The organism is Streptomyces sp. NPDC002788, assembly GCF_053592115.1.
In genome coordinates, this window is sequence record NZ_JBSFVB010000004.1 from 113,114 (window position 1) to 169,888 (window position 56,775).

Annotated in this window: 49 protein-coding genes, 1 tRNA gene and 3 pseudogenes (2 of these 53 only partly in view); 25 read left to right on the top strand and 28 right to left on the bottom strand. The window is 72.5% G+C overall.

All coding sequences use genetic code 11. From position 1 onward, the window contains the following. From ACWD1U_RS09530 to ACWD1U_RS09545, 4 genes are all read right to left on the bottom strand, one after another. On the bottom strand, positions 1–1,525 hold the 5' portion of the coding sequence (locus tag ACWD1U_RS09530) for a xanthine dehydrogenase family protein molybdopterin-binding subunit (protein ID WP_451105965.1). Its footprint begins 680 nt before the window's first position; the window shows 1,525 of its 2,205 coding nt (coding positions 1–1,525); its start codon is at positions 1,523–1,525; its stop codon lies off the left edge, out of view. After that, the gene (locus tag ACWD1U_RS09535; RefSeq protein ID WP_451105966.1) at positions 1,522–2,502 is read right to left on the bottom strand and encodes an FAD binding domain-containing protein; all 981 of its coding nucleotides are present in this window, start codon (positions 2,500–2,502) and stop codon (positions 1,522–1,524) included. The genes ACWD1U_RS09530 and ACWD1U_RS09535 overlap by 4 nt, the downstream gene beginning before the upstream one ends. 12 nt (positions 2,503–2,514) lie before the next feature. Next, a complete protein-coding gene (locus tag ACWD1U_RS09540) occupies positions 2,515–3,180 on the bottom strand; it encodes a (2Fe-2S)-binding protein (protein WP_451105968.1) in 666 nt (221 codons plus the stop codon). Positions 3,181–4,236: 1,056 nt separating this feature from the next. After that, the gene (locus ACWD1U_RS09545; protein ID WP_451105970.1) at positions 4,237–4,812 is read right to left on the bottom strand and encodes a winged helix-turn-helix transcriptional regulator; all 576 of its coding nucleotides are present in this window, start codon (positions 4,810–4,812) and stop codon (positions 4,237–4,239) included. Here ACWD1U_RS09545 and ACWD1U_RS09550 point away from each other — a divergent pair. Further along, on the top strand, positions 4,697–5,590 hold the full coding sequence (locus ACWD1U_RS09550; RefSeq protein WP_451105971.1) for an MBL fold metallo-hydrolase: 894 nt from the start codon (positions 4,697–4,699) through the stop codon (positions 5,588–5,590). The genes ACWD1U_RS09545 and ACWD1U_RS09550 overlap by 116 nt on opposite strands. Positions 5,591–5,696: 106 nt before the next feature. Here ACWD1U_RS09550 and ACWD1U_RS09555 read toward each other — a convergent pair whose 3' ends face one another. The 8 genes from ACWD1U_RS09555 to ACWD1U_RS09590 form a co-directional block, all read right to left on the bottom strand. After that, entirely contained in the window at positions 5,697–7,397 is a 1,701-nt protein-coding gene (locus tag ACWD1U_RS09555; RefSeq protein ID WP_451105972.1) for a class I adenylate-forming enzyme family protein, read from the bottom strand. After that, positions 7,394–9,217, bottom strand: coding sequence for a CoA transferase (locus tag ACWD1U_RS09560; RefSeq protein ID WP_451105974.1), 1,824 nt, complete (start codon positions 9,215–9,217; stop codon positions 7,394–7,396). The genes ACWD1U_RS09555 and ACWD1U_RS09560 overlap by 4 nt, the downstream gene beginning before the upstream one ends. Beyond that, positions 9,214–10,035 (bottom strand): class I SAM-dependent methyltransferase, encoded by an 822-nt coding sequence (locus ACWD1U_RS09565; RefSeq protein WP_451105975.1) that lies wholly within the window; start codon positions 10,033–10,035, stop codon positions 9,214–9,216. Before ACWD1U_RS09565 ends, ACWD1U_RS09560 begins: the two co-directional genes overlap by 4 nt. A gap of 213 nt (positions 10,036–10,248) precedes the next feature. After that, positions 10,249–11,832: a class I adenylate-forming enzyme family protein gene (locus ACWD1U_RS09570; protein ID WP_451105977.1), complete on the bottom strand. Its 1,584-nt coding sequence runs from the start codon at positions 11,830–11,832 to the stop codon at positions 10,249–10,251. Beyond that, complete coding sequence (locus ACWD1U_RS09575; RefSeq protein ID WP_451105978.1) at positions 11,819–13,189, bottom strand: FAD-dependent oxidoreductase; 1,371 nt, start codon at positions 13,187–13,189, stop codon at positions 11,819–11,821. The genes ACWD1U_RS09570 and ACWD1U_RS09575 overlap by 14 nt, the downstream gene beginning before the upstream one ends. Next, entirely contained in the window at positions 13,186–14,160 is a 975-nt protein-coding gene (locus tag ACWD1U_RS09580; RefSeq protein ID WP_451105980.1) for a UbiA family prenyltransferase, read from the bottom strand. Before ACWD1U_RS09580 ends, ACWD1U_RS09575 begins: the two co-directional genes overlap by 4 nt. A 114-nt stretch (positions 14,161–14,274) precedes the next feature. Further along, complete coding sequence (locus tag ACWD1U_RS09585; RefSeq protein WP_451105981.1) at positions 14,275–15,417, bottom strand: DegT/DnrJ/EryC1/StrS family aminotransferase; 1,143 nt, start codon at positions 15,415–15,417, stop codon at positions 14,275–14,277. Further along, the gene (locus ACWD1U_RS09590; RefSeq protein ID WP_451105982.1) at positions 15,414–16,508 is read right to left on the bottom strand and encodes a DegT/DnrJ/EryC1/StrS family aminotransferase; all 1,095 of its coding nucleotides are present in this window, start codon (positions 16,506–16,508) and stop codon (positions 15,414–15,416) included. Before ACWD1U_RS09590 ends, ACWD1U_RS09585 begins: the two co-directional genes overlap by 4 nt. A 355-nt stretch (positions 16,509–16,863) precedes the next feature. Between ACWD1U_RS09590 and ACWD1U_RS09595 the strand changes: the two genes are divergently transcribed. The 6 genes from ACWD1U_RS09595 to ACWD1U_RS09620 are packed head-to-tail and all read left to right on the top strand — an operon-like array spanning position 16,864 to position 22,698. Beyond that, complete coding sequence (locus ACWD1U_RS09595) at positions 16,864–17,940, top strand: Gfo/Idh/MocA family protein (RefSeq protein ID WP_451105983.1); 1,077 nt, start codon at positions 16,864–16,866, stop codon at positions 17,938–17,940. Position 17,941: 1 nt separating this feature from the next. After that, complete coding sequence (locus tag ACWD1U_RS09600; protein WP_451105985.1) at positions 17,942–18,847, top strand: sugar phosphate isomerase/epimerase family protein; 906 nt, start codon at positions 17,942–17,944, stop codon at positions 18,845–18,847. Next, the gene (locus ACWD1U_RS09605; protein ID WP_451105986.1) at positions 18,844–20,184 is read left to right on the top strand and encodes a M20/M25/M40 family metallo-hydrolase; all 1,341 of its coding nucleotides are present in this window, start codon (positions 18,844–18,846) and stop codon (positions 20,182–20,184) included. Before ACWD1U_RS09600 ends, ACWD1U_RS09605 begins: the two co-directional genes overlap by 4 nt. Next, positions 20,181–21,308 carry an Ldh family oxidoreductase gene (locus ACWD1U_RS09610; protein WP_451105988.1) on the top strand — a complete coding sequence of 376 codons (1,128 nt, stop codon included), beginning with the start codon at positions 20,181–20,183 and terminating at the stop codon, positions 21,306–21,308. Before ACWD1U_RS09605 ends, ACWD1U_RS09610 begins: the two co-directional genes overlap by 4 nt. Further along, entirely contained in the window at positions 21,305–22,255 is a 951-nt protein-coding gene (locus ACWD1U_RS09615) for a Gfo/Idh/MocA family protein (protein ID WP_451105990.1), read from the top strand. The genes ACWD1U_RS09610 and ACWD1U_RS09615 overlap by 4 nt, the downstream gene beginning before the upstream one ends. After that, positions 22,252–22,698 carry a DUF6917 domain-containing protein gene (locus tag ACWD1U_RS09620; RefSeq protein ID WP_451105992.1) on the top strand — a complete coding sequence of 149 codons (447 nt, stop codon included), beginning with the start codon at positions 22,252–22,254 and terminating at the stop codon, positions 22,696–22,698. Before ACWD1U_RS09615 ends, ACWD1U_RS09620 begins: the two co-directional genes overlap by 4 nt. A 228-nt stretch (positions 22,699–22,926) precedes the next feature. Here the strand turns inward: ACWD1U_RS09620 and ACWD1U_RS09625 are convergent, their stop codons facing one another. The 3 genes from ACWD1U_RS09625 to ACWD1U_RS09635 form a co-directional block, all read right to left on the bottom strand. Continuing rightward, entirely contained in the window at positions 22,927–23,460 is a 534-nt protein-coding gene (locus ACWD1U_RS09625; protein WP_451105994.1) for an EF-hand domain-containing protein, read from the bottom strand. A 222-nt stretch (positions 23,461–23,682) separates the two neighbouring features. Continuing rightward, positions 23,683–24,942: a nucleotide sugar dehydrogenase gene (locus ACWD1U_RS09630; protein WP_451105996.1), complete on the bottom strand. Its 1,260-nt coding sequence runs from the start codon at positions 24,940–24,942 to the stop codon at positions 23,683–23,685. Between the two features lie 51 nt (positions 24,943–24,993). Further along, positions 24,994–25,281, bottom strand: coding sequence for a hypothetical protein (locus ACWD1U_RS09635; RefSeq protein WP_451105997.1), 288 nt, complete (start codon positions 25,279–25,281; stop codon positions 24,994–24,996). Between the two features lie 452 nt (positions 25,282–25,733). Between ACWD1U_RS09635 and ACWD1U_RS09640 the strand changes: the two genes are divergently transcribed. Together ACWD1U_RS09640 and ACWD1U_RS09645 are read left to right on the top strand one after the other, a co-directional pair. Further along, complete coding sequence (locus ACWD1U_RS09640; RefSeq protein ID WP_451105999.1) at positions 25,734–26,102, top strand: hypothetical protein; 369 nt, start codon at positions 25,734–25,736, stop codon at positions 26,100–26,102. Positions 26,103–26,391: 289 nt separating this feature from the next. Then, positions 26,392–28,404: a serine/threonine protein kinase gene (locus tag ACWD1U_RS09645; protein WP_451106001.1), complete on the top strand. Its 2,013-nt coding sequence runs from the start codon at positions 26,392–26,394 to the stop codon at positions 28,402–28,404. Positions 28,405–28,461: 57 nt separating this feature from the next. Here ACWD1U_RS09645 and ACWD1U_RS09650 read toward each other — a convergent pair whose 3' ends face one another. The 4 genes from ACWD1U_RS09650 to ACWD1U_RS09665 form a co-directional block, all read right to left on the bottom strand. Then, positions 28,462–29,094: an HAD family hydrolase gene (locus ACWD1U_RS09650; protein ID WP_451106002.1), complete on the bottom strand. Its 633-nt coding sequence runs from the start codon at positions 29,092–29,094 to the stop codon at positions 28,462–28,464. Between the two features lie 84 nt (positions 29,095–29,178). Next, positions 29,179–29,508 carry a deoxyxylulose-5-phosphate synthase gene (locus ACWD1U_RS09655; RefSeq protein ID WP_451106004.1) on the bottom strand — a complete coding sequence of 110 codons (330 nt, stop codon included), beginning with the start codon at positions 29,506–29,508 and terminating at the stop codon, positions 29,179–29,181. A gap of 298 nt (positions 29,509–29,806) precedes the next feature. Further along, on the bottom strand, positions 29,807–30,508 hold the full coding sequence (locus ACWD1U_RS09660; protein WP_451106005.1) for a response regulator: 702 nt from the start codon (positions 30,506–30,508) through the stop codon (positions 29,807–29,809). Further along, on the bottom strand, positions 30,505–32,133 hold the full coding sequence (locus ACWD1U_RS09665) for an ATP-binding protein (protein WP_451106006.1): 1,629 nt from the start codon (positions 32,131–32,133) through the stop codon (positions 30,505–30,507). The genes ACWD1U_RS09660 and ACWD1U_RS09665 overlap by 4 nt, the downstream gene beginning before the upstream one ends. A gap of 98 nt (positions 32,134–32,231) precedes the next feature. Between ACWD1U_RS09665 and ACWD1U_RS09670 the strand changes: the two genes are divergently transcribed. Further along, positions 32,232–33,221 (top strand): Bug family tripartite tricarboxylate transporter substrate binding protein, encoded by a 990-nt coding sequence (locus ACWD1U_RS09670; RefSeq protein ID WP_451106007.1) that lies wholly within the window; start codon positions 32,232–32,234, stop codon positions 33,219–33,221. A 331-nt stretch (positions 33,222–33,552) separates the two neighbouring features. Here the strand turns inward: ACWD1U_RS09670 and ACWD1U_RS09675 are convergent, their stop codons facing one another. Together ACWD1U_RS09675 and ACWD1U_RS09680 are read right to left on the bottom strand one after the other, a co-directional pair. Further along, entirely contained in the window at positions 33,553–34,044 is a 492-nt protein-coding gene (locus tag ACWD1U_RS09675) for a hypothetical protein (RefSeq protein WP_451106009.1), read from the bottom strand. A gap of 74 nt (positions 34,045–34,118) precedes the next feature. Beyond that, positions 34,119–36,002, bottom strand: a complete 1,884-nt coding sequence (locus ACWD1U_RS09680) for an ABC transporter ATP-binding protein (RefSeq protein WP_451106407.1) — start codon at positions 36,000–36,002, stop codon at positions 34,119–34,121. Positions 36,003–36,338: 336 nt separating this feature from the next. On the opposite strand from ACWD1U_RS09680, the gene ACWD1U_RS09685 reads away from it, so the two are divergent. The 4 genes from ACWD1U_RS09685 to ACWD1U_RS09700 all read left to right on the top strand — a co-directional run bounded on the left by ACWD1U_RS09685 (position 36,339) and on the right by ACWD1U_RS09700 (position 41,419). Further along, entirely contained in the window at positions 36,339–37,238 is a 900-nt protein-coding gene (locus ACWD1U_RS09685) for a lysylphosphatidylglycerol synthase transmembrane domain-containing protein (RefSeq protein ID WP_451106409.1), read from the top strand. A 99-nt stretch (positions 37,239–37,337) separates the two neighbouring features. Continuing rightward, complete coding sequence (locus tag ACWD1U_RS09690; RefSeq protein ID WP_451106011.1) at positions 37,338–37,571, top strand: hypothetical protein; 234 nt, start codon at positions 37,338–37,340, stop codon at positions 37,569–37,571. A gap of 199 nt (positions 37,572–37,770) precedes the next feature. Continuing rightward, a complete protein-coding gene (locus tag ACWD1U_RS09695; protein ID WP_451106012.1) occupies positions 37,771–38,868 on the top strand; it encodes a mechanosensitive ion channel family protein in 1,098 nt (365 codons plus the stop codon). Between the two features lie 331 nt (positions 38,869–39,199). After that, positions 39,200–41,419, top strand: coding sequence for an NADP-dependent isocitrate dehydrogenase (locus ACWD1U_RS09700; protein WP_451106014.1), 2,220 nt, complete (start codon positions 39,200–39,202; stop codon positions 41,417–41,419). Positions 41,420–41,516: 97 nt separating this feature from the next. Here ACWD1U_RS09700 and ACWD1U_RS09705 read toward each other — a convergent pair. Continuing rightward, positions 41,517–41,852, bottom strand: a pseudogene (locus ACWD1U_RS09705) (DUF5713 family protein); the annotation flags it as partial. Between ACWD1U_RS09705 and ACWD1U_RS09710 the strand changes: the two are divergent. From ACWD1U_RS09710 to ACWD1U_RS09735, 6 genes and pseudogenes are all read left to right on the top strand, one after another. Continuing rightward, positions 41,764–41,964, top strand: a pseudogene (locus tag ACWD1U_RS09710) (N-formylglutamate amidohydrolase); the annotation flags it as partial. The pseudogenes ACWD1U_RS09705 and ACWD1U_RS09710 sit on opposite strands and share 89 nt — an antisense overlap. Positions 41,965–42,083: 119 nt before the next feature. Further along, entirely contained in the window at positions 42,084–43,808 is a 1,725-nt protein-coding gene (locus ACWD1U_RS09715; RefSeq protein WP_451106411.1) for an FAD-dependent monooxygenase, read from the top strand. A gap of 307 nt (positions 43,809–44,115) precedes the next feature. Further along, complete coding sequence (locus ACWD1U_RS09720) at positions 44,116–44,901, top strand: DeoR/GlpR family DNA-binding transcription regulator (RefSeq protein ID WP_451106015.1); 786 nt, start codon at positions 44,116–44,118, stop codon at positions 44,899–44,901. Between the two features lie 78 nt (positions 44,902–44,979). After that, the gene (locus tag ACWD1U_RS09725) at positions 44,980–45,333 is read left to right on the top strand and encodes a DUF4406 domain-containing protein (protein ID WP_451106413.1); all 354 of its coding nucleotides are present in this window, start codon (positions 44,980–44,982) and stop codon (positions 45,331–45,333) included. Continuing rightward, positions 45,330–46,088: an NUDIX domain-containing protein gene (locus tag ACWD1U_RS09730; protein ID WP_451106016.1), complete on the top strand. Its 759-nt coding sequence runs from the start codon at positions 45,330–45,332 to the stop codon at positions 46,086–46,088. Before ACWD1U_RS09725 ends, ACWD1U_RS09730 begins: the two co-directional genes overlap by 4 nt. 496 nt (positions 46,089–46,584) lie before the next feature. Then, the gene (locus tag ACWD1U_RS09735) at positions 46,585–47,781 is read left to right on the top strand and encodes a cytochrome P450 family protein (protein WP_451106017.1); all 1,197 of its coding nucleotides are present in this window, start codon (positions 46,585–46,587) and stop codon (positions 47,779–47,781) included. Between the two features lie 96 nt (positions 47,782–47,877). On the opposite strand, the gene ACWD1U_RS09740 is transcribed toward ACWD1U_RS09735, so the two are convergent. From ACWD1U_RS09740 to ACWD1U_RS09750, 3 genes are all read right to left on the bottom strand, one after another. Then, positions 47,878–47,951, bottom strand: a tRNA-Pro gene (locus ACWD1U_RS09740). Between the two features lie 43 nt (positions 47,952–47,994). Further along, the gene (locus ACWD1U_RS09745; RefSeq protein ID WP_451106019.1) at positions 47,995–48,297 is read right to left on the bottom strand and encodes a hypothetical protein; all 303 of its coding nucleotides are present in this window, start codon (positions 48,295–48,297) and stop codon (positions 47,995–47,997) included. A 195-nt stretch (positions 48,298–48,492) separates the two neighbouring features. After that, on the bottom strand, positions 48,493–49,497 hold the full coding sequence (locus tag ACWD1U_RS09750) for a LacI family DNA-binding transcriptional regulator (protein ID WP_451106020.1): 1,005 nt from the start codon (positions 49,495–49,497) through the stop codon (positions 48,493–48,495). Positions 49,498–49,608: 111 nt separating this feature from the next. Between ACWD1U_RS09750 and ACWD1U_RS09755 the strand changes: the two genes are divergently transcribed. Beyond that, entirely contained in the window at positions 49,609–50,772 is a 1,164-nt protein-coding gene (locus ACWD1U_RS09755; protein WP_451106021.1) for a Gfo/Idh/MocA family protein, read from the top strand. Positions 50,773–50,873: 101 nt separating this feature from the next. Here ACWD1U_RS09755 and ACWD1U_RS09760 read toward each other — a convergent pair whose 3' ends face one another. Then, a complete protein-coding gene (locus ACWD1U_RS09760; protein WP_451106023.1) occupies positions 50,874–51,908 on the bottom strand; it encodes a LacI family DNA-binding transcriptional regulator in 1,035 nt (344 codons plus the stop codon). A gap of 108 nt (positions 51,909–52,016) precedes the next feature. Between ACWD1U_RS09760 and ACWD1U_RS09765 the strand changes: the two genes are divergently transcribed. The 4 genes and pseudogenes from ACWD1U_RS09765 to ACWD1U_RS09780 form a co-directional block, all read left to right on the top strand. Continuing rightward, positions 52,017–53,174: a phytanoyl-CoA dioxygenase family protein gene (locus ACWD1U_RS09765; RefSeq protein ID WP_451106025.1), complete on the top strand. Its 1,158-nt coding sequence runs from the start codon at positions 52,017–52,019 to the stop codon at positions 53,172–53,174. 7 nt (positions 53,175–53,181) lie between these two features. Next, on the top strand, positions 53,182–53,958 hold the full coding sequence (locus ACWD1U_RS09770) for an SDR family oxidoreductase (RefSeq protein WP_451106026.1): 777 nt from the start codon (positions 53,182–53,184) through the stop codon (positions 53,956–53,958). A gap of 139 nt (positions 53,959–54,097) precedes the next feature. Further along, positions 54,098–55,102, top strand: coding sequence for a Gfo/Idh/MocA family protein (locus ACWD1U_RS09775; protein ID WP_451106028.1), 1,005 nt, complete (start codon positions 54,098–54,100; stop codon positions 55,100–55,102). Continuing rightward, positions 55,099–55,445 (top strand): annotated as a pseudogene (locus tag ACWD1U_RS09780) (Gfo/Idh/MocA family oxidoreductase); the annotation flags it as partial. The gene ACWD1U_RS09775 and the pseudogene ACWD1U_RS09780, both read left to right, overlap by 4 nt. A gap of 195 nt (positions 55,446–55,640) precedes the next feature. Here the strand turns inward: ACWD1U_RS09780 and ACWD1U_RS09785 are convergent. Beyond that, positions 55,641–56,660 carry a Gfo/Idh/MocA family protein gene (locus ACWD1U_RS09785; RefSeq protein WP_451106030.1) on the bottom strand — a complete coding sequence of 340 codons (1,020 nt, stop codon included), beginning with the start codon at positions 56,658–56,660 and terminating at the stop codon, positions 55,641–55,643. An 18-nt stretch (positions 56,661–56,678) separates the two neighbouring features. Then, on the bottom strand, positions 56,679–56,775 hold the final stretch of the coding sequence (locus tag ACWD1U_RS09790; RefSeq protein ID WP_451106032.1) for a sugar phosphate isomerase/epimerase family protein. 806 nt of this gene lie beyond the right edge of the window; the window shows 97 of its 903 coding nt (coding positions 807–903); its start codon lies off the right edge, out of view; its stop codon occupies positions 56,679–56,681.

Consider the following 56,775-nt stretch of genomic DNA (forward strand, 5'->3'; position numbering starts at 1 on the left):
TGAGCATGGTCTGCGAGGCGCCCTGGGCGGGGGCCGGCGGCATGGCGGAGTCGCCGAGCCGGAATTCGACGTCGCGTACGGCCAGGCCCAGGGCGTCGGCGGCGACCTGGGTCATGGAGGTGTACGTGCCCGTGCCCGTGTCGTGGGTCGCGGACTCGATCACCGCCGTGCCGTCGGCATCGAGCCTGACGTGGGCCTGGGCCTGTCCCCGGAAGACGTCGTAGCAGCCGGTGGCCACACCGGTGCCGATGAGCCAGTCGCGGTCACGCGTGGACCGCGGCCTGGGGTCGCGCCGGTGCCAGCCGAACTCACGGGCCCCGACACGGAAGCACTCACGCAGTCGCCGGGTGGAGAAGGGCTTCTGCGTGGACGGGTCTTCGCCCGGTTCGTTGCGCAGCCGCAGCTCGATCGGGTCGATGCCGAGCTTGTGGGCGAGTTCGTCCACCGCGGTCTCGATGACGAAGGCCGCGCTGCCGTAGCCGGGGCCGCGCATCCACTGGGGAGTGCTGACATCGAGCGGTACGATCCGGACGTTCTGGCTGACGTCGGGCACGGCGTAGAGCATCTGCCCGAGCGCCATGTTGGCCTCCCAGAACTGCTCGTAGCGGGAGGTCTCGTACTTCATCTCGTGCGTCATCGCGGTCAGGCGCCCGCGCCGGGTGCTGCCCAGGCTGAGCTTGTACTCGTACGCGGGCCGGTAGCCCACCGTGAAGTACATCTGCCTGCGGGTCAGTGCGAGTTTCACCGGGCGGCCGATCTCGCGTGCGGCGAGGGCCGCGATGGTGACGTGCGGCCAGGCCCGCAGGGCGTTGCCGAAGGCGCCGCCGATGAACGGCGAGAGGACGCGCACGTTCTCCTGCGGTATGCCGAACACGGCCGCGATCTCGTTCCGCGTGCCGATCACGTGCTGGGTCTTGTCCCACAGTGTGAGCTTGTCGCCGTCCCAGCGGGCGACGGTGGCTTGCGTCTCCATCGGATTGTGGTGGTTGCGTGAGAGCCGGTAGGTCATCTCCAGCCGGACGTCCGCGGAGCCCAGCGCTTCCGGGGCGTTGCCCCGTGCGTAGGGCCGCGCGAAGGGCGCGGGCCCGTCCACGGCCGGGCTGCGGGTCAGGTCGGTCGACGGCTGCTCGGCGTCGTAGGAAACCTTCACCAGGTCGGCGGCGTGCTGTGCGGCCTCCAGCGTGGTGGCCACCACCACGGCGACGGGCTGGCCGAAGAACCGGACGGCGTCGTCCTGGAAGACGCGCAACCGCCGGCCCGGAATCCGGTTTCCCGGGTTGTCGCGGTAGGCCAGCGTGGGTTTGTCGAGATGGCTGATGACGCCGAGGACGCCACGCTGGGCATGGGCGGCGCGGATGTCGATGCCGGTGATACGGCCGCGCCCGATGGTGCTGTCGATGATGACGGCGTGGACGAGGCCGTCGAGGCCGTGGTCGGCGGCGTACTTGGCCTGGCCGGTGACCTTCAGTCGTCCGTCGACCCGGGACAGCGGTGCTCCGACGGCTGCCTGCGGCTGGTTGCTCACTTGCCACCTCCCACGATGCGCAGCTGGCGCTCGACGGTCCGTCTGAGCAACTCGACTTTGAAGCGGTTGTGCTGGAGGGGCCGGGCCCCGTCGGCGGCCCGTTCGGCGGCCTGGGCCCACAGGGCGTCGGACGGCCGCTCCCCGATGAGCTCACGCTCGACGGCGGTGAGTTTCCACGGCACGGTTCCCACGCCTCCGGCGGCCACCTTCGCTTCCTGGACGACCCCGCGACGGATGTGCAGGGCGACGGCCGCCGAGGTGAGCGCGAACTCGTAGGACTGCCGGTCGCGCACCTTCAGGTAGCCCGAGAGCAGCGGGCGAGGCAGGGGCGGAAGCTCGACTGCAGTGATCAACTCACCTTTGTCCAATGCCTGTTCGCGGTCCGGTGTGCTGCCCGGCTTGAGCAGGAAGTCGGCGAAGGGCACGGTCCGCCCACCGGCCGGCCCCTGCAGGTGCACGGTCGCTTCCAGGGCGGCGAAGGCCACCGCGACATCGGACGGGTGGGTGGCCACGCAGTCGTCGGAGGTGCCGAGGATGGCGTGGGCGCGGTTGACGCCGTGCAGGGCCGCGCAGCCCGAGCCGGGTTCGCGCTTGTTGCAGTCGGCGCTCACGTCACGGAAGTACGTGCAGCGGGTGCGCTGCATGATGTTGCCGCCGATGGTCGCCATGTTGCGCAGCTGGGCGGACGCGCTCAGCTCCAGCGCCTGGGAGATCACCGGGTACAGGGCACGCACTCCCCGGTGGGCGGCGGCCTCGGACATCCGTACCAGCGCGCCGATGCGCAGTCCCCCGCGCCGTGTGACCGTGATCTCGCGCAGCGGCAGGGCGCTGATGTCGACCAGTGCGCGGGGCCGTTCTACGGTCTCGCGCATCAGGTCGACCAGTGTGGTGCCGCCGGCGATGTAACGGCCGCCGGCGCGGCCCGCGTCGAGGGCCTGCCGCATGCCGGCGGCTCTGGTGTAGGAGAAGGGATGCATGGGAACCGTGCCTCACTTCCGGCCGGCGGCGGTCTGCTCGACCGCCCGCACGATCTTCACGTAACAGCCGCAGCGGCAGATGTTGCCGCTCATGAACTCCCGGATCTCCTCGGGTGAGCCGGTGTGTCCCTCGTCGATGCAGCCGACGCCGGACATGATCTGGCCGGAGGTGCAGTAGCCGCACTGGAAGGCGTCCTGGTCGATGAACGCCTGCTGCAGCGGGTGCAGTCGGTCTCCCTCGGCCAGGCCCTCGATGGAGGTGACCTCGGCACCCTCCAGGCGGATCGCCAGGGTCAGGCAGGAGTTGACCCGGCGGCCGTCGACCAGGACGGTGCAGGCGCCGCAGGCACCGGCGTTGCAGCCCTTCTTCGAGCCGGTCAGGTTCAGGTGCTCGCGCAGCAGGTCCAGCAGCGAGGTCCGGTTGTCGACCGTGACGGTGTGCCGCTTGCCGTTGACGGTCAGGGAGACGCGGCTGTCGGGTGGCGCTTCGGCCGCGTCCGCGGGCTCGGCGCCGAACACGGACGGCCCCGCCACGAGACCGCCCGCAACGGCAGCCCCACCGGCGGCGGTGGTCGCGATGAACGTACGCCGGGACGGAGCGGACGCGAATCCCTCCGGAGACTGCTCGGGCGATCCCTCGGGGGGAGAATCAGGTGACTCGGGGAGCTCGGGGGGCATGACCACTCTCTCGGTCGTCGGAAGGCGGATGGCGGTACCGGCCACCGTCATGTGCACGAATCGGCGTGAGGCGAGTCATCACGGCGCACATGCGGGTGGGGGGCGTGGTGGTGCGGCAAGACGGTCATGCGGCGGGTCATGTGTCGCACTCGGGTCGTGCGCAGCCGCCCGGGGATCGGGCGGGCGGCGCGTCCTGGGCGAAGAACGTCCTCGCGCGCGCCGGTGCATCGATGCCCTTTCGACGTCACCCGGCGCGGTGCCTTCGCCGCGCGGCAACGCGAGGTCGCCCTGCTCGGGCCGCGTGGGGTGCGCCGTGCCGTGCCGCAGGTCGTCGAAGTCGGGGGGATGATGCTCGGGGAGTGAGATGCACCGCTCTCGATGTCGGCGTGCAGCTGTGCCGCGGCCCGGGGCGCGAGCAACTCGGTGTTCCCGTTGCTGCGGTGGCTGCCGAGGACCGAGAGAAAGCGGCGCGACAATGGGGGATCTCCTTGGTCGGTGCGTGGACGACTGCTGCGGGTGAGCAGCCCCGTCGGGCGGCGTCGTGGTCTGCGTGTTCCGGCAGTGCCGGTCGGGTCGGCGTCCTGGGACACCGTTCACACCGCAGCCGACGAGGCGGGCCCTCGGCCCTGGAGGAGCGCGGCGGCCGGCGCTCATCACGATCGGCATCCGCCTCACCAGGACTTCGATGCGGCACGACATTCACTGTGTGGCACCCGGCGCGATTCGACGAGCAGACAGTTTTGGGACGACTCCGGTAGGTACCAACGCCGTTGGTACGTCTGGCAGTAGCAGGCTGAGCGGTCCGGCGGCGGCGGTTCTCATGACGTCGTGGCCGGCAGCCGGGCTTGCCGAAACGGCGGCCTCTCGTTCACATACGGCCGCAGTGGTCCAGTGGCGGAACGGCAAGCCACGAAGTGGCGGGAAGGAGGGTGGCGTGCACGGTTTCGGTGCACATCGGATCTCGCGCCCAGGTAGCTCCGCTACCTGGGCACTCCGGCAACGCGGCGAGGCGCGGTGCCGGGCCGCGCGACCCGGACGGGCATAGTGCAAGGACCCCTAAGGGGCCTCCCCTTGCGCCGTGCCCCACTCCCACATGCTGTGCACCACTGACTCCAGCGCCCGGCCCTGGCTGGTCAGAACGTAGCGGACGCGGGGAGGCCAGCTGGGAGTGCGGTGGCGTTCGATGACGCCCGCACTGGTCAACTGGGTTAGCCGGTCCGAGAGGACCTTGTCCGAGAGAGCGGGCAGTGCGGCGGACAGCTCGGAGTATGTGGCCTGGCCGCGGCGTAGGAACTCGCGGAGTACCAGCGGCGTCCATCGGCCGCTCAGCGTGGCGATGGTGATGTCGACAGGACATCGCGGTTCGGGGTTTGGTGGGACAAGGGCGCTGTCCGGACAGTCCGCCAGCGGGTCGCCCTGGTCATCCGCCGGTGTGTGTCCAACCGTTTGGTGAGTCACGAAGGCCCCTCCTAACGTCCGTCGCGAACAGCCCGCCCACTTGCCTCCAGGAGGCGTTATGCGTATCCACCACCTCAACTGCGGTTCCCTGCGGAAGATTCCGACGCTCCGTGAGGAACCCACGGCCGACGTCGTGAACCGCGAGCCGGCCGCTGTCTGCCATTGCCTGCTCATCGAGACGGACTCGGACGGGCTGGTCCTGGTGGACACCGGCCTCGGCACCGCGGACTTACAGCGCCCCGACCGGTCGCTGGGTGCGGGCTGGGTGGCCTACGCCCAGCCCGCACTGGACCTCGAGGAGAGCGCTCTGCGCCAGGTGGTCCGTCTCGGGTACGCGCCCCAGGACGTGCGGCACATCGTGCTCACCCACCTGCATCGCGACCACACCGGAGGGCTGCCGGACTTCCCTCATGCTCGCGTGCATGTGCACCCGGACGAGTACCGGGCCGTCACGGACTCCGCGGCAGCGCACCACCGGCACAGCGTCGACCGCTTCATGCCGACACACCGGGCGCACAACCCACTGCTGACACCCGCCCTCGTGGAGGATGGCACGGAGTGGTACGGCTTCCCGGGCGTGGCGCGGCCGCAGGGCCTGGCGTGCGAGCTGCTGCTGGTGCCGCTGCCCGGCCACTCGGCGGGACACGCGGGTGTCGCCGTGCGCGACGGCAGTGGGCGGTGGCTGTTGCACGCGGGCGACGCGTACATGTATCACGGCGAGCTTGAGCACACGCCGCCCCTGTCCCACCCCGTCCTCGAGCCGGTCCAGCAGGGAGCACAGGTCGATGTCGCGGCTCGCGTCGTGACCCGCGACCGACTGCGCGGCCTGCGCCGCGACCGCGGGGATGAGGTCACCGTCTTCAGCGCACACGACCCGTGGGAGTTTGCCCGGTTCGCCGCTCCAGCCGGTCGCCAGTCGCATGATCGGCCGGCCTCCACTGTGTCGCCGTGAACGACAACGCTCTGACCCGTCTCGGCCTGGTCCATGAAGGAACCCCGCGCAGCCATGTGCGGCGCCAGGACGGGGCCCGCCGCGGCTCGCGCATCGCTCCTCCGGGTCATTCCCGAACGGGGGGATGAGCGTCCAGGACTCGCCGAGTCACTCGGGACATCAGGGTGCGGTAGCAGAACTTGCCGGTGGGGCCGAGGGGCATCTCGTCCACCACCAGGAGACGTTCGGGGTGCTTCCGGCGGGCCAGGCCACGGTCCCCCAGGTGGGCCGTGAGGTCGGACAGCGTGGGAACGGCTGTGCCCGGGGCCGGGCGTACACAGGCGCACAGTCGTTCCCCCAGGTCCGGGTCGGGCACCGGGACGCAGACCGCCTCGGCCACCGCCGGATGGGTGCCCAGTTCACGTTCGACCTCGGCAAGGCTGATGTTGAGACCGCCGCGCACGGCGATGCGTTTGAGCCGGCCCAGGACGTGCAGCCTTCCGCGCTCGTCCAGCCGGCCGAAGTCACCCGTGCGAACCCAGCCGTCGGGGGTCCGGTAACGCGCGTCCAGTTCGGGCGCGTTGACGTAGCACAGCGGCGTCATGGGGCCCAGGGCCTCGATCTGACCGGTCCGCCCGGTGGGCAGCGGCGCGCCGTCGGGTCCGGTGATCCGGATACGAGCGACCGCGGGATCCGGGGTGCCGACGCTGTCCCCCGGCGGGTGGTCTTCTCCCGCCGTGTGGCAGTTCACGCCGTCCGACGAGCCGTAGACGGTCACCACCGGTCGGCCGAACCGTTCGCGGCATGCCTGGGCGGTGGCCGCCGGCAGAGCGGCGCCGCTGGAGACGACGGCACGCAACGACGACGTGTCCTCGTCCGGCCGCGCCGGTAGGTCGGCGATGCGCCGCAGCATGGTGGGCACCGCGAAGAGGTGGGTGGGACGATGCTCGGCGATCATCCGCAGCGCCGCCGCCGGGTCGAACGTCGACCGCACGATCAGGGTGCCGCCGAGGGCGGCGAGGGTGACCGGTGTGCCCAGGGATCCGAAGGAGGAGGCCAGCGGGACGAGGACGAGGTGGCGGGGCGGCAGCGTGGTGTCGGGATGCAGATTCCGGACGTACCGCGCACGGCCGCCGGCCAGGGCGTGATGGCTGTAGGCGACCATCTTCGGCTCGGCTTCGGAACCCGACGACACCAGGATGCGGGCGGGTCCGTACGGGTCGGCCGGCCGCGGCCGCCAGGGACGCCGGGCCGGGGTGCGCGGTGCGTGCAGCCCGTGCGTCCGTCCGTCGCCCGGGCCGGCAGCGAACACGGTGCGCAGGTGAGGAAGATCCGCGACGGCCTCTGCCTGGCGGGCCGATGCGAGGACGGTGCCGCGGGCCCGTGAGCGGGCGAGCAGCGCCCGGACGTCACGGTCGTCACCGCCCGGGGGGATCGGGAGGGCCACGGAGCCGATCGCGTAGACGGCGAGTTCCGCGGCCACGGCGTCGCGTCCGTCGGGCAGCAGGAGCGCCACCACTTCCCCGCCCCCCAGGTCCGCCCGGGCGAACAGGGCGGCGATACGGCGCACCTCGGCGTCCAGCGCCGCGTAGGACAGCACTCCGGCGTCGTCCACCAGCGCCTGGCGGTCCGGGTGTTCGCGGACCCGGGCGGTGAACAGTGTGTAGAGATCGGTGGCAGGGCACAGGTCCGCCGTCACCCAGGTACTCCGCTGGGCGCGGGGCACCAGGTCCGGGAAACGCACTCCGGCGCGTGAGGTCCACACCGGTTGCCCGCCCCGGCTTGCGGTCGGGGCGGTGCGGTGCCGGGTCGCGGGGGCGGCTGTCATGCGAACTCCCAGGGCGCGTACGGGCGTGCGTGGCCGGTGACCGGGTCAGGCGGGGCGACTGCCGCCCGGAAGGCCGGGTCGCGGACCAGAGCCGTCAGATCGGTGAGTACAGGGGTCGCGGTCAGACCGGCCTCGGCCAGCCGTGCCGTCCACTCCTCGGTGGTGCGGCGGGCGAAGCGGGCCGCGAGGTCCTCCGTGGCCGTGGGGCCGGCGCGGTCCAGCACACGGAGCAGCGCCGCGGGGCGCGCCCGGGCGTCGGGGCCGAGGCACAGATGGCCGTCCGCGGTGCGCAGCGGCCGGTCCAGTGCCGTCCAGCGGACGCGGTGCGCGGGGCGGGGGACGGCAGCGGCCGCGGAGACCAGCGAGGAGTCGACACGGCTGCCCCGGCCGGTCGTCTCCCGGGCCGCCAGCGCGGCCAGCACCCCCTGGGCGCACACCAGCCCGCCGAGCACGTCGGTGAGAGTCATCAGGGAGGGGGCCGGGAGCTGGTCGGCCGGCCGTACCGCCGCGGCGAGGCCGCTGTGCACCTGGGCGAGGTAGTCGGTGCCCAGGGGCGGCCGGTCGCCGAAGGCGTCCCCGAAGCCGGACGCCCAGGCGTACACCAGGGCGGGGCGGCCGGGCAGCAGGTCGGGCGCGTCCAGGCCGAGCCGCGCGGCCTTTCCGGGGGCCCAGTTGTGCAGGAAGACGTCGGCCCCGGCAGCCAGCGCGCGGACCGTGTCCCGGCCCTGCGCGGTGGTGAGGTCGGCCTCCACCACCGGCTTACCCGCGTTGAGAGCCGAGAACCGGGCCGAGCAGTTCCCTGCCATCGGGTGGAGCCATCGCATCGGGTCGCCGCCGGGCGGTTCGATCCGGACCACCTCGGCACCGAGCATCCGCAGGGCGTGCCCGGCGAGCGGGCCCTGCACCCTGCGGGTTGATTCCACCACCCGCAAGCCCGTCAGGGGCAGGACGCCACCGGAAACCGGGACCGCCCGGCGTGGGCCGGGCACGCGGGTGTCCGGACGCGCCCGGGTGCCGGGTACCGGTGCCGGTCCAGGAGTGAGGCACCAGGGGTCCGGGCGGACGGCGGGGGCCGGGTCGGAGCCGACGGCGAGGAGGCTGACACCGGTCTGGTGCGCGGCGGCCCGCAGGTCCGCCAGCGTGCGGCGGCGGGCGGCCTGGCGCAGTTCGTCGGGCAACGGGCAGACGGCGGTGGCGAACCGCTGCTGGAAGGGCAGCCAGCCGCGGCCGGCGAGCGCGGGGGCCACACCGAGCCGGGCCCAGAACTCCCGCCACACCAGGGGGTCGAGGGTCTCGACCTCCACGCGGGCGTCGTCGGCCGTCTCCAGGGTCGCCAGGCCGCCCGCCCGTGGCGCGTCGGATGGAGCCACCGGCGCGTGCGGCACATCCGGCTCGGGCGAACCGGAGCTGTCGTGGGCCGTCGCGGCGGCGAGGTACTGGCCGACCGTCAGCAGCGCCGCCTGAGCCACCGAGGTCCGTACCTCGCGCAGGTCCACGCCGCGGGCCCGCGCGACGCGGAGAGCGGTGGCGCCCTGGGCGGCGAGAACCCCCGCCACCACCGAGGCGTAGTCCACGGCCAGCGGGAGCGGCCCGCCCGTCGCCCGTCCGTGGACGTGCATGAGACCGCAGGCGGCCTGCACGGCGCGCTCGTCGGGCAGGTCCGCACCGACCGGGCCCGCCCAGTCGACGATGCACTGCACCGTGTCCCGACCGGGGCCGGTCGTCTCGGGCGGGTCCGGCAAGGCGTGTCGCAGCAGCCGGCCGGCGATTGCGGCGGCGGCGACGGCCGGCCGGGCCGCGGCGCGCAGGCGCGGCGTCACGGCCGCCCCCGGCCTGGTCGCCGGCCTTGCACCGAGTACAGGACGCTGGAGGCGGCGCGGAAGGACGGGTCCCGCATCAGCCGTCCCACCCTGTCCAGGTCCTCCTGGGTCATGCCCTGTTCCGTCAGCCGGTCCCGGAGGTTGCGGGTGTGGTTCAACTGGAGCCCGAGGCCGGGGTCCTGGGCGTGCCGTACGCCGATGTGGAGGTGGACGTCGATGGCGGTCAGCCCCGCCGCCCGCAGGGCCTCCGGCGCCTTCCGCCCCCAGTGCGGATCGCCGCCCGCGGCGCGCAGCGCGGCCGTCTTGGCCCGCAGGAACCGGGCATAGAGCGCCTCGGCCTCCGCGTCCGGGGTCAGCAGCGGCGGCTCGTAGGAGGCGTCGATCTCGTCGATCTGCAGCAGGCCGCCGGGTCTGAGAGCGCGCACCAGCTTGCGCAGGACGGCGTCGCGGCTGGGCAGGTGCTGCAGGACCAGGCGGGCCACCACCAGGTCGTAGGCCACCTCGGGAAGCGGATCGCGGGCCACGTCGAGGGCGGCGACCTCAAGGCCCGGGCCGGGTTCCAGGTCGCGGGGGTCGAGGTCGGTGGCGAGCACCGAGCCGCCCGGTGCCACCCGGCCCGCCAGCCAGCGCGCGATGCTGCCGCCGCCGGCGCCGACCTCCAGGCAGTGCCAGCCCGGGCCGACACCGGCGGCGGCCAGGCGGGGCAGGGTCACCGGGTCGTAGGCGGCGGCCAGGCAGCGGTGCTGGTCGCGGCTGTGCGCGGTGCCGTTGCCGAAGACCGCGTGGGTGCCCTCCCGGGCGGGAGCGGGCTGGGACACGGTGTGGCTCCTCTCGTCAGAACGCGGCCCGGAAAGGCCCGGCGTCCTCGAATGCGGCTCGGACAGGGACCGGCGGCCGACACCGCCGAGGTCGATGCCGCCGCGAATCCGGCGGGCGGGCGCGTACCCGGGTGGGAGTCGGCTGTGAGGCGATGGGACTCCTCTCGCCGTGGAGCGGCCCGGTCGGCGCGGCCCCGGCGAACGGCGGCCCGGTCACGTCCATCGACCGTTGCCGGCGGGTGCGGTGCCGGTGAGCTGCCGTGCCAGGGCCGCGCGGCGGACCTTGCCGGTGCCGGTGCGGGGCACCTCGTCCCAGGTGAGGACGGCCGGGTCGCGCAGCGCCGGCAGTCCGTGCGCGGCCCCTTTCCAGGCGTCCGGGTCCAGTCGGCCGTCGGCGGTCACCACGACGGGCAGCGGATCGCCGTCCGGGGCGCCGAGGACCACGCATTCCAGGGCCTGCGGCAGTCGCTGCTCCAGTACGTCCTCGGTCCGCAGGCAGCTCATACCGGGCAGGGTGTCGGCGGCGCGGTCCAGGAGGCTGACGCTGCCGTCACGGTGGTGGACGCCCATGTCGCCCGTGGACCACCAGTCGCCGACGCGTTTGGCGTCCCAGCGGCCCCGTTCGCCGACGTAGCCCAGGGCGAGGGCGGGGGTGCGGACGAGGAGCAGGCCGGGACGGCCGCGCGGCACCGGGCGCAGCGTGTCCGGGTCCACCGCGCGCAGCCGGGTCCGGCCCGGCACGGGACGGCCGAGCCGGCGCGCCGAGGTCTCCGCGTCCGGGGCGAGCGCGGAGCGCCGTGTGTGGAAGCGGAAGGTGAGCGGCCCGGTTTCGGTCTGGCCCCAGCCCTGCATCCACAGCGGGCGGGCGCGGCGGCTGGCGGTCAGGTAGGCGCGCAGGGCGGGCGGGTGCACGGCGTCGTAGGTGCTGATGTACAGGCGGACGTCCCGGAAGGGGTTGTCCAGCCGGGTGGTGAGCGGCCGCAGCCGGATGTAGGAGGCGGGCAGGGCCTCGACGACGGTGGGCGGGTGGGACCGCAGCAGCGGGTCCGCGGTCTCCGGGTCGTCGCCCGTGAGGACCACGATGGCGGCGGGGGCGAGCGACACCACCACGGCCGTCCAGCAGAAGGTGCGTCCGTGTCCGTACGCGCTGGCGTTGGCCAGGACGTCGTCCGGGCGGATGCCGATGCCCGGGTAGCGCACCGCTTCGAAGCGGGCCAGTTTGTGCACGAGTGTCCGGGTGGAGTGGACCACCAGCTTGGGCACGCCGGTCGTCCCCGAGGTGTGGTGGATGACCAGGGGTTCGTCGTCGTGGCGCCGCACCGGTACGCGGGGTCGGGACGCGTCCAGCGCCGCCAGGTGGACCGCGCCGGGCGCTGCGGAGTCGACGGTGACCAGGATCCGGGCCGGTTCGCCGGCGGCGGTCTCCCGGCAGCGGGCCAGCAGCGCGGAGGTGGTGACCAGCGCGGTCGGACGCAGCCGCTCCAGCAGGGTGGCGAGGTCCGCGGCGTCGAGCCGGGCGGACAGTTGCGCGGGTACGGCGCCGAGGCGGACCACGGCGCAGGCGAGCAGGTCGTAGTCCCAGTGGTTGTCCTTCACGATCGCCACGCGGTCCCCGGGCCTGACCCCCGCGTCGGCGAGGCGGGCGGCGGTGGCGCGGACCAGGCCGGCGAGTTCGCTGACGGTCCACCGGGTGCCGGCCCACGGGGCGATGTCGAAGGGCCGGTCCAGGTGGACCACGGTCCGGGCACCGCCTGCCGCCGCCTCGTCGAACAGGGTTCCCATGTCATGCGGTCGCACGGATCTCCTCCGCTCGGTCGGGGCCGGCCGGAGCGTTCCGTGCGAGCCTGCTCAGGACGCGGGACGCGGCCAGCGCACCCGCCCGGACGGCGCCCTCGGAGGCGGGGCGCAGCATGAGCCAGTCGCCGGCGTACTCCACCGCGCGCGCCGGCCGGGACAGGAAGCCGGCGCGTTCCCGCAGGGCCTGAGGGGTGGCTTCCGGCAGGCCGTGGTGGAAGGCGTGCACGAGACGGTGGCGGCAGGCGCCGCCGATGCCCGGGACATAGCGTTCCGCCGCGCGGACGAGGAGGTCGGCTGCCTCGCCGGGAGGGGCGTCCAACAGTTCGGGGACCCGGCGCGGACCGGCCACGAGGGTGACCAGGCCCCGGCCGGCGGGGGCACGGCCGGGGTGCTTGGCGTGGTCGACGACGACGCCGGAGAGCGCGTCCTCCTCGCGGGCCGGGGTGAGCAGGATGTGCACCGGGCGCCGGGCGGCAGGGGCGAGGGGGCGATCCAGCAGGCAGCTGACCTTCATCATGGGCGTGAAGGTGCAGGCGGTGAGGAACGGCTGCTCGTCCGCGGGGGCGTCCGGGCGGAGCGCCGCCGCGACGGGCGCCGGTACGGCGAGCACGGCGGCCCGCGCGGTGACCTGTCCGTCGTCGAACCGCAGTACGGCGTGCCGGCCCGCGTCGGTGACCTCGCGTACGGCGCGGCCGGTGACGACCTCGGTATCGGCGGCGAGCCGGCGGGCCAGGAAGTCCATGCCGCCGCGGTAGGTGCGCCAGGTGGCCGGGGTGCCGGCCTCCAGCAGCAGGCTGACCATGGGGGCGGCCGTCGACCGGGCGGTGTCCCAGCCGAAGAAGCAGCCGGCGACCGGCTGGAACAGGTAGTCGTGCAGGTCGCGGTGGTAGCGGGCGGCCACCTCCCGCACGGTGGCGGCGCCCAGCGGACTGTGCGCGGGACGGTCGCCGTCGAATTCGGCGCGGCGGCGTCCGGTCCAGGCGGAGAAGGCGGCCAGGTCGAGCCGCGCCCGGGCGGACAGGCCCGCTCCGGTGACCACGGCCGTGCCCTCGCCGACGCCCAGGTGGGCGCGCCCGCCGCGCCAGACGGCCACCGCGCCGCCGACCCGGGGCACGTCCGCGGCGGTGACGCGCAGCCGGCGCAGCAGCTCCCAGGTCGCGCGGTAACCGCGGGACGGGACCTGCTCGGCGCCCGTGTCCACCGTCCAGCCCTCGTGGCGGACGCTGCGCATCCGGCCACCGACCTGCGGCAGTTGCTCGTACACCCGCACGGCCAGCCCGGCGCGGCGCAGTTCGTGGGCGGCGGTCAGGCCTGCGATGCCCGCGCCGACGACGGCGACGTCGAGATCGGGCGTCATCGGGCGGTCCCCGTGCCGACCAGGACGTTGGCCACGACCATCAGCACCACGCTGAGCCGGTGCACCGCGAAGCCCGTCCGGCGGGCGGTCATGATGTCTCCGCGGACGAACCCGGTCAGGTACTGGCGGGCCCGCAGCGCGGTCGCCGGCAGCATCAGCAGCACGAACCACCAGGGGGCCGCCCCGGTGGCCGAGGCGACCGCGCCGATGAGGAACTCGACGGCCGACAGGACTCCGATGAACACGGCGTTGCCCCGCTCGGAGACCAGGGCGGCCACGGTCGGACGGCCCACGGCCCGGTCGCCGGCCACGTCGTTGGTGTTGGAGTAGACGCCGAACATCAGCGGCCCGAACCCGAACAGCACCGCCTGCACCATCAGGAAACCGGAGAAGCCCCCCGTCACCAGGCCGTACGGAACGATCACCAGCACGGCGCCGAGGGCGACGAGGAACACTTCCTGGAAACCGTGGTAACTGATCTTCAGGCCGTACGAGTACTGCAGCGACACCGCGAGCAGCGCGCCCGCCGCCACCAGCGCCCACAGCGGGCGGTGCGGCGCGAGAGCGGCGGCGCCCGCCCACAGCACCGCACCGGCCGCCGCCGAGACCCAGGCGAAGCGCAGCGCCTGAGGCACCGTCAGTGTCCCGGCGACCAGGGGTTTGCGTGCCTTGCTGCGCAGCGGGTTGTCGGGGCCGTAGTTGGCGAGGTCGCTGCCGTCCCGGAACCCGGTGACGTCGTCCAGGGCGACCATCGCCATGAGGACCGCGACTTCGCCGGCCAGGAACACCGCCAGCACCAGTGCCTGCCGGGCGGTGAAGGCGCCGGCCGGGAACAGCGCGGCGGTCAGGGCGAGGAAGATGCCGAGGTAGTAGTCGTACACGTCCAGCTTGCCGAGCCGCGCGTAGACGCGCAGTCGGCTGTGGCCGTGGGCGGTGGCGGCGGGACGGCCGGCCGCGATGCTGTCCGTCATGGGTGACCTCTTGGGGGGGTGTCTGCGTCCGAAGGGGGGTGCCGCTCGTCCGGGCAGCGCGGTGTCCGAGCGGGCGGTCGCGCGTCAGTGCTGTTCGACGCGGGCCGTCTCGCGTCAGCGGTGCTCGGTGGCGAAGGCGCACACGAGGTCGGCGACGTGCCGGACCTGTGCGTCGGTCAGCATGTGGTGCACGGGCAGGGCGAGATGGCGGCGGGCGGCCTCTTCGGCGCGCGGCCAGCGGGCACCGGGCGGCGCGTAGGGAGCGAAGGCACGGTGGGCGGGCAGGGGGCGCGGATAGTAGACGTGCGTGGCCACCCCCCACTCGGCCAGGTGGGCGCCGAGGGCCTCCCGGTCCTCGGCGAGAACCGTGTACACGTAGAAGCACCGGCCGTCCCGGCCGGGCGGCGGAGGGACCACACCGTGTGCGGCCAGCGGCGTGAAGCGCTCGGTGTAGTACGCGGCGATCTCCGCCCGCCGCGCCAGCCGCGCCGGGAAACCGGAGTAGCGGTGTGCCTGGAAGGCGGCCTGGATCTCGTCGAAGCGACTGTTGAGTCCGACGTCGTGGTGGACGAACCGCCGCCCGCCGTACTGGCCGTGGTTGCGCAGCATTCGCACCTTCTCGCCCAGTGCCGGATCCCGGGTGACGACCACGCCGCCCTCGCCGGGCATGCCGCAGGTCTTGACCTGTACGAAGGAGTAGACGCCTGCCTCGCCCCACAGTCCGGCCGGGACGCCCCGCAGCACACCGCCCTGGGCGACCGCCGAGTCCTCCAGCAGGCGCAGTCCGTGCCGCCGGGCCAGTTCTGCGAAGCGTGGCATGTCGGCCATGACGGAGAACATGTGGGCCGGCATCACCGCCTTGGTCCGCTCGGTGACGAGTCGCTCCGCCTCATCCGGGTCCATGGTCATGGTGTCCGTCCGGATGTCGGCGAAGACCGGTGTGGCCCCGACGCCGACCACCGAGGCGGCCAGGGGCGCACAGCCGAACGCGGGCACGATCACCTCGTCGCCGGGACCGACCGCCATGGCCCGCAGCACAAGCTCGAGCCCGGAGGTGCCGCTGGAGCAGGCGACCACGTCGGCGGCCCCCAGGTCCTCGCGGAGCAGGTCCTCGAAGGCGGCGGTGCGTCTGCCCAGGATGAAACGCTGCTCCGGGTCAAGGCCCACCTCGCGGACCAGGCCGATCAGTGCGGGGCGGTCGGCCTCGAAGAGGGCGGGAGGGAAGAACGGGACGGCGGGAGGGAGCGATACGGTCATGCGGCCGACCTCGTTCCGGCGAGGCAGGAGCGGACGGTGTCGCAGACGCGGTCCAGGTCGTCCGATCCCAGATCGGGATGGAAGGGCAGGGCCACGGCGTGCCGGGCCGCCGTCTCGGCGTGGGGGAACTCACCCTGCCGGTGGCCCAGGTGGGCGAAGGCGGGCTGGTGGGGCAGGGGCAGCGGGTAGTAGACCTCGGTGCCGATGCCGTGCCGGTCGAGGTGGGCGACGAGGGCGTCCCGGTGTTCGGTCTCGATCAGGTAGACGTAGTGCACGTCGCGGTCGTCCGGTTTCCCCGCGGTGGTCCGCGGCAGGCGGACGATCCCCGGCGCGTCCCGCAGGCGGGCGGTGTAGGCGTCCGCCAGTTCCGCCCGGCGTGCGATGTGCTCCTCCAGGAGGGACAGCTTGGCGAGCAGGACGGCCGCCTGGATGTCGTCCATCTTGCTGTTCGCGCCGGGCAGGGCGCTTTCGGTGGAGATGGCCGGGAAGTTGTCGAGCGTGCGGCCCGTCCTGCCGTGGTGACGCAGGGCCGCGACGGTGGCCGCCACCTCCGGGTCGTCGGTGAGCACGGCTCCCGCGTCGCCCAGCGCGCCGAGCGTCTTGGAGGGAAAGAAGGACAGGACACCGCCGGCCCCGTGCAGGCCGGCGTGCACACCGTGCCGGCGCATGCCGATCGCCTCAGCGCTGTCCTCGACGACCGTGAGGCCGTGCCGTCGGGCGACGGCGGTGACGGCGGCCATGTCGGCCATCGTGTGGAACAGATGCACCGGCATCACGAACCGGCTCCGCGGTGTGACGGCCGCTTCCAGCGCCGCGGGGTCCATCGCGTACGTCTCCGGGTCGATGTCGACGAACTGCGGTGTCCCGCCTGCCAGTACGACGGCTGACGCGGTGGCGAAGAAGGAGTACGCCGGCACCAGGACACCGTCGCCGGGACGGACTCCGCAGGCGCGCATCAGCAGGACGAGCGCGTCGGTGCCGCTGTTGACGCCGACCACATGCCGGGCGCCGGTGTAGTCCGCGAGCGCCGCCTCGAGCTGCCCGACCTGTTTTCCGTGGGAGAACTTGCCGCTGTGGAAAACGTCGTCCAACGCCTTTTCGATGGAAGGCCACAGCCGTTCGAAAGTCGCGGCCTGGGAGAAGAAGGGAATTCGATCGGCCGTTCCCGGCGCAGTCGATAATGCGCCCCCGGCGCGCGCCGGCATCTGTCCGCTGGAAGGCAATTGCTCACCTGTCTCCGTCGTTTCTGCGGAACGCCCACGCTAATCGGGCTTCCGGCCGACGGAGAAAGGAAAGGATCATCTTCACACGTTCTGGGTAATGGCGTTCCGGACGTCTTGACCATTTCCGCACAGGGCGGCAACAGTGGTGCGGCGCACCGGAGTTGTGCGCGGCGCAACGAAATGAGCGCGCCCGTCTCCTTCCCGTTCCCTCTCAGGAGGCCCTGTGCTGCAGCCCCTCGTGGTCGGGCTCGGCCGGTCCGGATCAGGACTGCATCTGAGGACCCTCGTCCGTCTGGCCCGGCGGACCGCGGCCACGGGTGATCCGCTCGTCGCCCTGCCCGCGGTCGGCTGCGACCCACGAGCGGGCGCTCTGCGGCCCGTGGGCATGCCCGGCGAGGTCACAGCCGTCACCACGCTGGAACAGGCCCTGCAGTACGCGGACCCCGCGACCGCGGTGGTCCACGTGTGCACACCGCCCCGGTTGCGATACGACCTCCTGGCCGAACTCGCCGGACACGGATTCCGCCGAATGATCGTGGAGAAACCCCTCGCCGCGTCCGCGGACGAGCTCGACGCCCTGATCCGGCTGCGCCGGGAGGCCGGCCTCGATCTCGTGGCCGTCGCCCACTGGATCACCTCCCGGCTCGCCGGACGGTTGCGCCGGCTGGTGGGCGGCGGACAGCTCGGCTCCCTGCGCCGTATCACCGTCGACCAGCACAAGCCCCGCTTCCTGCGGTCCCTGGCGACCGACGGGCATCCCACCGCCCTGGACGTGGAGATCCCCCACTCCCTGGCGCTCGCGCTCGATCTGGCCGGCCCGGCCGAACTCCGCGCCGCGCGCTGCTGGGACCTGCGCTGCGAGGACCGCGGACTGCCCCGCCTGGGCGGCGCGCACGTCGAACTGGAGCACCGTTCAGGAGTGGTGACGCTGCTGCGCTCGGACCTCGGCGCACCCGTCCGGCAGCGCAGCGTCGTCTGCGAGTTCGAGGGCGGGACGGCCACGGCCCACTTCCCGCTCAGCGAGGACGACGACCACGCGCAGCTCGTCGTCGCCCCCTCCGACCGCGGTACGGCGCACCCGCCGGCCGGAGTCCTCGACGTGGACGGAGCGCCCGGGGCGAGGCATCAGGTCTTCCGGGACGACGCCCTGACCGACTTCCTGGACGGTACCTACCGCGGCTTCGCCTCCAAAGCGGCAGGCGTCGGGGATTTCCCGCTCGCCTGCGCGACCGCCCGGCTGCTGTGCGCGGCCCGGGAGCACTGCGCCGCAACACCGCGCGCCCCCGCCGGGAGCCGCTGACATGTGCCGCCACAGCGCCGCCGGACCCCGCGTCCGGGGGTTCGGGCCGCTCGCCGGCATCGGCGACGAGGCGGCGCCCAGCACAGACGGGCAGCTGGCCGCCCTGCGGCGCCTGGGCTGGAACGCCATCGAACTGCGCACGGTCGACGGCACGGCCCTCGCCGACCTCTCCCCGGCCGCGTTCGGCACGCTGGCCCGGCGGCTCGCGGACGCCGGGGTCACCGTGACCGCCGTCGCCTCCCGGATCGGCAACTGGTCCCGTCCCATCACCGGCGACCTCGGCCAGGACCTGGCCGAGCTCGACGTCCTGGCCGAACGCTGCGCCGCCCTCGGCTGCCATCTGGTGCGGATCATGTCGTACCCCAACGACGGTCTGACGGAGACCGAGTGGGCCGATCGCGTCCTGGCCCGCACCGCCGTCCTCGCGGACCGCGCGGAGCGGGCGGGCCTGGTCCTGACGCACGAGAACTGCGCGGGCTGGGCCGGTGACCGGGCCGATCGCGCGCTACGACTGCTGCGCGCCGTGGACAGCCCGGCCCTGCGACTGCTGTTCGACACCGGCAACGGCGTCCCGTACGGCTACCGCGCCCCGGACATGCTCCGCGACCTCGCCCCGTACGTCGTCCACGTCCACATCAAGGACGCCGTCCGCACCCCGGACGGCGGCACCGCCTACGCCCTGCCCGGGGAGGGCGAAGCCGGGGTGGTGGAATGCCTGGAGCTCCTGGCCGCCCACGGCTACACCGGAGCACTGTCCCTCGAACCGCATCTCGCCGTACGCCCCCACGAGGGACTGGCCCGGGCCGGTGAGGACGCCGCCGACCTGTTCGTACGGGCCGGGCAGGCGCTCGCCGGGCTGCTGGGCGCCGAGCAACCGGCCACCGGCCCCCTGGACGGCCCGGCGTGAGCGCACTGTTCACCGGGCGGCACCGGGAGTTGCTGCTGGACCTGCTGCGCCTGCCGAGCGTCAACCCCCTGGAAGCCGGCCCGGACGATCCGCCGTCGCGGCTGCCCGAGGTCCTCCAGCGGTACGCGACGGCCGCCTCCGAAGCGGGATTCCGCACCGTCCGCCTCGCCAGTCCGCCCGCCGACTGCCTGGACCGTCCCGGCGTACCGTCCACGGTCCGCTCCGCCGCCCACGATCCGCGCTTTCTCACGGACCAGCCCAGCCTGCTGCTGCGGCTGGGGCCCGAGCGTTCCCGTGCGCACACCGTGATGTTCAACGTCCACCTGGACACCGTCGCCGGACACACCCCGCCCGCCTTCGACGGCGTGCGGTTCACCGGCCGGGGCGCGGTCGATGCCAAGGGACCCGCCGTGGCCCTGCTCGCCGGGCTGCGGGCCGCCGCGTCCCACCCCGCCGTCGGACGGGACGTCACCGTCCTGGTCCAGGCCGTCGCCGGGGAGGAGGGCGGTGCCCTGGGCACCTACGGCACCCGCCCCCTGCTGGAGGCCGGGCACCACGGGCGCCTCAACGTGTTCTGCGAGCCGACCGGGCTGCGGGCGCTGCCCCGGGCCACCGCCGCGATGACCGCGCGGATCACCGTCGAGGGCGAGGACGCGGTGGACGACCACCCGGACGCCGGACACAACGCCACCGTACTGCTGGGATTCCTGGCCCAGCACCTCGCCGTCCGCCTGGACGGGGCCGTACCCGGTACGCGGGTGTGCGTCGCCGGAATGGACACCGGCCGCACGCACAACCGCGTCCACGGCACCGGAACCCTGCTGATGAACCTGTCGTACCGCCGCACCGCCGACGGCGACCGCCTGAAGAGCGAGGTCATCCGGCACGTCGCCGACGGCCTGCACCGCTTCACCGAACGCTTCGCCAGCAGCCGGGAGTTCGCCCGCACCACCCGGGACGCGGCACGGATCACCCGGCTCGGCTGGGACAAACAGGGCCTGCCCGCGCTGGATGACATCGATCCGTGGGCCGAGGAGCTCCTGGGCCGCGCGGGAGCCCGGCCGGCGGCCGGCGACCCCGGCTTCACCTGCGACGCCATCTGGGCGGCCGGCCTGGAAGACGCCTTCACCACCGTGCTCGGACCCGGCTGTCTCGCCGCCAACCGCGCCCACGCGCCTGGTGAGTTCGTCGACCTCGCCGACCTGGAGGAGTTCGCCGGCGTGATCCGCCGGCTCGTCACGTTCTTCGCCGAAGGGAATCGGCCCCTGAAAACCGCCCCCGAAGCGAACGACTCCCGGAAGAGAACCGCCCCCCATCCCGTAAGGAATCCCGGATGACGGCACCCACCGCCCCACGAGCGACGGTCGAGCGCACCCCCGTCCTCGTCGACCACGCGGAGCTGCATGCCTCGCTCACCGGCCTGTTCACCGGTCACGGCATCCCTCCTGCGCGGGCCCGGCTCGCCGCTGAGGCGCTGTGCCACGGCGACCTGACCGGGCTCGACTCGCACGGCGTGTTCAACCTCACCCGGCTCTACCTGCCGTTGCTTGAGTCGGGCCGTTGCGATCCCCGCGCCGAACCACAGGCCCTCACCGACCTGGGCGCCTGCGCGGTCGTCGACGCCCGCCGCGCCCTGGGCCTGTGGGCCGCGGCCGAGGCCATGGACGACGCCGTGGCACGGGCCGGCCGGCACGGGGTCGGGCTGGTGTCGGTGCGCGGGGCGACCCACTTCGGGTGCGCCGGCTTCCACGCCGTGCGCGCCGCGCACGCCGGGATGATCGGCGTGGTCGCGAGCAACTGCGGTGGCCAGCGCATCGCACGACCCCCGGGCGGCGCGTCGGCGATGCTCGGCACCAACCCGCTGAGCGTCGCCGCGCCGGCCCTCGACGGACACCCGTTCCTGCTGGACATGAGCACCACCGTCGCGCCCACCGGACGGGTCCGCGTCGCCGCCCGCCGCGGCATCCCCGTGCCCGAGGGGTGGCTGGAGGACGGGGCGGGCGACCCGGTGACCGACCCGTCCGCCTTCGACCGCGGCGAGGCCTTCCTGCGCTGGCTGGGCGGCACGGCCGAGACCGGCGTCCACAAGGGCTACGGGCTCGGCATCGCCGTGGAACTGCTGGCCGCCGTGGTGTCCGGCGCGGCCGTGGGGCCCGCGCCCGCCGCGCTGGAGGGGGACGGCCGGCCGCACGGCAGCGATGACGACATCGGCTTCTTCCTCCTCGCGATCGCCCCGGAGGTGCTGCGACCCGGCGCGGACGTGGCCACCGCGACCCGGTCCCTGTTCGGCGCGCTCGTCGACTGTCCGCCGGTGCCCGGCGGCGAGCCGGTGCGCTACCCGGGCTGGCGGGAGGCGGAACTCGCCGCCGAGCGCCGCCGCCACGGCATCCCGCTGCCCCCGCACCTCCACGCGGAACTCACCGCGCTGGGTCTTTTCGGCGGCTCCGGGAGCCCACGATGACCCGGCCCTTGCGCCTCGGCGTCGTCGGCCTCGGTGCCATCTCCCCCTACTACCTGGCCGCCGCGGAACGGCTGCCCGAGTGGCAGTTGACCGCCGTGTGCGACGCCCGTGCCGAGGCCCTGGAGCGGTTCCCCGGCCGGGCGGCGCGCTTCAGCGACCACCGCACGCTGCTGGAGCGGGCGCGACCGGACGCCCTGGTCGTGGCCGTGCCCAACGACGTGCACCTGCCCCTGTGCCGGGACGCCCTGGCCGCCGGCGTCCCGGTCTGCGTCGAAAAGCCCCTCGCCCTGACCGCGGCCGAGGGGGCCGTGCTGGTAGATCTTGCGCGGCGCTGCGGGGTCCCGCTGATGACGGCGTTCCACCGCCGTTACAACGCCGCCGTCCGCACGCTCGTGCGCCGGACGACGGGCCGGGAGATCCGCTCCGTGCGGGTGCGCTATCTGGAGCGCATCGAGGAGCACCTCGGCGGCGAGGACTGGTACCTGGACCCGGCCCGCTGCGGCGGCGGCTGTGTGTCAGACAACGGTCCCAACGCCCTCGACCTGGTGCGGCTGCTGCTCGGTGAACTCGCCGTCGCCGGCTGCGAGATCCACCGCGACGACTGCGGAGTCGACCGCCAGGCGGTGATCCGCCTGCACGGGCGTAGGGGAGCGACGGCCTCGGTCGAACTGGACTGGTCGTACCCGGGGGAACGCAAGGACATCGAGGTGGAACTGGCCCGCGGAGAAGTGCTGCACGCCGACATGCTGGCCGGACACACCGGTTTCAAGGCGTCGCTGTGGCACGAGTACGAGGCGGTCCTCACCGAGTTCGCCGTGCTGGTCCGTACCGGTGCCCCGGCCGGCCCGGGGGCGCACGGCGGCCTTCCCGCGCTGGAACTGGTGGAGGCGGCCTATCGCTGTGCCCGGCCCGCGCCGGATGCGACGGCAGTGGAGGCGGACCGGTGAATCCGGCGGAGGACGGCCCGAAGCGCGTGGTGCGCGGATCACTGGTCAAGGTACTCGTGCACCGCCGCACGGACCGCGGTATGCGGCTGGAGGAGCACGCGGCGCGCTGCGTACGCCGGGGCGAAGTGCACGAACTGGTCACCACCGACCAGTGGGACCCGCACTCCGGCGCCCGGATCGACCGGGTGGGTTTCCTGGGCTTCGCCGAGCTGTCGTGCGGCGGTGTGATCGACCGGGGTGACCTGGTGCGGATCGGGGACACGACGGTCGGCACGGTGCTCGGCTTCGACGCCTGTCACCTTCCGAACCACTACAACATCCTGATCCACGCGGCGCGTCCGGTCAGCGGCCGGGACCTGGGCCTGCGGCCGGAGACTGTCGTCACCTTCGTCCAGGGCCGGGCCGGGGACGACGGTACGGTCCCCGCACCAACGCGCTCCTGACAGGCTTCCGCACCAGCTGTTCTGTGACACGGCATCCGCAGATGCGCAATCGGAAGAAGACATCCGCAGAGGCGAGTTCCGGACAGCGCTTCCGCGAGAGCAGCGGGCGACAACGCGTACAGACGGTCGCGCACCGGATGGCGCCGGCCCGCTGAACGGGCGGCGTCATCCGGTGCCGTGGGGACCCGGGTGGCAGCCCACCCGGGTCACAGCTGCCGCTCCGGCAGGTCAGCCGAGCAGCTCGACCTCCAGCCGGCCGAAGTGGAAGTCACGGAGGACCTGCAGCAGTTCGTCCTCGGACAGTCGTCCGTCGCCGTTCCTGTCCACCTTCTGGAACATCTCCCCGGCCTCGGAGACCGGTACGCCGACGGCGGTCAGCCAGGCCTGGAACTCACGGGCGTCGATCTCGCCGTCGTGGTTGTCGTCGCACAGGCGGATCAGCGCCTTCACGATGGGAGAGAGCGCGCGGTTGAAGCTCGCCTCACCCTCCTTGAACAGCATCTCCCCCGTGGCGTCGAGGAACTGCTCCCTGCTGATCGCGCCACCGGCCGGGACGCCGGCCTTCTGGGCCAGGTGCTCGTACAGCCCCTGGAAGGCGCTGCGGAGCTCCTGCACTTCCGGGGCGTCGGCCCTCTTGCCGAGGTTCTGGGCGATCCGGGCGGCCTCGCCCTGGAAGTCGCTCGCCTCCAGGACGCCGTTGCCGTTGGTGTCCCACTTCTCGAAGCGCTTCACCAAGCGGTCGTTGGCGACGGCAGTGCTCATATGACTCTCCTTGCTCGGACGGAGTCCGATGGTGTCGGGTGGTGTCGGATGGATGACGGACCGCGGCACCTGGGCAGGACCGCGACCGCGCAGGGCGATACCGCTGCGCGGGCTCTGGAGCCGGCGACGGCCGGCAGGAGGAGGCGCCGGCTCAGACCGGCGCGCGGAGGCACCGGCTCAGACCGGCGCGCGGAGACGCCGGCTCAGACCGGCGCGCGGGGATCAGAGAAGGGTGACCCGACTGCCCACGGCCTTGCCGCGGGTGTCGAGCAGGGCGCAGCGGGCCTGGCCCAGTGCTTCCCTCGCGTAGCAGGCGTGGTCCTGCAACAGGATCGCCACATCGGCCTGGGCCATCGCTTCCTGGAGGCTCTCGGCGCGCGGCAATGACCGGCCGCCGACAGTGAACTCGGCGATGTACGGGTCGTGGTAGTGGACCTCGGCACCGGCGGCGAGCAGTCCAGCCGCCACCGGGCGCGCCGGTGTCTCCCGGATGTCGGCCACATCGGCTTTGTAGGTGATTCCGAGCAGCAGGGCCCGTGCGCCCTCGGGGTGGCCCCGGGCCTCGGTGAGAAGGGCCAGCGCTCGGTCCACGACATGGTTCGGCATACGGCCGAGGACTTCGTGGGCGGCTGCCAGCGTACGGAAGGTGAAGCCCTGGGACTCGGCTCGCGCGGCGAGGTAGCGGGGGTCGACGGGAATGCAGTGACCGCCGACGCCGGGCCCGGGCCTGAACGGTGCGAAGCCGAACGGCTTCGACGCGGCGCAGTGCAGCACGTCCCAGATGTCGATGCCGGTCTCATGACAGAACAGCGCCACTTCGTCGACCAGGGCCATGTTGACGTAGCGGTAGGTGTTTTCGAGGAGTTTGGCCATCTCCGCCTCCCGCGTGCCGCGGGCGACGACGAGATGGTCCACGAACCGGGAGTAGAACGCGACGGCGTACTTGACACACAGAGCGCTGCAACCGCTCACGACCTTCGGCGTGTTGCGGACGGTCCACGTCGCGTTGCCGGGGTCGATGCGTTGCGGCGAATACGCGAGGTGGAAGTCCTCGCCGGCCCGCAGCCCGCTGCCGTGCTCCAGCAGCGGCCGCACGATGTCCTCCGTGGTGCCGGGATAGCTGGTGGACTCCAGGACGACGAGCATGCCGGGGCGCAGCCGGGCGGCGACGGCCCGGGCTGCGTCCTCGACCGCGGACAGGTCGGGTAAGCCCTCCGGTGTGAGTCCGGTCGGCACACAGATCACCACGGTCTGCGCTCCGTCCAGGACGGCTGGGTCGGTCGTGGCGTGAAAGCCCGCGTGCAGCATGGCCGCGACCTCCGCGTCGAGGACGCCGCCGACGTGGGAACGGCCTTCGGCGAGTCCGGACACCACCGTGCCGGACACGTCGTATCCCAGGGTCGCCAAGCCGACCGAGACCGCGGCTCTTGAGAGCGGCAGCCCGACATGCCCCAGCCCGATGACGACAAGATCGGCGGCCATGTGCGCGTGTTCTCCTGTGTGTGTGGGGGGGGTGAACGGGAACAGCGCTGGTCAGGCGGAGAAACTGCCGCTGCCGGGCGCCACGTGCGAGCCGTGTCCGGGCTCCACGGTGAGGCCGGGGGTCAGACAGAACGGGTCGGCGTAGACGGTGACCGGACGATCGGTGCGATTCGTCAGCACATGCGCGTCGAGCGGAAGCTTCTGACACCCGCTCGGGTCGTGATAAACAGTCAGTGGCGTTAATTCCGTGCTGAACACCACGACCTCGCCCGGCTCAGCCGCGGCAGCAGTGCCGGTGGCGGCGCTTGCTGCGAACAGCGCACCGGCGACGGCGAGCATGAAGTCACGGGTACCGCCCATGATTTGGTCCCTTCGCAACGTGTTGTCGAAGGGATTCTTTCTTGAGATGCACCGGCTAAGCACGGGCCCACTCTTATGCGTCCGAACCAGTGATGCCGTCAAATGAAGTTGACGCCCTCGGCCGGTTGTCCGCGGCTCGGGCGCAGGCGATGGCTCAGGCCCAATGGCGGGACTTCTCTCCCTGCCGCGCGATACTCACCGACCGTCGCAAGGTGCTGCACGTCGCGGCCGAGAACCTCTGCGAGGTACCGGACTGGTTCGTCGGGGTGGCGGCGCCGGATCCGGCGCGGCGGGACTTGAGACCGTAAGGCACATGAGGTTCATGTGCTGAGTTCGCATGATTCCCCGCCCGCGTCGACGTTTTGACTGTCCATGGGCTCGCAAGGCGCATAGGCTCCTCGCGCAAGTCGTCGGCCGGGGAGGGGACCGCGATGCGGAAGGGCAGTGCCGAGTACGAGCAGGCGCTGGACGCCATGGTCGGGATTCTGCGGGACCGGGCGCGCCAAGGGGCGGAAACCGTGCAGTACAGCCAACTCAGCGCCGAGCTGGAGCGCCTCGGCCATCATGTTCCGCCCCGCGAGGGTCCGATGCCCTACCTGTTGGAGGACGCGTCCGCTCAGCAGAGCCCTGACGGATCACTGCCTCTGTTGTCGGCTCTCGTGGTGCTCAAGGAGACCGGTCGGCCGTCGGCGGGCTTCTTCCGGCTTGCCCGCCGTGCCCCGTATCGCCGCCCCGGCGATGACACAGAGCTGTGGGTCAACGAGCTGAAGTCCTTGGCGAGGCAGTACGCCGACCAGTAACGGCTTCCGCCTCGGCGCACCTGAGCTGGGCTCGACCCCGTGTGGCTTCGCCGCCGCGCACCGGCCTCTCCGGTCCTGGCGGTGCCGGCACGGCGGTCGTGGGCATCGCGGCGTTCACCGACATCGCGCACGGTCGCGGACGCGTACCCCGGCCGACCCCCTTGCGGCTTGGAGTGGAACCCGCTGTTTCGCCTTCGAGGGTTCATGCCCGGATACCGGAAGACCCTGCCGCCCGACCACCTCTCATACCCGGCCTGCCCAGGCCACCCCTCTGTCCAAGGAAGTGTTCGTGAGCGCAATCGGCTCCGGCGGAAGAGTCCAGCCGGCTCGTCCCGGCGACCCCTCCCGCATAGGCCCCTACCGCATCATCGGCCGTCTCGGCGCGGGCGGTATGGGCACCGTCCACGCCGGAGTCACCTCCGACGGAATGCGCGCGGCGGTCAAGGTGATTCATCCCGAGCAGGCCCAGGAACCGGAGTTCAGGGCCCGTTTCCGGCGCGAGGTGGAACTGTCCTCCCGCGTCACCGGACCGCACCTGGTCCCGCTGCTCGCCGCCGATCCGGACGCGCAGACCCCGTGGCTGGCCACCGCCTACGTTCCCGGACCGACACTGAACCAGCACCTGCTCGCACACGGGCCCCTCTCGGAGGGAAGCCTGTACGCCTTCGCGGCCGCCACGGCACAGGCGCTGGCCGCCATTCACGCCGTGGGAGTGGTGCACCGCGACGTGAAGCCGCAGAACATTCTGCTCACGCCCGCCGGCCCCCGCGTGCTGGACTTCGGCATCGCGCACGCCGCCGACGGCACCAGCGTCACCCGGACCGGGGTCATGACCGGCACCCCCGGCTGGATCAGCCCCGAGCAGTACCGTCAGGGCACCCCGGGCCCGGCGGGCGACATGTTCGCGTGGGGAGCGCTCGTGGCCCACGCGGCCACCGGCCGGTTGCCGTTCGGGGCCGGCGCCCCCGATGTGGTGGCCTTCCGCGTGATGTCGGGCGAGGCCGACCTGGACGGCGTCCCCGCACCACTACGCCGGATTGTGGAGAAGGCGCTGGCCCAGGAACCGGGTGACCGCCCGTCCGCCGCCGAGACCGCCCAGGAGTGCGTGGTGCTGCTGGCCTCTCAGGTCACTCAGGTGGCGCGTGCCGATGCGGTACCGGCGACGGCCGTGGACATGATCACGGCCGTCTGGGAAGTGCCGGCCGCGGAGGACACCGCCTGGCGGCTGCCCTCGGACCGGAGCCGTTCCCGGAAGCGACTGGCAGGTGCCGTCGTCATCGCGGCGGGCGTCATCGGCGGCCTGGCCGGAGGAGTGGCGGCACTGCTGCCCGGCGACAGCGGGGGCGGCCGTCACACACCCTCGTCCGCGGCCTCGGCGTCACCGCTGGCCTCGACCGGATCCGGGCAGTCCTCGGCCAGCCCTGCGAAAGAGGACGAGCCGGCGAAGCAGCAGGCCGGGAGCGGCAGTTCGGCGAGTGCGGCGAGCTGGAGCCAGGCGCGAGCGGCACGGGGCGCGGGCGAGCACGACGTGGCGCGGGCGGTCCTGCACGACCAGGGTGTGGAGGCGCAGGACCTCGGCGACGGCGCCGACTTCACCCCGGAGACCGTGCGGTTCCACGAGTCGCGCCGGGAGGTCTACCTCTCGTACCGGCTGACCTCCGACGAGCAGGGGACGATGTACGCGGAGACGGAGATCGCCAGGTCGATGTGCCTGACGCTGCGGGACGTCGTTCTCCGCCTGCACCCGGACCTGCCGTACCGCACGTACGTCATGGTGAAGGAGGAGCAGGGCCGGTATCCCCAGGTGACGTGGCAGGACGACTTCGTCACCAACACCGAATGCCAGTCGGCCGCCGACAACGGCACCGGGCAGGACACGGAGGGTTCGCAGGACTGGCAGCCGGACGAGGACGGTCTGGGGCAGGCGATGATCCCCAGTACCGACAGCGCGGAGATCCGGGTCGCGGACGGCGCCGCCAGAAAGATCATCGCGGGAACCAACGGGATGCGTCAGACACTCGGCACCGATCGTGTGCTCGGCAACGCCCAGATCAAGGTGGGCTTCGCCCCGGACGCCTCGGTGATGTACGTCTGGTCGGACTACGTGCAGTGGAACGAGCAGCAGGCCGAGTCCTGGGCGGGCCTGGCCGCAGGCGAGGCATGCCGGGCTCTGGTGAGCGAACGGGAAAGCGCGGGAAGCGCCTGGCCGTACTCTCGCTACGCCGTGGCGGAGATCGGTGGGTCGGGCTACCTGATGATCCGTTGGGGTACGGCCACCACGCGGGCCGGCTGCCCGTCCTGAGCGACGGAAGACGTAGCCGCGTTTGTCGCAGCGGTGCGCCGAGGGAGAAGGGGCTTGTCAATTGCCGGGGAGAAAGTCCAGCACCTTCTGGAGGTCTGCAGGCCTCTGGTAGTGCACACCGGTCATCCCGAGCGAGACGGCGGTCTCGACGTTCTCCCACCGGTCGTCCACGAACAGGCACCGGTGGGTGGCGACTCCGGCCCGCTCAACTGCGATCTCGTAGATCACCCGGTCAGGCTTGGCCACTCCGACTCGGGCACTGCTGACGACGTGGTCCGCGAGATCCGCCAGCCCCATCGTCTCGAGGTCACGCTCGAGCTCCAGGGTCGCGTTGGTCACCAGGACCAGGGGCATATGTCCCCGCACCCGGTGGAGCAGGGCCACCACCACGTCGTCGGCCCGGAACGGAGCATCGGCAAGCGCCATTGCCAGGTCCCGGGCAAGCGTCAGCGGTATCCGGCCGGACAGCTCCGACGCGATGGAGTCCACCCACGCCTCCTTAGTGATCTTGCCGAGGAGGAGGGGCAGGTCCACTTCCGGTGCGTAGGCCACCTCTGCGGTGGTGCCCTCGGCCAGTCCCACGGCGCGTTCCAACTCGGCCAGAGGAGCCATGTCGTAGAAGCGGATCACGTTGTCGAGGTCGCACAGCACCGCGTCGAAGGGCCTGCTGGATGTCTCGGAATCCGTCACCCGCCCATGAATAGCACAGCGTTCGACCGTTGCTGATCACAATCAGCAACAGGCCCCCGCCCCCCGCCAACCGAACGGTCGTGGTCAGGGCACCTCGTACCGTACGAGTGACCTCGCGAAGGGCTCGCCGCTGCGCCGGGCGTACGTCATCCGCTCGCGGACCTCGCTCAGGGTGCGGGGGCGGTAACCGGGCCCGCCGCAGCAGTTCTTGTGGAAGCGGACGCCTGCGTGCAGCAGCACGGACAGCGTCCGCCAGGCCGCGGTGTCCCGGCGGCGGGGTGCGGCGAAGGCGGAGCCCACGTGGATCAGCGGCTGCGCGCAGCGGGGGCAGATCCGCTGCCTGTCCCTGTCGTAGGGCTGCTTGTACGAGGCCCGGCAGGGCAGACAGACGTACGAGGTCTTCGCGTGGGCCATGTCGTCAGGGTAGGCGCCGCCCGTGCGGAACTCGACTGGATTTCGGCACCGTGAGTGTCAGCAGATCAACTCGCCCGACGCTGACGTGCCGGCGCCGGTACGGCCCCGGGGGCCGGCCGGAATCGCGGCGCGCGGACGGGCTCCGCGCGGCGGAGGTCATCCGGGGCCGTCCGCATCGCCCGAGTGACCGGCCCCCACACCGCGTTCGCGGGAAAGGCACAGACGGCTGACGTTCAGGCATGACGCCGCCCAGCGTGCTGAACCTCAGCGCGTACCTGCCGGCCTCCAGGTGTGAGGGTCACGCCCGCCAGCCGTAGCGGCGTTCGGGCCGTCCCGCGGCGCCGTAGCGCAGGGACACCTCCACGCTGCCCGTGCTGTGGAAGTACTCCAGATAACGGCGGGCGCTCACCCGGGAGACGCCGGTCAGGGCCGCGCATTCGGTGGCGGACAGGGTGCCGTCCGCGTCGCGCAGGGCCCGTTCGACCAGTCCGGCGGTCTCCACGCTCATGCCCTTGGGCAGGGTGGGTGCCGGTGCCGGGACGAACGCGCCGGCCAGCACGCGGTCCACGTCCGCCTGACCTCGTACCACCGTCGTGAGCAGCCGGCCCCGCTGGGCGGCGTAGCGCTCCAGGCGCGGGCGCAGGTCCTCGAAGCCGAAGGGTTTCAGGAGGTAGTCGACCACGCCGCGGCGGACGGCGCCGCGTACCGTCTCCGCCTCCTGCGCCGCGCTGATGACCATGACGTCGCAGTCGTGCCCGGCGGTGCGCAGCCGCGGGATGACGTCGAGGCCGAAGAGGTCGGGGAGGTACAGGTCGAGCAGGATGAGGTCGGGGCGCAGCGCGTCCACGGCCTCGATCGCCTGGCCGCCGGTGTGGGCCACGCCGACGACGCGGAACGGCTCGACGCGTTCGACGAACGTGCGGTGGACCCGGGCCACCATGAAGTCGTCGTCGACCACGAGGACGTCGATCGCGCCCGCCTTGTCGCTGCTTGCGGTCATGGGGCCGCTCCTTCCGCCACCGTGCCCGCGAGGTGGCTGACGCTCATGCGTGCGGTGAACACGGCCCCGTCGGGGGTGTTGGACACCGAGATCTCTCCCCCGTGCCGTTCGCAGACCAGCTTGGTCAGGGCCAGTCCGATGCCGCGCTCCCCCTCCCGGGCGGCTTTGGTGGTGAAGCCGTGGGAGAACACCTCGCGGGCCAGTTCGGGGGCCACGCCCGGCCCCGAGTCGCGGACCGCGATCTCCACGCTGGAGGCGTCCTGCCGCAGCGCCACCTCCACCCAGGCGTCGTCCTGTGCGCAGGCGGCGTCGACGGCGTTGTCCACCAGGTTGCCCACGACGGTCGCCACGTCGGCGGCGTCCTCCGGGGCCAGCCGCTCCAGCGCGGTGTCGTCGGAGATCCGCAGACTGACCTTCCGTTCCGCGGCGAGGGACGCCTTCGCCATCAGCAGGGCGGCCACCGCGGTGTCCCGGACACGGCGGCTGAGGGTGACGTCGAGGGACTGGCGCCGCTGGTTCAACGCGCGGATGTACCTCACGACTTCGTCCTGCTCGCCGATCTGGATCAGCCCGGAGATGGTGTGCAGCTGGTTGGCGAACTCGTGCGCCTGGGCGCGCAGCAGCTCCGAGGAGCTGCGGAAGGAGCCGATCTCCCGTTCCAGGCGGGCCAGTTCGGTGCGGTCGCGCAGGGTGGTGACCGAGCCGAGGAGACGGCCGTCCTTGGTGACGGTCATCCGGTTCATCACCAGGACCCGGCCGTGACGGACGACGACCTCGTCCCGCTCGCCGGCGGCGGCGCCGGCCAGCACGTCCCGCAGCCGCCCGTCGATGCCGAGACCCTCCAGGCTCTGGCCGACGCAGTCCTCGGGCAGGCCCAGCAGGCGGCGGCCCATGTCGTTGACCAGGGAGAGCCGGTGCTGCGGGTCGAGGGCGATCACGCCCTCGGCGATTCCGTACAGCATCGCTTCCCGGTGCTCGGCGAGACCGGCGATCTCCCCCGGCTCCAGCCCGAGGGTCTGCCGCTTCACCCGCCGGGCGAGCAGCCAGGAGCCGGCCACGCCGAGCCCGCTGGCGATGCCCAGGTAGGCGAGCAGATAGGAGGAGGCGCCGCTGAGCCGCTGCCACACGGTCGGATCGGCCTCGCCGATCATCACCGTGCCGAGGATCCGGCCCACGTTCTCCTCGGCCGCCCCGAGGACGGGGACCTGGGCGGCCAGTTCGCGGTTGCCGTCCAGGGTCAGCTGCCCGGACCAGCCCCTGCCCCGGGTGGTGCCCGGCCCCAGCCGCATCCGCTCGCCGACCACGGTGGGGTTCGTGGAGCTGACGATCCGGCCCGTGGCGTCGGCCACCGTCACCGAGGTCACCCCGGACTGCGCCTGTGTGGAGTGCACCAGCGGGGCGAGCGTCTCGCCGGGGGCGGGACGCACCAGCTGGCTGCGCACGAGCGGGTTGGCGGCCAGCTGTTCGGCGAGCGCGCTCACCCGGCGTCCCTCGACGCGGTTGAAGGTGGCCTGCGACTGGGCCAGGGAGACAGCGGCGACCGCCAGCAGCACCACCACGACGATGGCGAGCTGGAGTACCAGCATCTCGCCCGCGAGCGAGTGGCGACGAAAGGTGGTGACCACAACGAACTCAATCTTTATTGCCGACACAAGGTTGGGCGGCTCATGTGCCGAGTCGCACAATCATGACGCCGACCAGCGAAAAGCGGAAGTGAGGTGTCATGGGGGGTCGCGCACGCGCCTTGCTCGGCGCCTTCGCCGTTCTGGCGCTGCTGGTGGTCGGCGCGTGCGGCGCGTGGCAGGGCGGCAAGCCCGCGAGCGTGCGGAATCTGCGGCTCATGGTGCCCGGCACACCCGGCGGCGGTTACGACACCACGGCCCGTACCGCGGCCCGCGTGATGGAGGAGACCGGGATCGCCTCGGACGTGCAGGTGTTCAACCTGCCGGGCGCCGGCGGCACGGTCGGTCTGCGGCGTCTCGTCGACGAGAAGGGCAACGGCGATCTCGCCCTGCAGATGGGCCTCGGAGTCGTCGGCGCCTCACACGCGGCCGGGTCGAAGGTGACCGTCGCCGAGACCACCCCGATCGCCCGCCTGACCGAGGAGGCCGGCGCGATCGTCGTCCGCAAGGACTCGCCGTACCGGACCGTGGAGGCGCTCGTGTCCGCGTGGCGCGAGGACCCCGGACACCTGCGGGTCGGCGGCGGTTCCTCCGTCGGCGGGCCCGACCATCTGCTGCCGATGGAGCTGGCGAAGGCGGTCGGCATCGACCCGGGGAAGGTCGAGTACGCCGCTTACGGCGGAGGGGGCGGCGACCTGCTGCCGGCGCTGCTCGACGGCGAGGTCGACTTCGCCTCCAGCGGGTTCGGCGAGTTCCTCGACCAGATCGACCGCGGACGACTGCGCGTTCTCGCCGTCACGGGCGCGAAGCCGGTCAGTGTGCTGCCGGGTGTTCCGACGCTGAAGGCGTCAGGCATCGACCTGGTCTTCGACAACTGGCGAGGCATCGTGGCCCCGCCCGACATCAGCGACGCGGACAAGAAGCGCTGGATCGAGGCGCTGACCGAGCTGCACGACTCCCGGCAGTGGCAGGCCGAGCTCAAGCGGCACGGCTGGACCGACGTGTTCGCCACCGGCCGGACCTTCGAGAGGTATCTGGCCCGACAGGACGAGACGGTCTCCGACCTCGTCCGTCACCTCGGGCCGGAGTGAGCGGGCCGTCGCCCACGCGTGGCCCGTTCGCACTCCGGCGCGGCCTTCCCCGGGCCCGAACGCCGTCTCCTGCACCCGCCTGAGCCCGCAGGCCCGCGCCCCCACTCATCACCGGACGGGCGCGCCTTCCCGCGCGTGGGCGCTTCGAGGCGTGCCCGTTCACGGCTCGCGTGTGCCGTCGGTGCCGGTTCGCTCGGCCTCCACCGCGTGAACCGTGCCGGGGTTCAGGCTGGTCGAGGAGTCGTTCGGCGTGGACCTGATCCAGGCCGCGAAGACGCGGACCGCCGTGCCTGCCCGGGTCAGCGTGTGCGGCCTGGGGACGGCCCTCCTGTCACTGCTGCCCCGACGTGGGGCCGATGCCCGTCAACTCCCGGATGCTGCCGCCGAGTTTCGCGCGGAGCGGCTCCAGCATCCCCGGCTTGGCGCTGACCACCCAGCGCATGCCGACCAGGTACGTACCCCCGTACACGCGCGCCGACTCCAGCCAGGTCTCCTTGAGCTTCTCCTCGGGGAAGGTGGTGATGAGGTAGTCGCCCTTCTCGGTGTGGCACACACCCTCGCGCAGCTCGTCCGCCTCCGTGCGGATCTTCGCCTCGCAGCCGGTCAGGCCGGCGATCACCTCCACCTTCGCCGGCGCGACGACCCCGGCGGCGGGAGCCGCGGACCTGCTCGGCGTCGCCGCCGGCCTGTCGTCGTCTCCGCCGCCGCAGGCCGTGACGAGGGGAAGCACGACCAGGACCCCGGCCGCCACCACGGCGCCCAGCCGTCGGTGGCGGTTCGGAGCCGGGCGGTCGGATCGTACGAGCGGTTGCTGCTGGGACACGTCGCCTCTCCGGGTACGGCTCGGCAGGAGTACTCGTCAGGAGTACGGGCCGGTCCGGAGAAGCGTTCACACCCCTACGCGGCCTTCTCCACCTCGGCGGCCCGCGCCCCGTCGAACTGGGTGAGGTACAGCTCCGCGTACCGCTTCCCCGCCGCCAGCAGTTCCTCGTGCGTGCCCCGTTCCACGACCCGGCCGGCCTCGATCACCAGGATCTGGTCCGCGGAGCGGACCGTGGAAAGGCGGTGGGCGATCACGACCGCCGTGCGGTCCGCGAGGGCTTCGGTGAGGGCCTCCTGGACGGCCGCCTCGGAGGTGTTGTCGAGGTGGGCGGTGGCCTCGTCGAGGATGACGACGCGCTGGCGGGCCAGCAGCAGCCGGGCGATGGTCATGCGCTGGCGTTCGCCGCCGGAGAGGCGGTAGCCGCGCTCGCCGACCACGGTGTCGAGCCCGTCGGGCAGGGACCGGACGAGGTCGTCGAGGCGGGCCCGGCGCAGGGCGTCCCACAGCTCGTCCTCCGTGGCCTCGGGGCGGGCCAGCAGGAGGTTGGCGCGGACGGTGTCGTGGAAGAGGTGCCCGTCCTGGGTGACCATGCCGAGGGTCTCCCGCAGGGACCGCGCGGTGAGGTCGCGGACGTCGACGCCGCCGACGCGCACGGTGCCCCCGTCGACGTCGTACAGACGCGGCAGCAGCTGGGCGATGGTCGACTTGCCCGCTCCGGAGGATCCCACCAGCGCCACGGTCTGGCCGGGTTCGGCGCGGAAGGACAGACCGTGCAGCACCTCTTCGCCGCCCCGCCCGTCCAGGGAGGCGACCTCCTCCAGAGAGGCCAGCGAGACCTTGTCGGCGGCCGGGTAGCCGAAGCGGACCTTCTCGAACTCGACCGCCACGGGCCCCTCGGGCACCGGGCGCGCGTCCGGCTTCTCCTCGATGAGCGGCTTCAGGTCGAGGACCTCGAAGACCCGCTCGAAGCTGACCAGGGCGCTCATCACCTCGACCCGCGCCCCGGCCAGCGCGGTCAGCGGCGCGTACAGCCGGGTCAGGAGCAGCGCCAGCGACACGACCGCGCCCGGCTCCAGGCTGCCGCGCAGGGCGAGGTAGCCGCCGAGCCCGTAGACCAGGGCCAGGGCCAGGGCGGAGACCAGGGTGAGGGCGGTGATGAAGGCCGCCTGGGCGGTGGCCGTGCGGATGCCGATGTCCGCGACCCTGCGGGCCCGGTCGGTGAACTCCCGCGACTCCTCCTCGGGCCGCCCGAACAGCTTGACGAGGGTGGCGCCGGGAGCGGAGAACCGCTCGGTCATACGGGTGCCCATCGCCGCGTTCAGCGTCGCCGCCTCCCGCTGCATCCGGGCCATCCGGCTGCCCATGCGCCGGGCCGGGAGCACGAACACCGGCAGCAGCACCAGCGCGAGCAGGGTGATCTGCCAGGACAGGGTCAGCATCACGGCGAGGGTGAGTACGAGGGTGACGAGGTTGCTGACCACCCCGGAGAGCGTGTTGCTGAACGCGCGCTGGGCGCCGATCACGTCGTTGTTGAGACGGGAGACGAGGGCGCCCGTACGAGTGCGGGTGAAGAACGCCACCGGCATGCGCTGCACATGGTCGAAGACGGCCGTGCGCAGATCGAGGATGAGGTGCTCGCCGAGGGTCGCCGAGAGCCTGCGGCCGAGGATGCCGAGCGCCGCCTCCGCGACCGCGATCAGCGCGATGAGCAGGGCCAGGCGTACGACGGTGCCCTCGTCGCCGGCCGACACGATGGTGTCCACGACCCGGCCCGCCAGCACGGGGGTCGCCACGGCGAGCAGGGCGGTTCCCACGCCGAGCAGGACGAAGAGGGCGATGCGGCGCCGGTGCGGGTGGGCGAAGGCGCCGATGCGGCGCAGGGTCGCCAGGGCGAAGGGGCGGCGCTCCTGCTCGGCGTTCATGACGCTGTGCAGCTGTGTCCACGCTGTGGTCTCCATGCTCATGGGAGGGAACGTAGAACCTCGAGCGGCCTTGAGGTCAAGAAGCTCGCGCAACGGCCCGACATCCCGCACAATCGGCCCGATCCCTCTCTTCCCGGTCCCTCCGCACCATCGGCCCGATCCCCCGGTTCCACCCTCCCCCGCGCAAAGGCCCCGATGACCCTCCCCACTCAGCCGCTTCCCGCGCGCAAGCCGCAGGCCCCGCTCCCGCAACCCGCAGTTGGCACGGTGTGGGAAGCCTCTGCGGATGTGACAGCGCTCCAACTCCCCGAACTCCGCCCGGGGCGACTCCCCCGTCGCGTCCCGGTGCGCCGCCTGCGGCAGATCCTGTGCCTGCTTCCGCTCGTGCTCGTCAGCGTGGTCGCGGTGCAGCACCGGTCGGTGCTCGCCGAGGGCTTCGCGCACCTGGGCACCGCCCAGTGGCCGTGGCTGCTGGCCGCGGCCGGCGCGACCTGTCTGACCTGGGTCGCCGCCGCCTGCACCCGGCAGGGCGCGGTCGTCGAACGGCTGCCCCGACGGCGACTGCTGGCCACGCAGTTCGCGGCGGGCGCGGCCAACCACCTGCTGCCGACCGGGCTGGGAGCGAGCGCGGTCAACCTGCGGTTCATGACGGTCTGCGGGCTGCCGCTCGCCCGCTCCTCGGCCGCCCTCGCGCTGTATCTGCTGGCGGAGAGCGTCGGCCGGGTGGCCCTGCTCGGCGCCCTGCTCATCGCGTTCCCCGACGCGCTGCGGCTCGGCACGCTGGTCCCGGAGACCGCGTCCGGCCCGCTGCTGGCCGGGGCCGGCGCGGTGCTCGTGATCGCGGTGGCCGTGCTCACCCTGGTCCGGCGGCTGCGTTCGGCCCTGGTGTCCTTCCTGCGCACCGCGCTCGGCGAGGCGCGTTCGGTGCACACCCGCCCGGCCCGGGCCCTGGCCCTGTGGGGCGGGGCGTTCCTGTTCCCCGCGCTGCAGGCGTCCGTACTGGTCCTGGTGGGGCGGGCCTTGGGGCTGGAGGTGCCGCCGGCGCACATGGCGGTGGCCTACCTGGCGGCGACGGTGGCGGTGGCGCTGGTGCCGACTCCGGGCGGGATCGGCTCGGTGGAGGCGGCGCTGGTCGTGGCGCTGGTGGCGGCGGGCGGCCCGGCCGCGGTGGCCACGGCCGTGGTGCTGGCCTTCCGGGTCATCACCGTCTGGCTGCCGCTGGTGCCGGGCGCGGTGACGCTGGCCGCGCTGGTGCGGATGAAGGTGATCTGACCCGGCCGGCGGGCCGGGTCCGTCACGCGGAAGGGATCTCACCGTGCCGGTGCGGACCGAACCCGGCCGCGCCCGCGCCGCGGCCGGGGACCTGGCGCCGTGATCGCCCGGTTTCCCCCGCCCTGCCTGCGCGCCGACCGCGCCTCCGTCCCGGACCACAAGGGCCTGGACGAGACGACCGCGCTGGACACCGGGCTCCGTCACGGCACGGGCGTGCTCGCCGAAAGCCTTGAGAGCGCCGCCCGCTTCCCCTCCGGCGCGGGTCGGCACGCGTCGTTCACGGAGCTGAGCGCGGCGGATCCGGCGCGCGTGACAGCGCGTCATGTGCCCTGACTCACCCCCCGCTCACCCCTGTCTCCGGTACGAAAGCCCGTACGGGATACGGCAGGATGAACGGTCGTGCCGACCGCGGGTCAGGGTGGTCGGGCACCATCGAACATCCCGGAAAACGAGCAGGTGACGACGTGACGACACTTCCCATCCGACCGCCGGTGACGGCGTTCTCGCCGCTTGTTGTCCCCGGAGGTGACCGGTGAACCGGGCGCTCACCGTGGACGACCTGCTGTTCGCCGGCATCGCCCTGGGCTCGGGCCTGCTGGCCGCGTTCGCGCTGCGCGTTCTGCTGCGCTGGCTGGGCGGGCACGCGGACCGGACCCGGTGGGGCGGGGACGACGTCATCGTGCACGCGTTGCGGGCCGTGGTGCCGTGGGCCGCGGTGGTGGGCGGCGCCGCGGGTGCGGCGGCGGTGCTGCCGCTGACGCGGACGGTGCAGCACCACACCAACCAGGTGCTCACCGTCCTGCTGATCTTCGTCGCGACGGTGTCGGCGGCACGCGTGGTGGCCGGGCTGGTGCGCACGGTCACCCAGTCCCGGTCCGGTGTCGCGGGATCGGCCACGATCTTCGTCAACATCACCCGGATCCTGGTCCTGGCGATCGGCTTCCTGGTGGTGCTCCAGACACTGGGGATCTCCATAGCCCCGATGCTCACCGCGCTGGGTGTCGGTGGTCTGGCGGTCGCACTGGCGCTGCAGGACACCCTCGCCAACCTCTTCGCGGGCATCCACATCCTCGCCTCCAAGACCGTCCAGCCCGGTGACTACATCCGGCTCAGCAGCGGCGAGGAGGGCTACGTCGAGGACATCAACTGGCGGCAGACGACGATCCGGAACCTGTCCAACAACCTCGTCGTGATCCCCAACGGCCAGCTGGCCAAGTCGAACATGACCAACTTCATGCGCCCCGAGGAGCAGCTGACCATCCTGCTCCAGGTCGGGGTGGCCTACGACAGCGACCTGGAGCACGTGGAGCGGGTGACCGACGAGGTCATCGCCGAGACCATGACCGAGGTCGAGGGCGCCGTGCCGGACCACGAGCCGATCATCCGGTTCCACACCTTCGGCGACTCCCGCATCGGCTTCACGGTGATCCTGGGGGTCGGCGAGTTCAGCGACCAGTACCGGATCAAGCACGAGTTCATCAAGCGCCTGCACAAGCGCTACCGCGCGGAGGGCATCCGCATCCCCGCCCCGGCCCGGACGGTGGCGCTCCAGCAGGGCGCGGTGGTCATCCCGCAGCAGCGCACCGGCGAGATCGAGCCGGGCGAGGTGCCGTCCGCCAAGGTCGACTGAGTTCTCACGGGGCCGCGGTGCGGTTCGCCGCGGCACCTTGATCACGGTCACCCGCCGTGATCCGCGCCACCCGCGTGACGATCGGCCCGCCCCGCCGACCTGGTGACCTGGGCGTTGGCCGTGGCCTGGACGTTGGCCGTGACCTGGGCCTTCGCCGAGGCTGACGAGCAGGCGAGGTCGTGGGCGGACGCGGCGGGAGGCCGCCGACGAGGAAGCCGCCGGGCGGGGGCCGGCGATGGCGCGAAACTGGGCGTGGACCCCTGTCGAGACGAGGTCGATCACGAGATATCTTGATGTCGAGCAATGTTGCAGACGTGGAGCGGAGCACCCGGTGACTGACTCGACCATCATCTACACGCACACTGACGAGGCCCCCGCCCTGGCGACGTATTCCTTCCTGCCGGTGGTCCGGGCGTACGCCTCGCAGGCGGGTGTCGCGGTGGAGACCCGCGACATCTCGCTGGCCGGGCGCATCATCGCCGTGTTCCCGGAGTACCTGACCGAGGACCAGCGCATCCCGGACGCCCTCGCGGAGCTCGGCGAGCTGGCCAAGACGCCCGCCGCCAACATCATCAAGCTGCCGAACATCTCGGCGTCCATCCCGCAGCTCAAGGCCGCCGTAGCCGAGCTGCAGGGCCAGGGCTACGCGCTGCCGGACTACCCGGACGACCCGAAGACCGACGAGGAGCGCGAGATCCGCGCCCGCTACGACAAGGTCAAGGGCTCCGCCGTGAACCCGGTCCTGCGTGAGGGCAACTCGGACCGGCGCGCCCCCGCCTCGGTCAAGAACTACGCCAAGTCCCACCCGCACCGCATGGGCGCCTGGACCTCCGAGTCCAAGACGAACGTGGCGACCATGGGCCAGAACGACTTCCGCTCCACCGAGAAGTCCGTGGTGATCGCCGAGGACGGCACGCTGCGCATCGAGCTCGTCGGCGACGACGGCACCAATACCGTGCTGCGCGAGTCCGTCCCCGTCCTCGCCGGTGAGGTCGTCGACGCCTCCGTGATGCGCGTCGCCGCCCTGCGCGAGTTCCTGACCGCGCAGGTCGCCCGCGCCAAGGCCGAGGGCATCCTGTACTCGGTGCACCTGAAGGCCACGATGATGAAGGTCTCCGACCCGATCGTCTTCGGCCACGTGGTGCGCGCCTTCTTCCCGAAGACGTTCGCGCAGTACGGCGACAAGCTCGCCGCGGCCGGCCTCACCCCGAACGACGGCCTGGGCGGCATCTACAAGGGCCTGGAGGCCCTGCCGGAGGGCGCCGAGATCAAGGCCTCCTTCGACGCCGAGCTCGCCGGGGGCCCGGAGCTGGCGATGGTCGACTCCGACAAGGGCATCACCAACCTGCACGTGCCCTCGGACGTCATCATCGACGCCTCCATGCCGGCCATGATCCGCACCTCCGGCCACATGTGGGGCCCGGACGGCCAGGAGCACGACGCGCTCGCGGTCATCCCGGACTCCAGCTACGCCGGTGTGTACCAGGCCGTGATCGACGACTGCCGGGCCAACGGCGCCTACGACCCGTCCACCATGGGCTCGGTGCCGAACGTCGGCCTCATGGCGCAGAAGGCCGAGGAGTACGGCAGCCACGACAAGACCTTCGAGATCGCCACGACGGGCACCGTCCGCCTGGTCGACCAGAACGGCGACGTCCTCATCGAGCAGGCCGTCGCGGCCGGTGACATCTTCCGCGCCTGCCAGACCAAGGACGCGCCGATCAAGGACTGGGTGAAGCTGGCCGTCACCCGCGCCCGCGCCACCGGCGACCCGGCCGTGTTCTGGCTGGACGAGACCCGCGCCCACGACGCCAACCTGATCGCCAAGGTCGACGCCTACCTCGCGGAGCACGACACCGAGGGCCTGGACATCCGGATCCTCAACCCGGTCGAGGCGACGAAGCTGTCGGTGGAGCGCATCCGCCGCGGCGAGAACACCATCTCGGTGACCGGCAACGTGCTGCGTGACTACCTGACCGACCTGTTCCCGATCCTGGAGCTGGGCACCAGCGCCAAGATGCTGTCGGTCGTCCCGCTGATGGCGGGCGGCGGCCTGTTCGAGACGGGCGCCGGCGGTTCCGCGCCGAAGCACGTCCAGCAGCTGGTCAAGGAGAACTACCTGCGCTGGGACTCCCTCGGTGAGTTCTTCGCCCTGGTGCCGTCCCTCGAGCAGTTCGCCAAGGTGACGGGCAACGCCCGCGCCCAGGTGCTGGCCGACACCCTCGACCGCGCCACGGCGACCTTCCTCAACGAGGACAAGTCCCCGACCCGGCGCGTCGGCGGCATCGACAACCGCGGCAGCCACTTCTACCTGTCCCTGTACTGGGCGCAGGAGCTGGCCCGGCAGACGGACGACGCGGACCTGGCGAAGGTCTTCGCCCCGCTCGCCGAGACGCTCGCGGGCAACGAGCAGAAGATCGTCGACGAGCTGATCTCCGCCCAGGGCAAGCCGGTCGACATCGGCGGCTACTACCAGCCCGACCCGGCGAAGGCCGCGGAGGCCATGCGCCCGTCCACCACGTGGAACGAGATCCTGGCGTCCCTGAGCTGACGCCCCGGACCCCATCGGTCCGCTGACTCCGCCCCGGCCGGCGCACCGCCCCGGCCGGGGCGGAGCCGTGTCCGGGGCGGAGCCGTGTCCGGGTCAGGGCGTGCAGCGCATCGTGGCCGGCGGGCCGCTGCGTCTCGACGCGCTCGCACAGGGCCGGCAGGATCGCGCGGCCCTGGTCCACCACCCGGGCGGGGTCGTAGTCGTCCTCGTACGGGCCCCGCGGGAACGGATGGGCCTGACGTGCTCGTCGCTGATCGGGGTGAGTGATCCTCGGCCTCGGTGATCCAGAGATGTGGCACCTTGATCGTGCCGCACGCCACTGACAACGCCCCTGGAGCCGCCTCGTGCCCGACGCCCGCCCGTCCTTCGCGTTCCTGCCCGGCGCCGCCCACTCCCCCGTGATCCTCCATGTGCCGCACTCCGCACGCGAGATACCGGACGACGTACGGGCAAAGATCGTGCTCGACGACGAGGCGCTGGAGAGGGAGCTCGACCACATCACCGACACGCACACGGCGGAGATCGCCGAGGCGGCGGCCGGGGCCACGCCATGACGGTGGGGGATGTCCTCGACCACGCCATGTGCGCAGCCCTCCGCGGTTCCCGCCCGCCGCGCGTGGTCCACCACGGCCTGCGGTCGCTGACCGTCTCGACGCGGTGGACGATGGAGGCAGTGCGGCAGGGGGGCTCTCGGCGGGAGACCTCGGTGGTGGACACAGACGTACTGATCGCGGGTGCCGGACCGGTCGGGCTGACCGCGGCCGCGGAGCTGCGGCGGCAGGGCGTCACCTGCCGCATCATCGACAGGCTGCCGGCCCGGCTGCCGTACGCCAAGGCGGTGGGCGTGCAGCCGCGGACGCTGGAGATCTGGGACCGGATGGGCATGGTGCGCGCCGCTCTGGAAGCCGCGGTGCCTCTGCGCGGGCAGGTCGTGTACTCCGACGGGATCGAGCAGGCACGCTTCGAACTGCGGCTGCCGCCCGAGGTCCCGTACGTCTTCGCGGCACTGCCCCAGTACGAGACGGAACGGATCATGGAGGAGCACCTCGCCCGTTTCGGCACCGGGATCGAGCGGGGCACCGAGCTGCTGGACCTCACACAGGACGAGGACGGGGTCGTCAGCCGGATCGTCACGGCGTCGGGCGCGCGGCAGGAGCTGCGGTCGCGCTTCCTGGTCGGCTGCGACGGGGCGCACAGCACCGTCCGCAAGGCGCTGGGGCTCACCTTCGAGGGCGGCAGGTTTCCGGAGGAGTACATGCTCGCCGACGTCGAGGTGGACTGGCGCCTGCCCCACGGCTACGGGGTGCGGGCCACGCACCACGACGGCGAGGGCCGGGTCGACGATCTCCTGGTCTGCATCCCGCTGCCCGGGGACCGCCGCTACCGCATGTCGATGCTGGTGCCGTCCGAGCTGTCGGCGGCCGGCGAGGGGGCCGCGCAGGACGCGGTGGCCCATGGGCTGGAGGGCGGGAAGGCGCCCCGGCTCGAGCACATCCAGGCGGTCCTCGACCGGCTGTCGCCGGAGCCCACCACCGCGTCCGCCATGCGCTGGTCGTCGGTCTTCCGCATCAGTCACCGCCTCGTCGACCGGTACTCCGTCGGCCGGGTCTTCGTCGCCGGGGACGCCGCGCACATCCACCCGCCGACCGGCGCCCAGGGCATGAACACCGGCATCCAGGACGCCTGCAACCTGGCGTGGAAGCTGGCCCTCGCGCTGGACGCGGGCGCTCACCCCCGGCTGCTGGACAGCTACGACGCCGAGCGCCGTCCGGTCGGCGAGGAGGTCGTGGGACGCACGGTCCGCCATGCCACCGAAGGGGGCGTCCGGGCCGCTCCCGACGACATGACGACGGTGATGCTGCGGGAGGCGCAGCTGCTCGTCGCCTACCCGGACAGCCCCTTGGTGGCGCCGGACGGCACGGGACCCGGCAGCCCGGAAGCGCCCGGCCCGCTGCCGGGCGGGCGGGCTCCCGACTGCCGCGGTCTCACCTCGAGCCTGGCCGTGACGCCCCTGCGCCTGTACGACCTGCTGCGCGAGCGCGGGCATGTCCTGGTGCTGTACGCCGACTCGGCCGACGCGCTCACCGCGTGCCGCGAGGCGGCCGCCGGCGTCCACCGGCTGACGGGCGGCAAGGTGCCCGCGTTCGTCGTCGCCGCCGAGGGCCTGGACACGCCGGAAGTGGTCCGCGGCCAGACCGGCGGGGACGGCCGGCTCCTGCCCGTCTTCCGGGACGACGCGGCGGACTTCGCGCGGCAGTACGGTGTCAAGGACGCGACGGCCTTCCTCATCCGCCCGGACGGCTACCTCGCCGCCCGGTCGTCCCCACCGGCCGCACCGGAGACGGGGTCGGCGCTGTCGGACGCGCTGGGGCGGGTCTTCCGCCTCTGAGGTCCCGAACTTCCGCTCCGGGGTCACGAACGGTCAGAGGATGTCGAGGGCGTTCCCGTCCTGGTCGACGGCCGCCACAGGTACGGCAACCGCCCGTTGACCTTGATGAGGCGGGCGGCTTCGCCCGCGTCCGCCGGTCCGCGGGGGACCCCTTTCGACAACGGTCCGGGAGTCCCGACCGCGAGCGCACCGACGCCCTGCCGGCTGCTGCTCCTGTGAGTGCCGTGTGTGGGCGGCCAGTGCACGCAATCCCCCCGACTCTCACATCAGAGTGTTCAAGTGAACTTCGGCGTGTTAGAAATGGGCTATGGGTGTCGCCAATCGTTTGGACCTGACCCTGCGGTTGGTGCAGGGCGCCGGCAAGGTTTCCGTGTCGGAGCTCTCCCGACGCCTCGGGGTCTCTGAGATGACCGTGCGCAGGGACCTGGACGCGTTGGAACGGCAGGGCCTGGTCCGTCGGGTGCACGGCGGTGCGGTCGCCAACCGCCCGCGCGAGGAGGGTGGGGGGTTCGCCGCTCGAGAAGCCTGGCAGGCGGCCACGAAGGACCGGCTGGGCGCGGCCGTGGCGGCGCTCGTGGAACCCGGCTCACGCGTGCTGCTGGACGCGGGGACCACCACCGTGCACGTGGCGGAGCACCTGGCAGAGCGGGCCCCGCTGACGGTCGCCGTACTGAGCCTGCAGGCGGCGCCACGCCTGGCGGACCGCCCGGGGATCGAACTCCTCGTCGTGGGGGGCCGGTCGCGTCCGGGTGAACGCTCGCTGGTGGGGCCGTTGGCCCTGCGGACGCTGGAGTCCCTGAGCTTCGACTGTTTCGTGATGTCCATCGGCGGCGTGCACGCCGAGCACGGCTGGTCGGAGTTCTCCCTGGACGACGCGGCCGTCAAACAGGCCGGGCTCGCCCAGTCCGCTCGCACGATCACGGTCGCGGACGCCACCAAGCTCGGCGTACGCGCGTTCAGCCAGGTCGCTCCGCTCGGTGCGGTGGACCGCTTCGTCACCGATGCTGCCGCCGAGGATCCCCAGACCCACCCGGGCGGCCCGAAGACCCTTCAGGCCCTGCGGGAGTCCGGTGTCGAGACCCAGCTGGTCTGACGCCCCGCCATATACGCCACATCACCGTCCGACACCCCATCAAGGAGTAGCTCCGTGGAGACTGCCGCGCGCTCGCTGATGATCCTGGTCGCCGGCCCGTACCGGTCCGGCACCGGTGACGACCCGCACAAGCTGGAGGCGAACGTCCGGGCGATGAACGAGGCCGCCCTGAAGCTGTTCCGCGCCGGCCACCTGGGCGTCACCGGTGAGGCCCTCGCCCTTCCGCTTCTGGAGACCGCCGGAAGTACCCGCCCCGGCGACGCGGCGTACGAGGAGATATTCCACCCCGTCGCCGAAGAGTTGCTGTCCCGCTGCGACGGAGTGCTGCGGATCGGAGGCCCCTCCGAGGGCGCCGACCGGATGGTCGCCCGGGCGCGCGCCTGGGGCAAGGCCGTCTACACCGACCTCGACGACATCCCGGCCGCCCGGTGACCGCGGGCATCGACACGCCGGACCGGCGCGGACGCCTCGGTCTGCACCGGCACGGACGCGATCTCACCGGCAATCCCCGGGTGCGGATCGTCGATGTGGAGGTCCTCTCCAGCGACTGGTCCGTGCTGCGCAGAACCACCTTCGACTACCAGCACGGTGACGGCCACTGGAGCCGCGAGCAGCGTGAGACCTACGACCGCGGTGACGGCGCCACGATCCTGCTCCACGACACCGACCGGCAGACCGTCCTGCTGACCCGCCAGTTCCGTCTGCCCGCCTACGTCAACGGCCATCCCGACGGGATGCTGATCGAGGCGGCGGCCGGGCTGCTGGACGGGGACACCCCCGAGGAGGCGATCCGACGGGAAGCGGCCGAGGAGACGGGACATGTCGTCGGCACGGCTGAGCACGTCTTCGACGTCTACATGAGCCCCGGCTCGGTCACCGAACGCCTGCACTTCTTCGCCGCCCCCTACCGGGCCGCGACCGCAACGGCGGCGCCGGGGGGCAATGCCGACGAAGGAGAGGACATCACCGTCCTGGAACTACCGTTCGCCAAGGCACTCGCCATGATCCGCAGCGGCGAAATCGCCGACGGCAAGACCGTCATGCTGCTCCAATGGGCAGCCAGGACGGGCCGTTCAGCCGGATCCGTCCGGGCAGCCACGCAGCCGGACAGCAGCCGGACAGGGCCTCCGGCACCGTCGTCGGCGTCCCGGCAGCACCAGGCTCACACGATCACAGGCGGCCCATAGCGTCTCATCCGGCGCCATGCGCCCAATCCGACGCATTCTTTTCCGGGGGGGAATCATGACTTACGCGCCCGTTCGGCTGCGGCCGGTGCACTGGCCGCGGTGCCGCTCGCGCGACACCTGCGATTGCGTCCACGTTTCCGACGCGCGCTTCGGCGCGGCGATCGACGAGTGATCCGATACCCGTGACGCACCCTGACCGGCCCCGGCCACCGGTGTGGTGCACCGGGGTCGGAGTCCCCCACCGAAGACATCCCGCGGACCCCCGGGACCGTTGCCGGGAAGGAGCGAAATGGACGTCTTCGCAACCACCAGCCGGCGAGCTGTCATTGCCGGAAGCGTGGTGCGACAATGCCCAGCGTGTAACGGGCCGAAGGCCGGCCTGCAGGCCTTCTTCTCGCCGTCGCGCGCCCGGGCGGACATCCGTGGCCGGTCCCGGCTCCTGCCTCGAGGTTCCCTCCCCCGCCGTCACGTCCGATACCAGTGAGGTGGTACCACCATGAGCATCGTCGACCTCGCCGCGCTCGGTGAGTCCTTCACCCGCGACCCCTACCCCGTGTACGCCCGATTACGGGCCCAGGGCCCGGTTCACCACATCCGGATGCCGGAAGGAGGCGCTTTGGCCTGGCTCGTCGTCGGATACGAGGCCGGGCGTACCGCCCTCGCGGACCCCCGGCTCTCGAAGGACTGGAGCAAGGCATCCCCCTCCCTCCCGCTGGGTGCCATCTCCTCCGGCCCACACATGCTCAGGGCCGACCCGCCGGACCACACACGGCTGCGCAAACTGGTCGCCCGAGAGTTCACCGCACGCCGGGTGGAGGAACTCGCACCGCGCATCCAGAAGACCACCGACGCGCTCCTGGACCGGATGCTCACCGCCCCCGAGGGGCGCGCGGACCTCGTCGAAGCGCTGTCCTTCCCGTTGCCCATCTCCGTGATCTGCGAACTCCTCGGCGTTCCGGACCTGAAGCGCGAGTCCTTCCGGACGTGGTCGAACGACGCGCTCGGCGCCGCCGACCCCGAAGTCCGCAGGGCAGCCGCAGCCTCGATGGCGCGGTACATGGCGGAGTTGGTGGAGGGCAAGCGGCAGCGGCCCGGCGACGACCTCATGAGCGCGCTGATCCACGGCTCCGACCACGACGGAGACAGGCTGTCCCTCGAGGAGCTCCGCGGCATGGCCTGGCTGCTGCTCGTCGCAGGCCACGAGACCACCGTGAACCTCATCTCCAACGGCGTCCTGGCCCTGCTCACCCACCCCGAGCAACTGGCCGCCCTGCGCGCGGACCTCTCCCTCATCGACACCGCGGTCGAGGAAATGCTGCGCTACGACGGCCCCTTGGAGACCCCCACGTTCCGCTTCACCACCGAGCCGGTGACCATCGGCGACACAGTCATCCCCGGAGACGGCGAACTCGTCCTCGTCGCCATGGCCGACGCCAACCGCGATCCCGCGCGCTTCCCCTCGCCCGACCGCTTCGACATCTCCCGCGACGCTCGCGGCCATGTGGCGTTCGGTCACGGCATCCATCACTGCCTGGGAGCGCCGCTGGCCCGCCTCGAAGCGCGCATCGCCATCAGGACGCTGTTGGAACGCTGTCCCGACCTGGCCCTGGACATCCACCCGGCGGCAATCACCTGGCGCCCGGGGATGATGATCCGCGGTCCGCGGAGCCTGCCCGTACGGTTCACCCGGTAGGCCCGCAGGCTGCGCCGGCGGTCAGTGCTCGCGCCATGATCAAAGGGCCGTTTCAGATCTCCTCTGAAACGGCCCCTGAGCTGCGACTTCGTAAAGTCGGGACGACAGGATTTGAACCTGCGACCCCTTGACCCCCAGTCAAGTGCGCTACCAAGCTGCGCCACGTCCCGATGCGTCTCGCGCGGGTGAACCGCGTGATCGCGCAGGTCAACCCTACCGCATGCGGAGCGGGGTGCCGGTTTCGCCGCCTTGGCGCTGCGGGGTGCGGTGCGGGTACGGACCGGGCATCTGCTCGCCGGGCTCCGGGTGTTCGTCCCGGGGGCCGCGCCGGCGGCCGATCTGGGCCCCGGTCCAGCCCGCGAGGCCCGCCGTGGAGACGGCGACTGCGAGGACGGCCCACCAGGGGAGTTCCGCCTTGGTCGCGTGTCCGGCGCAGGCCGCGACGGCCAGGAGTGCCGTGAGAGCACCTCCGGTCGGTCCGGCTCGCCGGACGGGTCGCTCCCGCGCCTCGTCCACGTCGTGTCCCCCTTCGCCCGCGCGCTCGCACACTCCGGGATCTCAACTCCCGGGCATATGCCGCAAACAATACGCGAGTCGGCGGGAACTCCCGACCAGGGCACAGGGGTTGAGACGCGTCATACCTCGCGCGAGGCCTACGCGATCAACCCGTGAGGGCGTACGCGATCAGCACGTGCGCGAGAACGCGTGCGATCAACCCGTGAACGCAGGCGCCGTCGACCCCCGGATCTCCAGGGTGGGCGTGGCGAGTCGGACCCGGCCCGATCCGCCGGCGGCCGCGAGGCGATCCAGGAGGCAGCGGGCCGCACGGCGGCCGACCTCGTGGCTCGTGCTGTCGACCGTCGTGAGCCACACGTGCCGCAGGCGGGCGATGCTCGTGTTGTCGTAGCCGACGACGGACAGGTCTCGCGGGACGCGCAGCCCGAGTTCCTCGGCCGCCGAGAGGACGCCGACGGCGGCGATGTCGTTGACGGCGAAGACGGCCGTGGGCCGTTCGGGGTGGCTGAGCAGCCGGACGGTCGTGCGATAGCCGCCCTCCTCGGTCATGTCGCTCGGCTCGACCACGCCTTGGTCCGCGAGGCCGTGCTGACGCATCGCCGCCTCGAAGCTCCGGCGGCGCAGCTCGCCCACCGCGCCGTATCCCGCGATGTGCGCGATACGGCGGTGCCCGAGGCCGATCAGGTGCTCGGTGGCCAGCCGGGCGCCGTGCTCGTCGTCGCCCGCCACGACGTCGACGCCCGGCGGCGCGGGTTCGCGGGAGCCGGCCAGCACGACCGGGACCCGTTCGGCCACCGCTCCGAGCGCGGCCGGGTCGGGCAGGGTGCCGACGACGACCAGCCCGTCGACCCGCAGGTCAAGGAGCGGGTCGGCCGGGTCCTGGCCGGTGCGGCGGTTGAGCCGGGCGTCGGCCAGCAGCATCCGCAGGCCGTTGGCGTGCAGCAGGGAGTTCAGTCCGTCGAGGAGGTCGACGAACCAGGGGTTGCGCAGATCGTTCAGGAGGACGCCTACGGTGCGGGTGCGCTGCTCGCTGAGACTGCGGGCGGCGGCGTTGGGCCGGTAGCCGAGCTCCTGGGCGGCCCGCAGCACGGCGCCCCGCTTCTCGGGGCGCACCTGGTCGGAGCCGCGCAGCACCAGGGAGACCAGCGACTTGGAGACGCCGGCCCGTTCGGCTACGTCTCGGATGGTCGGCGGTCTCATGGGATGGACCGTTCCATGCGGATCAGCGGCTTGTCAAAGGGTTGACAGCGAGCGGAAACCACACCCAGGGTGGGCCGGACAAGTTCTGGAACGGTCCAAAGAGGGGCTCTCATGGTGGACACGCTCGGCGTCGCCGTCATCGGATTCGGCTGGATGGGGCGGGTGCACACCCAGGCGTACGCGCGCGTGCGGCACCACTATCCGCAGCTGCCCCTCGTTCCGGAACTGGTGACGGTCGCCGAGGAGGTGCCGGGCCGGGCCGAGGAGGCCGCCGCGCAGTTCGGGTTCGCCTCGACGACCCGGGACTGGCGCGAGGTGGCCGCCGACCCCCGGGTGCGGGCGGTCAGCATCACGGCGCCGAACTTCCTGCACCGCGAGATCGGCGTCGCCATGGCCGAGGCGGGCAAGCACATCTGGATCGAGAAGCCGGTGGGTCTGACCGCCGAGGACGCCTCCGCGGTGGCGGACGCGGTGGCCAAGGCAGGCGTGCAGGGCACGGTCGGCTTCAACTACCGCAACGCGCCCGCCGTCGAGGCGGCCCGCGAACTGATCGCCTCCGGGGAGCTCGGCACGGTCACGCATGTCCGCGTCCGGCTGTTCAGTGATTACGCGGCCCATCCCGAGGGAGCGCTGACCTGGCGGTACGAGCGGGAGCGGGGCGGCAGCGGGGTCCTGGGCGATCTGGCGTCGCACGGGGTCGACCTGGCCCGGTTCCTGCTCGGCGACATCACGTCCCTGACGGCCGACACGGCGATCTTCCTCCCGGAGCGGGCGCGCCCGACCGGCGCGACGGCGGGCCACAGCCGGGCCTCCGGCGGGGAACGCGGCCCGGTCGAGAACGAGGACTACGTCAGCTGTCTGCTGCGCTTCGCCTCCGGGGCGCGCGGTGTCCTGGAGGCCTGCCGGGTCTCGGTGGGCGAGCAGAACAACTACGGCTTCGAGGTGCACGGCACGAAGGGTGCGGTGTTCTGGGACTTCCGCCGCATGAACGAGCTGGGCGTCAGCCGCGGCACGACGTACCAGGACCAGTCCGTCACCACGGTGTACGTCGGCCCGGGGCACGGGGAGTTCGCCGCGTTCCAGCCCGGCGCCGCGAACGCGATGGGGTACGACGACCTGAAGGTCATCGAGGCGTACCGCTTCCTGCGGTCGGTCGCCGAGGGCACTGAGCACGGGGCGACGCTGCGGGACGCCGTACGCAGCGCGGCCGCGCTGGACGCGATGGCGCGGTCGGCGGCGAGCGGTGCCTGGGCGGAGGTGGCCGCGGGGGCGTGACACCCCGCTCCTGGATGCGGCGGCCGAGGAGGAACCCCACCGGGACGAGGACAGCCGCAGCCCCCTACCCGCCGGTGCCCCGCCCCGAACGCCTCCGGGGATCACCCGGCCGTGGCCTGCGGCGGCATGTTGTACGGCGTCACCACCTGGATCGCCGACGGCAGGGTGGGGCCGGCCGGCGGCAGGGCTCCGTGGGCACGCATCACCGTGTGGCAGGCCTCGCGCACGTCCTGGCGCAGGTCGTGGTGGAGCACGGCGGACAAGCGGTGCTCGCGGAGCAGGCGGGTGTTGTCGTGGTCGAGGTCGTGCGCGACGAACACCGCGCACCCGCGGCCCAGGTCGTCGAAGGCCTGGAGGGTGGCGATGTTGCCGCCGCCGATCGAGTACACGGCGCGGATGTCCGGGTCGCGTTCCAGCGCGGCCCGGACGAGGTCGTACTGGGTGGCGTCCAGCCCCTGCCCCTCGGTGATCTCGACCAGCGTGCGCTCGGGGTGCCGGGCGCGCATGACACTGCGGAAGCCCATCTCGCGCTCCTCCTCGTTGCGGAAGAACCCGCTGCTGAGGCTGGTGAGGATGTTGCCCGGCCGCTCGCCCAGCCACTGGCCCATCAGATACGCGGCTGTCGCACCCGCCGCCCGGTCGTCGATGCCGACGTAGGCGAGGCGGGCGCTGGCGGGCAGGTCGGTCACCAGGGTCACGACGGGTATGCCGGCGGCTGCCAGGCGGCCGACGACGGCGGTGACCTCGGGAACGTCCGGGGCCTTGAGGATCACGCCCTGCGAACCGCGCCGGGCGATCCGGTCCAGGGTCCGCACCAGCTCTCCGACCGGGCCGGTCTCGCGGAAGTGGAAGCGGGAGCGCAGCACCGCCGGGTGCAGGGACGGCAGCTCGGCCTCCAGGGCGGCGCGGATCGCCGTGGTGAAACGCTCGGGTGCCTGCATCACGATGTCGACCATGAACGTCCGGCCGACGAGCCGGACCTGGGTGCGCTGCCGGTCCAGGTCGGCGATGGCCTGGTGGACCTCCCGCGCGGTGCTCTCGCGCACGCCTCCCCTGCCGTTCAGGACCCGGTCGACGGTCGCCTCACTCAGGCCCGCCTGACGTGCGATCTCCCGGATCGGGAAGGGGTGGCCCATGCGCCGGCTCCTTGAGGGGTTTTTGATGGCTCGCTGCTGGTTGTTCGAGGGGTTTGTACTGACAAGAATGACAGGGCTGCGTCGCTCCGTGACCCCGAAGGGACGACGATGTCCTTCACTTCCGTACCCCACCGTGCCTGGCTGTCCGAGCAGGACTGCGACCTCGACGCCTTCCGCGAGCTGGTCGAGCAGGCGACGGACCGGGCCGACTATCCGCACGCCTCCACCGTGGAGTGGAACGTGCCCGTCTACGACTGCGGACTGCTCGAAGGCGACCGGGTGGTCCAGGCCGAGCTGGTGCGTGCGCTCGCCGACGGCCCCGGCATCGTCGTCTTCCGCGGTGCCTTCCCCGACCCGGACGTCGTGGACCGGGCCACCGCCGTGTTCGAGGCGCTGATCGCCGAGCAGCGCGCCTCGGGCGCGTCGGCCGGTGACCACTTCGCCGAGCCCGGCACCAACGACCGGGTGTGGAACGCGCTGGAGAAGACGGCCCTCTACGACGCGGAGGCGTTCGCCGACTACTACGCCAATGACATCCTCGCCCTCGTGGCCGGCGCCTGGCTGGGGCCCGGCTACCAGGTCACCTCCCAGCTCAACGTGGTCAACCCGGGCGGGGCCGCGCAGCAGGTGCACCGCGACTACCACCTGGGCTTCCTGTCCGACGAGGCAGCCGCCGCCTACCCGGCGCACGTGCACCGCCTCTCCCCCGTGCTGACCCTCCAGGGCGCGGTCGCGCACTGCGACATGCCGGTGGAGTCCGGGCCGACGATGTACCTGCCGCACTCGCAGAAGTACGTGCCGGGATATCTCGCCTGGCGGCGCCCGGAGTTCCGGGCGTACTTCGACGCCAACCGGGTGCAGCTGCCGCTCGCCAAGGGCGACGCGGTGTTCTTCAACCCGGCTCTCTTCCACGCCGCCGGAACCAACCGCTCGGCGGACATCCGGCGCATGGCCAACCTGCTGCAGGTGTCGTCCGCCTTCGGGCGCGCGATGGAGACGGTGGACCGGGAGGCCATGGCGGGCGCGGTGTATCCGGTGCTGCTCAAGCGCAAGGCCGAGGGCGCCGACCAGGCGTGGCTGGACAACGTCGTCGCCGCGACCGCCGAGGGCTACCCCTTCCCCACCAACCTCGACAGCGACCCCCCGCTCGACGGCCTGGCCCCGCCCTCGCCGGCGGACGTCGTACGGCGGGCGCTGCGCGAGGAGTGGACGCCGAAGGTGCTCCGGGCGGAGCTGCGGGCCGCTACCGAACGACGAGAGAGCTGAGGAACTCATGGGACTTCTCGACGACAAGGTCGTCCTGGTCAACGGGGGCAGTCAGGGCGTCGGCGCCGCCGTCGCGCGGGCCGCGGTCGGCGCGGGGGCGGTCGTCGCCGTCACCGGGCGGCGGCCCGGGCCCGGCGAGGCCCTGGTGGCGGAGCTGACCGCCGGGGGCGGCAAGGCCGTGTTCGTACGGGCCGACCTGTCGGACGCGGAGCAGGCGAAGGCCTCCGTGGGCCGGGTCGTGGAGACGTACGGCCGGGTCGACTGCCTCGTGAACTCCGCCGGGCTCACCTCGCGCGGGACGCTGCTCGACACCACGCCCGAGCTGTTCGACCAGCACATCGCGATCAACCTCAAGGGCCCGTTCTTCGCCATGCAGGCGGCGGTCGCGGACATGGTGGCGCGGGAGGCACCCGGCACGATCGTCAACATCATCACCTCGTCGGCGCACGGCGGGCAGCCGTTCCTGGCCCCGTACGTCGCCGCCAAGGCGGGCCTGGCCGGCCTGACCCGCAACGCCGCGCACGCGCACCGGTGGGACCGGATCCGTATCAACGGCCTCAACATCGGCTGGACGGCGACGGAGGGGGAGGACGCGACGCAGCGGGCCTTCCACGGCGCCGGCGACGACTGGCGGGAGCAGGCCGCCGCGAAGCTGCCGATGGGCAGACTGGGCCGGCCGGACGAAATCGCCGACTTCGTGGTCTTCCTGCTGTCGGACCGGTCCGGGGTGGTCACCGGATCGGTGATCGACTGGGACCAGAACGTGCTCGGTGGACTCGACTGAGGATTCGCCGCGCTGTGCCGTCCGTCGTGTGCGGCGCCGTTGGTGGCTGGTCGCGCCCACGCGTCGGAGCCACATGTCAACACAGCCCCGCGCCCCTGAGGGGACGCACCCCACCCCCTGCGACAAGGAGCAACACCCCATGCGTATCGGAATTCTCGGTCTCGGCCGTATCGGTGCCTTCCACGCCGAGACCCTCTCCGGGCTCGACGTCGTCGAGTCCCTCGTCGTGACCGACCCGTTCGCGGACGCCGCCAAGGCCGCCGCCGAGCGGTTCGGGGCCGAGGTGGTGGACTCGCCGGAGGCCCTGCTGGCCGCGGGTGTGGACGGCATCGTCGTCGCGGCCGCCACGGATGCGCACCCCGCGCTGATTCTGGCCGGCGTCGAGGCCGGGGTGCCCGTCTTCTGCGAGAAGCCCGTCGCCAGGACCATGAGTGAGGGCGTCGAGGTGCTGAAGTCCGTCCAGGGCAAGGACGTGCCGATCCAGATCGGCTACAACCGCCGCTTCGACACCGGTTTCGTCAACGCCCGCGCCGCCGTGCGGAGCGGCGAGCTCGGCACGCTGCACACGGTCCGCTCGACCACGCTGGACCCGGCGCCACCGCCGGCCGCGTACATCGCCGCCTCCGGCGGCATCTTCCGCGACTGCTCGGTGCACGACTTCGACATCATCCGCTGGGTGACCGGCCGTGAGGTGACCGAGGTGTACGCCGTCGGCGGCAACAGGGGCGCAGACTTCATCAAGGAGGCGGGCGACGCCGACACCACCGGCGCGATCCTCACCCTCGACGACGGCACGATCGCGGTGGTGTCCAACTCCCGCCACAACGCCCGGGGTTATGACGTCCGTATGGAGATCCACGGCTTCACGGACTCCATCGCCGTCGGCCTGGAGGACAAGCTGCCGCTGCGCTCGGTCGAGCCGGGCGTGACCTTCCCCGCCGGCACCCCGCACGACTTCTTCATGGACCGCTTCACCGAGGCCTACCGCGCCGAACTGACCGCGTTCACCGAGGTCGTCGCCGGTACCCGCCCCTCGCCCTGCACGATCGAGGACGCCCTGGAGGCGGGCTGGATCGCCGACGCGTGCACCCTGTCGCTGCACGAGCACCGCCCCGTGACCGTCGAGGAGGTACGGCAGGCGTGAGGGGAGAGGGTCGGGAACCGCCGGCATCGGTGTGCCGGGAGCCGCACGCGGCACCGAACGCTCGCTGATCGACTCGGCCCGGGCGACCGGCCACCGCCTCGTCGCGGTGGCCGCCCGCGACCGCTCCCGCGCCGAGGCGTTCGCCGCCGAGCACGGCGTGGAGCGCATCGCGGGCTCGAACGCCGAGCTGGTGGCCGCCCCCGAGATCGACCACGTCATCAACCCGCTCGCCAACGGCCTGCACCCGTGGAAACCGGCCGCCCTCGCGGCGGGCGAACACGTGCTGTCGAAGAAGCCGTCGGCGAGCGACGCCCAGGGGGCGGCGGAGGTACGGCGGGCCGCCAAGGCGCCGGAGTGCCCTGGTAGCGGAGCTACCTGGGCATTTCGGCAACGCGGCGAGGCGCGGTGCCAGGCCGCGTGACCCGGGCGGGCACAGTGCAAGGACCCCTAAGGCGGGGTACGACGGGGCGACGTGTCTCCACAGCGCGAGTCCCGCGCGGCTGCGAGGACTCTGCGGCCCGGGCCAGACCATGGCCCCTCACCCGTAGAGCGCCGGCCTCTCCACGAGCTCGACCTCCACCCGTCTCCCCTCTTTCAGCGCCCGGACCCCCGCCTCGCAGACCGCCGCCGCCGCATAGCCGTCCCAGGTGCTCGGGCCGGTGGCCTCGCCGCGGCGGACGGCGTCGACCCAGGTCTGGATCTCGCGGTCGTAGGCCGTCTCGAAGCGCTCGGTCCAGTCCTGGGCGATGGTTCCGCCCCAGCGGCCGGCCATGTGGGTGACCAGGGCATGGCCGTCGCCGACGCGGGCGGTGCCGCGTTCGCAGACCACCTCGGCCTGGACCTGGTAGCCGAAGCCGCAGTTGACGAAGATCTCGACATCGCTGAGTGCGCCGCCGTCGGTCTCGAAGACGACGAACTGGGGGTCCTGCAGATCGTCCGGGGCGCCGGCGGACGGGGTCGGTCGCAGCACCGTGACCGCCGTGATCTCGTGGCCCAGCAGCCAGCGGGTCGCGTCCGCCTCGTGGGCGACGGAGTCACTGATGAGCATGGAGCTGGTGAAGAAGGGCGGGCCGGCGACGTTGCGGTGCCGGTTGTGCAGCATGAGCGGGCGGCCCAGCCGGCCCGTCGCCAGCAGGGCCTTCAGCTCCGCGTACTCGGGGTCGTAACGGCGCATGAAACCGACCTGGACCCGGCGGTGGCCGAGGCGCAGTTCGGCTTCGAGGACGCGCAGGGCGGAGGCCGCGTCCGGGGTGAGCGGCTTCTCGCACAGGACGGGCAGGTCGCGCTCGAAGGCGGCGAGCAGCGTGGCCTCGTGGGCCGGGCCCGGGGAGGCGATCAGGACGGCGTCGACGTCGGCCGCCGCCAGCGCGGCGGCCGGGTCGGTGTGGGCGGTGCAGCCGTCGACGCGGGCGGCGGCGGCCTCCGCGCGCTCCGCGTCGACGTCAGCGACGGCGACCACCCGTGCTCCGCTGGTGACTTCGTGGATGCGGCGCACATGGTCCGCGCCCATCCTTCCGGTACCGATGACTGCGATTCCGAGTGGGGCGCGCTCGGTCATGGCCCACCTTTCGGGTCCTCAGGCGCCGCAGGACCTCAGGAACTTCCGCGTGCGCACCGCGATCGGCAGCGGCTTGTCCGGCTCGCAGGGGTACATGTCCTGCTCGACGATGGCG

Bases quoted from the DNA above. Each gene is read 5' to 3' on its own strand.
- ACWD1U_RS09600 (WP_451105985.1), top strand. From the start codon at position 17,942: ATGTGCCGCCACAGCGCCGCCGGACCCCGCGTCCGGGGGTTCGGGCCG.
- ACWD1U_RS09575 (WP_451105978.1), bottom strand. From the start codon at position 13,189: ATGACGCCCGATCTCGACGTCGCCGTCGTCGGCGCGGGCATCGCAGGC.
- ACWD1U_RS09555 (WP_451105972.1), bottom strand. From the start codon at position 7,397: ATGACAGCCGCCCCCGCGACCCGGCACCGCACCGCCCCGACCGCAAGC.
- ACWD1U_RS09610 (WP_451105988.1), top strand. From the start codon at position 20,181: ATGACGGCACCCACCGCCCCACGAGCGACGGTCGAGCGCACCCCCGTC.
- ACWD1U_RS09715 (WP_451106411.1), top strand. From the start codon at position 42,084: ATGGAGGCAGTGCGGCAGGGGGGCTCTCGGCGGGAGACCTCGGTGGTG.
- ACWD1U_RS09640 (WP_451105999.1), top strand. From the start codon at position 25,734: ATGCGGAAGGGCAGTGCCGAGTACGAGCAGGCGCTGGACGCCATGGTC.
- ACWD1U_RS09720 (WP_451106015.1), top strand. From the start codon at position 44,116: ATGGGTGTCGCCAATCGTTTGGACCTGACCCTGCGGTTGGTGCAGGGC.
- ACWD1U_RS09545 (WP_451105970.1), bottom strand. From the start codon at position 4,812: ATGAGCAGGCAATGGCAGACAGCGGCCGGCTCGCGGTTCACGACGTCG.
- ACWD1U_RS09615 (WP_451105990.1), top strand. From the start codon at position 21,305: ATGACCCGGCCCTTGCGCCTCGGCGTCGTCGGCCTCGGTGCCATCTCC.
- ACWD1U_RS09680 (WP_451106407.1), bottom strand. From the start codon at position 36,002: ATGGAGACCACAGCGTGGACACAGCTGCACAGCGTCATGAACGCCGAG.
- ACWD1U_RS09785 (WP_451106030.1), bottom strand. From the start codon at position 56,660: ATGACCGAGCGCGCCCCACTCGGAATCGCAGTCATCGGTACCGGAAGG.
- ACWD1U_RS09655 (WP_451106004.1), bottom strand. From the start codon at position 29,508: ATGGCCCACGCGAAGACCTCGTACGTCTGTCTGCCCTGCCGGGCCTCG.
- ACWD1U_RS09725 (WP_451106413.1), top strand. From the start codon at position 44,980: ATGATCCTGGTCGCCGGCCCGTACCGGTCCGGCACCGGTGACGACCCG.
- ACWD1U_RS09585 (WP_451105981.1), bottom strand. From the start codon at position 15,417: ATGACCGTATCGCTCCCTCCCGCCGTCCCGTTCTTCCCTCCCGCCCTC.
- ACWD1U_RS09550 (WP_451105971.1), top strand. From the start codon at position 4,697: ATGCGTATCCACCACCTCAACTGCGGTTCCCTGCGGAAGATTCCGACG.
- ACWD1U_RS09660 (WP_451106005.1), bottom strand. From the start codon at position 30,508: ATGACCGCAAGCAGCGACAAGGCGGGCGCGATCGACGTCCTCGTGGTC.
- ACWD1U_RS09635 (WP_451105997.1), bottom strand. From the start codon at position 25,281: ATGCTCGCCGTCGCCGGTGCGCTGTTCGCAGCAAGCGCCGCCACCGGC.
- ACWD1U_RS09765 (WP_451106025.1), top strand. From the start codon at position 52,017: ATGTCCTTCACTTCCGTACCCCACCGTGCCTGGCTGTCCGAGCAGGAC.
- ACWD1U_RS09775 (WP_451106028.1), top strand. From the start codon at position 54,098: ATGCGTATCGGAATTCTCGGTCTCGGCCGTATCGGTGCCTTCCACGCC.
- ACWD1U_RS09735 (WP_451106017.1), top strand. From the start codon at position 46,585: ATGAGCATCGTCGACCTCGCCGCGCTCGGTGAGTCCTTCACCCGCGAC.
- ACWD1U_RS09750 (WP_451106020.1), bottom strand. From the start codon at position 49,497: ATGAGACCGCCGACCATCCGAGACGTAGCCGAACGGGCCGGCGTCTCC.
- ACWD1U_RS09670 (WP_451106007.1), top strand. From the start codon at position 32,232: ATGGGGGGTCGCGCACGCGCCTTGCTCGGCGCCTTCGCCGTTCTGGCG.
- ACWD1U_RS09540 (WP_451105968.1), bottom strand. From the start codon at position 3,180: ATGCCCCCCGAGCTCCCCGAGTCACCTGATTCTCCCCCCGAGGGATCG.
- ACWD1U_RS09580 (WP_451105980.1), bottom strand. From the start codon at position 14,160: ATGACGGACAGCATCGCGGCCGGCCGTCCCGCCGCCACCGCCCACGGC.
- ACWD1U_RS09535 (WP_451105966.1), bottom strand. From the start codon at position 2,502: ATGCATCCCTTCTCCTACACCAGAGCCGCCGGCATGCGGCAGGCCCTC.
- ACWD1U_RS09770 (WP_451106026.1), top strand. From the start codon at position 53,182: ATGGGACTTCTCGACGACAAGGTCGTCCTGGTCAACGGGGGCAGTCAG.
- ACWD1U_RS09630 (WP_451105996.1), bottom strand. From the start codon at position 24,942: ATGGCCGCCGATCTTGTCGTCATCGGGCTGGGGCATGTCGGGCTGCCG.
- ACWD1U_RS09755 (WP_451106021.1), top strand. From the start codon at position 49,609: ATGGTGGACACGCTCGGCGTCGCCGTCATCGGATTCGGCTGGATGGGG.
- ACWD1U_RS09760 (WP_451106023.1), bottom strand. From the start codon at position 51,908: ATGGGCCACCCCTTCCCGATCCGGGAGATCGCACGTCAGGCGGGCCTG.
- ACWD1U_RS09625 (WP_451105994.1), bottom strand. From the start codon at position 23,460: ATGAGCACTGCCGTCGCCAACGACCGCTTGGTGAAGCGCTTCGAGAAG.